A 57,671-nucleotide genomic window follows, 5' to 3' on the forward strand; every position below is an offset into this window, starting at 1 on the left:
CCCCCTCACCGGGCCCAGCCCCCAGCCCCGACGCAGCACCGAAACCCGGCGCCAGCCGCCGCCCCCGGCTCGTCCCCAGCCCAGAACGGCGCCCCAGGCCCCACAGCACCCCCGGGCTCCGGCGGGGCCCCGGGCTCCGCCTCGGTCCCGGGCACCGGCTCGACCCCGGTAACCGGTTCGGCCCCGGCACAGGATGGTGGCCCCGGCTCGGCCCCGGATGCCGGCTCGGCTCCGGCACAGGACGGTGGCCCCGGCCCCGTCGCATTCCCGGGTACCGGCTCTGTCTCGGGCTCCGCCTCGGCCCCGGGTACCGGCTGGGCCCCGGGCTCCGCCTCGGTCCCGGATGCCGGCTCTGTCTCGGGCTCCGCCTCGGCCCCGGGTACCGGCTGGGCCCCGGGCTCCGCCTCGGTCCCGGTAACCGGCTCGGCTCCGGCACAGGACGGTGGCCCCGGCCCCGCCCCGGCCCCGGATACCGGCTCGGCCCCGGGCCCCGCCCCATCCCCGGGCTCGGACCCATCCCCGGGGACAGGCTTGGCCCCGGGCCCCGCCCCATCCCCGGGTACCGGCACGGTCCCGGGTACCGGCTTCGCCCCGGACACCGGGCCGGCCCCGGGTACCGGCTCGGCCCTCGGATCGGCCTCATCCCCGGCTATCGCCTCGGCTCCGGGTACCGGCTCGGCCCCGGACACCGGGACGATCCCCGAGCCGATGCCGCTGCCCGCCCCCGAACCAGCCCGCGGGCCAGGGGCGGCGGAGCCGCAGGACCTGCTCATGCCCCCCGAGCCGCAGCAGGACGGCCTCCGCGGGCAGGACAGGCCGCCGCCTCCCGGGCCGGCGGCCGGCCATGCACCGGCGGCCGTACCCGGGCCAGGAGCGGCGGAACTCCAGGACCGGCCCCTGACTTCCGAGCCGCCGCGGGACCGACTCCCCGGGCAGGACCTGACAGCAACTCCTGGTTCCCACGCCGGGCAGGCGCAGTCCGCCGCATTCAGGCCGGGATCGGCGGAGCTTCAGGACCGACCCCTGGCCCCCGAGCCGCTGCGGGACCGCCTGCCCGGGCAGGACCTGACGCCAACTCCCGTTCCTGCCAACGGGCAGACACCGACTGATGGCCCCGGGTGGGCCGCGGTGGACTCCCCGGCCGGATCCCTCCCCGGGGGAGAGCCGCACGGGGAGTCGCTCCGCGCTGTGCCCCCGCACCCCGAGCCCACGCTCCTTCAGAACCGCCTCCAGGCGCCCGACCCGCAGCAGGACCGGTTTTTCGAGGAAGAGCCGATGCCGACCTCCGGGCCCACGACCGGGCAGTGGCCCACCACTGAGCAGGCGTCGAAGGGCGCGCCTGGGTGGGGGGCGGCCGGCACCCCGGCCGGCGCCCTCACCGGGGCAGCCCCGCACGGGGAACCGCTCCCCGCCACCACCTCGGCCGACGCGCGCCAACTCGGCGCGCCCATGCCCGACTTCGGGGCCGTGGCCCGGCCGACGGGCGCTGTGCCGTGGCGCAGCCCAGGGGCCCGGCCCGCCCCCCACGCCGCTGACCCGGGCGCCCGACTCGGCGAGGCCGACACCATCACCCCCGGACTCGGCCCTGCTGACCCGCAGCCCACGCAGGCGGTGGGATCTCCCGAGGCGGCTGAAGGGTGGCCGACCCACGGGCACCCTGACCCGGCTACCCGATCCCACCACGGGGCGCAGGTCCGCCCCGACAGCCCATTGCGTACCAACCGGCCCGCCCCACAAGGGACCGAGCACCCCGGGACCCCGCCACAAACCCCGACCCCCGCGCCCGGCCAGGACCTGGAACCAGACCGTGCCACCGGATCAACCGGGGCCCCCGTGCCGGGCCTGGGTTCGGCACCCCGCCCGGCCGCGACGCCCGCTTCAGGCGCGAGCTCCGCCCCCGGCCGAGCCACCGCACAGGGCCGCCCGGCCACCGGATCAACCGGGGCCCCCGCGCCAGCCCCCGCACAGGGCGCGGCCGACGGCTCAGCCTTGCCCCCTGGCTCGGCCCCGGCCGCCGAACCCGGCTCGGGCCCGACCCCGGGTGCGGGCGAAGACCCCCCGTCAGCGCCCGAGCCCGGCCCTGCCCCCGGCAACGGCCCGATCCCCGGTACCGCCCCGGCCTCGGAGCGCGGGCCAATCCCCGAGCCCGGCCCTGCCCCCAGCAACGGACCGATCCCCGGCACCGGCCAGATCCCCGGCACCGGCCAGATCCCCGGCACCGGCCCGGCCCCCGGTACCGTCTCCGGGCGGTTCGGTGGGCGGAGGGCCGAGTGGTCCGGTGCGGAGGCCGCCGGTGAGGGGGCGGAGCCGCAGCCGCCGGCTTTGGGAGCCGGGGCAGCGCTGGGTGCGCCGGCGATCGTGCCCCGGCAGAAGGACGGCACCCCCAGGCTCCGGCCCGGCTGGACGGGACCCCTCGGCCCGGAACCCGCAGCCCTGCCCGACCTCCTGGACCACCCCGACCCGGCCGTCGCCGCGGAGGCCGCGACAGTGGAGAACCTGCTCCGCTGCTGGGTCCGCGAAGCCGCGATCCCCCGTCCCGACGGGCCCGCCGGAACCCTGCTCCGCATCCCCCTCCCCGCCTCCGGCGCCGCCCTGCTGGTGGCGGTCCGGCACTGGTCCCTGTCCGGCTGGCACCGCTTCGCCCCCGCCCGGCTCGAAGGTGCACCCGCAGGGGCGCCCGCCCTGGACGCCGTCACCCTTGCCGCCCTCATCGCCCGCGAAGGCGCCGGTGCCGGACGCGGGGGAGCCGACCTCGTCGGCCGGGTCTGCGACTCGGTGCGCCGTACCACCGAGTTCATCGCCGACCGGCGTGAACGCCCCACCGCCCCCGCACCCGTGGCCGGGGACCTCTTCCTCAGCGCCGAACAGTCCCTCCTCCTCGGTCACCCCCTCCAGCCGGACCCGAAGAGCCGCGAAGGACTCTCCGAAGCCGAAGCACGCCGCTACTCACCCGAACTCCACGGCTCCTTCCCTCTGCACTGGTTCGCTGTCGCCCCCGGCGCCCTCGCCACCGACTCGGCCTGGACCGAACGCGGCCGCCCCGTGTCCGCCGCCCAGCTCCTCGGCCGCCTCGCCCCCGGACTCCCGCTGCCCGACGGCACCGCCCCCCTTCCCCTGCACCCCTGGCAGGCCCGCGACCTGATCCAACGCCCCGCCGTCACAGCCCTCTGCGACGCGGGACTCCTGTACGACCTGGGACCCCACGGGGAACCCTGGTACCCCACCTCCTCGGTCCGGACCGTCCACCGCCCCGGCGCCCCCGCGATGCTCAAGCTCTCCCTGGGCCTGCGCATCACCAACTCCCGCCGCGAGAACCTCCGCAAGGAGCTCCACCGCGGCGTCGAGGTGCACCGCCTGCTCCGGACCGGCCTCGCCGAGCAGTGGCAGAGCGCCCACCCCGCATTCGACATCGTCCGCGACCCCGCCTGGATCGCCGTCGACTCCACGGACGGCACGCCCGTCCCCGGCCTCGACGCCCTGCTGCGCCACAACCCCTTCCGCTCGGGCGACGACGCCCTCTGCGTCGCCGCACTGACCGCCCCCCGCCCCTGGCCGGGCCGGGGCATCATGCGGTCCCGTCTCGCCGAGATCGTCTCCGGTCTCGTCGCTGCCACCGGACGGAGCTCCTCCGCCGTCTCCGCCGAGTGGTTCCTGCGCTACCTCGACCACGTGGTCCTGCCGGTACTCGCCTTCGACGCGCTCGCCGGGATCGCCCTCGAAGCGCACCAGCAGAACACCCTGGTCCTCCTCGACCCGGCCGGCTGGCCGGTCGGCGGCCGCTACCGTGACAACCAGGGCTACTACTTCCGCGCTTCCCGCCGCGCGGAACTGGAGCGCCGGCTCCCCGGCATCGGCGGCGCCAGCGACACCTTCGTCTCCGACGACGTCACCGACGAACGCTTCGCCTACTACCTCGGCATCAACAACGTGCTCGGTCTGATCGGTGCTTTCGGATCGCAGCGGCTCGCCGACGAGCGCGTACTCCTCGCCGCCTTCCGCCGCTTCCTCAGCAAGGCCGCGGGCCTCGGGCCGCTCCCCGCGCGGCTGCTCGACTCACCCACCCTGCGCTGCAAGGCGAATCTGCTCACCCGCCTGGGAGGACTCGACGAACTCGTCGGCCCCGTCGACACCCAGTCCGTCTACGTCACCATCGCCAACCCCCTTCACGACTGACGCGTCAGCGCTGACGCCGAGGAGAGCCTCCGATGCCGTCCACCGACACCCCAGCCGGGCCCACCGCACACCGCACCGTCGAAACGCGCCTCGCGCCGCACCTGTTGCCCCTGCTCGCCGAGGCAGACCTCCTCGATTCGCCCGCCGCCTGGGGCAGCGTCACCACCCCCGCCGGAGCCTTCCGCCTCGAACCCGTACGGCCGGGCCGGGACCTGGAACTACTCACCCGGTGGATGAACGACCCCGAGGTGGACGCCTACTGGGAGCTCGCCGGCCCCGCCGCCGTCACCGCCGCGCACCTGCGGGCCCAGCTCGACGGGGACGGCCGCAGCACCCCCTGCCTCGGCCTCCTCGACGGCACACCGATGAGCTACTGGGAGGTCTACCGGGCCGACCTCGACCCGCTGTCCCGGCACTACCCGGCGCGCCCCCACGACACGGGTATCCACCTGCTCATCGGGGACGGCACGAACCGCGGCCGCGGCCTGGGCAGTGCACTGCTGCGCGCCGTGGCCGACCTGGTCCTCGACAACCGCCCTCGCTGCACCCGTGTCATCGCGGAACCGGACATCCGCAACACCCCCTCCGTATCGGCCTTCCTGAGCTCCGGTTTCCGCTGTTCCGCGGAAATCGACCTTCCCGAGAAGCGCGCCGCCCTGATGATCCGGGAGCGGGCGCTGCGCAATCTCCTCTGACTGCCGCCCCGCGCAGCCCCTCACACCTTCCGCTCCGAACGCACCTCTCCCTTCGAAAACTCTGCGTCGCGCAGCAAAGTTCCCGATACCCGAGGAGTTCCGTGCCGAATTTCCCTGCCGCCCCCGACTCCGCCGCCGACTCCCGAGCCTTCGCAGGCCCAGGCCCAGGCCCAGGCATCGCAGGCCCCGCTCCCGCGGACGATGCCGCCATTGCGCCCTCGCCGCAGGACCCCCGTACGCCGCCCGAACTCAACCGGCCGGCCTGGGAGGGGGCCGCCCGCCGGCTGCTCGCCAAGATGCTCTCCGAGTTCGCCTACGAGGAGATCGTCCACCCGGTCCCCATACCCTCGGCCCCCTCCGCCGCCGGTGACGCCTGGACCCTCACCCTCGACGACGGCAGCAGCCTCGGCTTCCGGGCCCGCCGCCGCGCGTACGGCAGCTGGCAGGTCGCCCCGGACAGCGTCACCCTCACCCCGCCGTCCCCGTCCACGGAACCTTCGGCGGCCTTCGCGGACCCGTACGCCTTCCTCGTCCGCGCCCGCAGCACCCTCGGCCTCGACGGGGCCACCCTCGGCCACCTGGTCCGCGAGCTCAGCGCCACCCTCGCCGCCGACGCACGCATCGACCACACCGCGCTCACCGCCGACGTCCTGGCCGACCTCGACTACGCCTCCCTCGAAGGCCACCAGACCGGACACCCCTGGCTCGTCCTCAACAAGGGGCGCATGGGTCTTTCCGCGTCCGACACCGCGGTCTGGGCCCCCGAGGCGCGCACCCGCCAGCGCCTTCCCTGGCTCGCCGCGCACACCTCGCTCGCCGAGTACCGCGGCACCGCGGGCCTGGAGGACCCCGCCCGCCTCTACGCCGCCGAACTCGACTCCCGCACCCGCGCCGCTTTCGACCAGCACCTGCGCGAGCTCGGTCTCGACCCGCGCGGTTACCTCTACCTCCCGGTCCACCCCTGGCAGTGGGACGAGGTCGTCCTGCCCCTCTTCGCTCCGGCCCTCGCCTCCGGAGCCCTGGTCCCGCTGCCCGCCGATCCCGACGTGCGCCTGCCCCAGCAGTCCGTCCGGACCTTCCTCAACCTCACCCGCCCCGACCGGCACAGCCTCAAGCTGCCGCTCTCCGTCTTCAACACCATGGTCTGGCGCGGCCTGCCCAGCGACCTCACCCTCGCCGCCCCGGCCGTCACCGCCTGGATCCACTCCCTGCGCGACGCCGACCCCTTCCTCCGTGACGAGTGCAAGGTGATCCTGCTCGGAGAGGTCGCCTCCGTCACCGTCCGCCACCCCGTCTACGAGCAGCTTCCCGAGGTCCCGTACCAGTACAAGGAACTGCTCGGAGCGATCTGGCGCGAGCCTCTCACCGGCCTCCTCGCACCCGGCGAGCGGGCCCGCACGCTGGCCTCCCTCCTTCACACCGACCCGCGCGGCCGCTCCTTCACCGCCGAACTCGTCGCCCGTTCCGGACTCGCCCCGACCGCCTGGCTCCGGCGCCTCTTCGCCGCCCTCCTCCCGCCTCTGCTCCACTTCCTCTACCGCTACGGCACCGTCTTCTCGCCGCACGGGGAGAACGTCGTCGTGATCTTCGACGAGCGGGACGTCCCGGTCCGGCTCGCGGTGAAGGACTTCGTGGACGACGTCAACATCAGCGCGCAACCCCTGCCGGAGCTCGAATCCCTGCCCGACGAGGTCCGCCGCGTCCTGCTCGCGAAGCAGGCCGACTTCCTGCCCCAGTTCATCCACTCCGGCCTGTTCATCGGTGTCTTCCGTTACCTCTCGGCCCTTTGCGAGGACCGCCTGGGAGTGCCGGAGGAGGAGTTCTGGTCCCTCGTACGGGCGGAGATCCTGCGGCACCAGGCCCGCTTCCCGGAGCTCGAGGAGCGCTACGCACTCTTCGACCTGCTCGGCGAGCGCGTCGCCCGGCTCTGCCTGAACCGGAACCGGCTCTACGAGGACGGCTACCGCGACCGCCCCGAGCGCCCGCACGCCGTCCAGCACGGCTCCGTACCGAACCCCTTGTACCGGGCATGAATCCTCATCGGTGCCGTCGCTGTCGGTGGGGCCCCGTAGGGTTGGCAGTGCTATGACGAAGCCCTCCCTCCCCGACCTGCTGCACGCCGCCGTCTCCGCCGTCGGCGGCACGGAGCGCCCCGGCCAGGTGGCCATGGCGGAAGCCGTCGCCGAAGCGATCGACGACAACTCCCACCGCCTCATCCAGGCCGGCACCGGCACCGGCAAGTCCCTGGGCTACCTGGTGCCCGCCCTTGCCCACGGTGAGCGCGTGGTCGTGGCCACCGCGACCCTGGCGCTCCAGCGCCAGCTCGTCGAGCGCGACCTGCCCCGGACGGTGGACGCACTGCATCCGCAGCTGCGCCGCCGCCCGCAGTTCGCCATGCTCAAGGGCCGCTCCAACTACCTGTGTCTCCACCGGCTGCACGAAGGCGCGCCGCAGGACGAGGAGGACGGCCTCTTCGACCAGTTCGAGGCGGCCGCCCCCACCAGCAAGCTCGGCCAGGACCTGCTGCGCATGCGCGACTGGGCCGACGAGACCGAGACCGGTGACCGCGACGACCTGACCCCGGGCGTCTCGGACCGGGCCTGGTCGCAGATTTCCGTGTCCTCCCGGGAGTGCCTGGGTGCGACGAAGTGCGCCTACGGAGCCGAGTGCTTCGCCGAGGCGGCACGCGAGCGGGCCAAGCTCGCCGATGTGGTCGTCACCAATCACGCGCTGCTTGCCATCGACGCCATCGAGGGCGCCCCGGTGCTGCCGCAGCACGAGGTGCTGATCGTCGACGAGGCCCACGAGCTGGTCTCCCGGGTGACCGGCGTCGCCACCGGCGAGCTCACCCCGGGGCAGGTGAACCGGGCCGTGAAGCGGGCGGCGAAGCTGGTCGACGAGAAGACGGCCGATTCCCTCCAGACCGCTTCCGAGTCCTTCGAGCGGGTCATGGAGCTGGCCCTGCCGGGCCGTCTGGAAGAGGTACCCGAGGACCTGGGCTACGCGCTGATGTCCCTGCGGGACGCCGCCCGCAACGTGATCTCGGCGATCGGCGCGACCCGGGACAAGTCCGTCCACGACGAGGACGCCGTCCGCAAGCAGGCGCTGGCCGCAGTGGAGAACGTCCACTCCGTGGCGGAGCGGATCACCAACGGCTCCGAGTACGACGTCGTCTGGTACGAGCGCCACGACCGCTTCGGTGCCACCCTCCGGGTCGCACCGCTGTCGGTTTCGGGCCTGCTGCGCGAGAAGCTGTTCGAGGACCGCTCCGTCGTCCTGACCTCGGCCACCCTCAAGCTCGGCGGTGACTTCAACGGGGTCGCGGCTTCCCTCGGCCTGTCCCCGGAGGGGGTGGAGGGAGAGGACGTGCCGCTCTGGAAGGGTCTGGACGTCGGTTCCCCCTTCGACTATCCCAAGCAGGGCATCCTCTACGTCGCCAAGCACCTGGCCACCCCGGGCCGTGAGGGCACCCGTGGCGACATGATGGACGAGCTGGCCGAACTGATCGAGGCCGCCGGCGGCCGGACCCTCGGACTGTTCTCCTCGATGCGCGGCGCCAAGGCCGCTGCGGAGGAACTGCGGGGGCGGCTCGACCACCCGATCCTGCTCCAGGGCGAGGAGACGCTCGGCGAGCTGATCAAGGGCTTCGCCGCCGACCCGAAGACCTGCCTGTTCGGGACCCTGTCGCTGTGGCAGGGCGTGGACGTGCCCGGTCCCAGCTGTCAGCTCGTGGTGATGGACCGGATTCCCTTCCCCCGTCCCGACGACCCGCTGATGAGCGCCCGGCAGAAGTCGGTCGAGGAACACGGCGGGAACGGCTTCATGGCCGTCGCGGCCACGCATGCCGCGCTGCTGATGGCCCAGGGAGCGGGCCGACTCGTACGGGCCACCGGCGACCGGGGTGTCGTGGCGGTCCTGGACCCCCGGCTGGCGACCGCCCGGTACGGGAGTTTCCTGCGGGCCACGCTCCCGGACTTCTGGTACACGACGGACCGCAACCAGGTCCGCCGCTCCTTGTCCGCGATCGACGCGTCGGCGACGGCCGACGGGAAGTAGCACGCGTCGTTCGGGCGGCGCCGCACGCAAAGCAGCCCTGGGACCGGCGCAGTAGGTCCCAGGGCTGGCAGTGGGCGGCGGGTCAGACCCGACGCAGTACGGCGACGACCTTGCCGAGGATGGTGGCCTCGTCGCCGGGGATCGGCTGGTATGCCGCATTGTGCGGGAGGAGCCAGACGTGGCCGTCCTCGCGCTTGAAACGCTTGACGGTGGCCTCGCCGTCCAGCATCGCCGCGACGATGTCGCCGTTCTCCGCGACCGGCTGGCGACGGACCGTGACCCAGTCGCCGTCGCAGATCGCGGCCTCGATCATCGAGTCACCGACGACCTTGAGGACGAAGAGCTCGCCGTCGCCGACGAGCTGGCGGGGGAGCGGGAACACGTCCTCGACCGACTCCTCGGCGAGGATCGGGCCACCGGCCGCGATCCGGCCGACCAGGGGAACGTAGGAGGCGGCGGGCTTGCCGGTGGTGTCCGTGGGCTGCGAGCTGGGCTGGTCGGAGCCGCGCACCTCGTAGGCGCGGGGGCGGTGCGGGTCACGGCGCAGGAAGCCCTTGCGCTCCAGGGCCATCAGCTGGTGGGCGACGGAGGAGGTGCTGGACAGGCCGACCGCCTGACCGATCTCGCGCATCGACGGCGGGTAACCCCGCCGCTGCACCGAATCGCGGATGACCTCGATGACCCTCCGCTGCCGGTCCGTGAGCCCGGAGCTGTCGGCGCGGATGCCTGGAGGTCGACCTGGCAGCGAGCGTGCGGGGCGTACGGGCTCCGCCTCCGGGTTCAGGTTTGCGTCGTTCATGGCATGCACCGGCTCAAGTCGGCTCTGGGAGCGGTTCTGGGCAGTGATGGTGGCACTGTCTGCGGTGGTGGTCACGTCGGCCCCTCTCGAAATGTTCTCCCTAGCTGGACAACGGTAGTTGCTTTCGAAAGGTTGCGCCAAACACACGTTCGAGTGAAAAAACGCGGATCGTCCATCGTGGGCATATCAAGGGGTGTATGGACGATCAGTGCGCCGAACGCGGGTTCGGCTCGGCATCCGCTGCTTACGGTACCCTTCCCGGTCGGGTGGCCACCCTCTGGGCCCGCGTCCAGTTTGGCACCGCGGGGCCTCGTGACCGGCTGTCGGACGCTGCGACACGCGGAGTCGCGCAAATCCGCCGCAACCCAAGATCTAGTGGTTGGATGAGCGCTGCCGCCCAGAAGTTGTGGTCCTCGGGTCTCCTGAGGCCCCCGACATCGCATATGCTGGTGGCTGCTTCACGAGCCCCCGGAAGAGATCCGTCCCTTCCGTTCAGGGGCCTCGCGAGGTGATTCAGTCGTGCCGAGAGGGAGGGTGAGGGAACCATGCACTGCCCCTTCTGCAGGCACCCCGACAGCCGCGTCGTCGACAGCCGCACCACGGACGACGGCACGTCGATCCGCCGGCGCCGTCAGTGCCCCGACTGCTCCCGTCGCTTCACGACGGTGGAGACGGCCTCGCTGATGGTGATCAAGCGCAGCGGGGTGACCGAGCCCTTCAGTCGTACCAAGGTCATCTCCGGCGTCCGCAAGGCGTGCCAGGGACGACCCGTCACCGAGGACGCCCTCGCCAAGCTCGGCCAGCGGGTCGAGGAAGCGGTGCGCGCCACCGGGAGCGCCGAGCTGACCACCCACGACGTGGGTCTGGCCATACTCGGCCCGTTGCAGGAACTCGACCTCGTCGCGTACCTGCGGTTCGCGTCCGTCTACAAAGCGTTCGACACCCTTGAAGACTTCGAGACCGCCATCGTGGAACTGCGCGAGCGGCGGCCTCACCCCGAAGAGTGCGAGCCCGGTGGGACCGTTCCGGTCCCCGTGCCCGCCTCCGCCGCCGACTGACCGGACTCCCGCGCCGCGGTGTTCTCGCACCGGGGTGCGGCCGGTGGGTCGTGCGAAGAGACGTAGATACAAGACACAGCACCGTGCCGCGGAATAACGCTGGCACTTTAGGGCGTTTTTGCCCGCATATGGGAGGCCTGGCATGACAGAGACGGCGAGCGGCTCGGCACGTGGTTCCCGCGCCAAGGGGACCAAGGCTGCCAAGGGCGGCCTGCGGATCGAGCGCATCCACACCACCCCCGGCGTGCACCCGTACGACGAGGTGAGCTGGGAGCGCCGTGACGTCGTCATGACCAACTGGCGCGACGGCTCGGTCAACTTCGAGCAGCGTGGCGTCGAGTTCCCCGACTTCTGGTCGGTGAACGCCGTGAACATCGTCACCAGCAAGTACTTCCGCGGCGCGGTCGGCACCCCGCAGCGCGAGACCGGTCTGAAGCAGCTGATCGACCGGATCGTGAAGACGTACACGAAGGCCGGCGAGGACTTCGACTACTTCTCCTCGCCCGCCGACGCGGAGATCTTCGAGCACGAGCTCACCTACGCGCTGCTGCACCAGATCTTCAGCTTCAACTCCCCGGTGTGGTTCAACGTCGGTACGCCCCAGCCGCAGCAGGTCTCCGCCTGCTTCATCCTGGCCGTCGACGACTCCATGGAGTCGATCCTCGACTGGTACAAGGAAGAGGGCATGATCTTCAAGGGCGGCTCCGGCGCCGGCCTGAACCTCTCCCGCATCCGCTCCTCCAAGGAGCTCCTCTCCTCCGGCGGCAACGCCTCCGGTCCGGTCTCCTTCATGCGCGGCGCCGACGCGTCCGCCGGAACGATCAAGTCGGGCGGCGCCACCCGCCGCGCGGCCAAGATGGTCGTCCTGGACGTGGACCACCCGGACGTCGAGGACTTCATCGCCACCAAGGTGAAGGAAGAGGAGAAGATCCGCGCGCTGCGCGACGCGGGCTTCGACATGGACCTGGGCGGCGACGACATCACGTCCGTCCAGTACCAGAACGCCAACAACTCCGTCCGTGTGAACGACGAGTTCATGACGGCCGTCGAGAACGGCACCGAGTTCGGCCTGCGTGCCCGCATGACCGGCGAGATCATCGAGAAGGTCGACGCCAAGGCGCTCTTCCGCCAGCTGGCCGAGGCCGCGTGGGCCTGTGCCGACCCGGGCATCCAGTACGACGGTGTGATCAACAACTGGCACACCTGCCCCGAGTCCGGCCGCATCACCGCGTCCAACCCCTGCAGCGAGTACATGCACCTGGACAACACGTCCTGCAACCTCGCCTCGCTGAACCTGATGAAGTTCCTCAACGACGACGGCAAGGGCAACCAGTCCTTCGACGCCGAGCGCTTCTCCAAGGTCGTCGAGCTCGTCATCACCGCGATGGACATCTCCATCTGCTTCGCGGACTTCCCGACGCAGAAGATCGGCGAGAACACCCGCGCCTTCCGCCAGCTGGGCATCGGCTACGCCAACCTCGGCGCCCTGCTGATGGCCACGGGCCACGCGTACGACTCCGACGGCGGCCGCACCCTCGCCGCGTCGATCACCTCGCTGATGACCGGTACCGCGTACAAGCGCTCCGCCGAGCTGGCCGCGATCGTCGGCCCGTACGACGGCTACGCCCGCAACGCCGAGTCGCACAAGCGCGTCATGAAGCAGCACGCCGACGCCAACGCCGTCGCGCCGCGCACCGAGGACCTGGACAACACGATCTGGGCCGCGGCCACCGAAGCCTGGCAGGACGTCCTGCGCCTCGGCGAGAAGAACGGCTTCCGCAACTCCCAGGCCTCCGTCCTCGCGCCGACCGGCACCATCGGTCTCGCGATGTCCTGCGACACCACCGGGGTCGAGCCGGACCTGGCCCTGGTCAAGTTCAAGAAGCTCGTCGGCGGCGGCTCGATGCAGATCGTCAACGGCACCGTTCCGCAGGCTCTGCGCCGCCTGGGTTACCAGGAGGAGCAGATCGAGGCGATCGTCGCCCACATCGCCGAGCACGGCGTGGTCGTCGACGCCCCGGGTCTGAAGACCGAGCACTACTCGGTGTTCGACTGCGCCATGGGCGAGCGTTCCATCTCCGCGATGGGCCACGTCCGCATGATGGCCGCGATCCAGCCCTGGATCTCCGGCGCGATCTCGAAGACGGTCAACATGCCGGAGACGGCGACCGTCGAGGAGATCGAGGAGATCTACTTCGAGGCGTGGAAGCTGGGCGTCAAGGCGCTCGCGATCTACCGCGACAACTGCAAGGTCGGCCAGCCCCTCTCCGCCAAGAAGAAGGAGGAGGAGAAGGAGGAGGTCACCGCCAAGACGGAGGAGACCATCCGCGCCGCCGTCGAGAAGGTCATCGAGTACCGTCCCGTCCGCAAGCGCCTCCCCAAGGGCCGCCCGGGCATCACCACCTCCTTCACGGTCGGTGGCGCCGAGGGTTACATGACGGCGAACTCCTACCCGGACGACGGTCTGGGCGAGGTCTTCCTGAAGATGTCCAAGCAGGGCTCGACCCTCGCGGGCATGATGGACGCCTTCTCCATCGCCGTCTCGGTCGGTCTGCAGTACGGCGTGCCGCTGGAGACCTACGTCTCGAAGTTCACCAACATGCGCTTCGAGCCGGCCGGCATGACGGACGACCCGGACGTGCGGATGGCGCAGTCGATCGTCGACTACATCTTCCGTCGCCTGGCGCTGGACTTCCTGCCCTTCGAGACCCGTTCGGCCCTCGGCATCCACACCGCCGAGGAGCGCCAGCGTCACCTGGAGACCGGCTCCTACGAGCCCCTCGAGGACGAGCTGGACACCGAGTCGCTGGCCCAGTCGGCCCCGCTCGCCGCGGTGCCGGCGGCGCCGAAGCCGGTCGCGTCCGCTCCGGTCCCGGCCCCCAAGACGGCGCACAGCAACGCCGAACTGGTCGAGATGCAGCTCGGCGTCTCCGCCGACGCCCCGCTCTGCTTCTCCTGCGGTACGAAGATGCAGCGCGCCGGCTCCTGCTACATCTGCGAGGGCTGCGGCTCCACCAGCGGCTGCAGCTGATGCCGGCCCCCGTACGGGGGTGAACGTCCCGCCCAGGGCGCTGGTGCCGATGTCCCGGCGCCACCGCCCTGCGGCGTAAGGGCTTGTCGCCGAGGGGGTGGTGGTGGCAGGCTTCGGTACATGATCAAGAGAATCGAGTCCTCCGTCCGCCTGTGAGCGAGACGCCCGGGACTGGACTGCCCGGAAACCCCACCACGCTGTTCGACCATGCCCTGCGGCTGCACCGTCTGACGCCGGACGGACCCCTCCTCCGTGGCGGGGCCCCGCTTCCCGATGAGAAGCGGCGTCGGAGCCGACCGGAGCGCGAAGGGCCGTTCGACCACCGTTCCGGCAACGTCGAAGCCGCCGAGGTCCTCGACGCGTACTTCCTCGACACCGGCGTCTCGCCGAGCCGGCTGGCCGCCAGGCTCCGCGATGTCCCCGTGACCTGCCGCTACGACGAGGGCATCAGCGCTGCCGCCCTGAGGGCCCCTGCGGCCAGAGCCCGGGAAACCGGCCTGTGGCTGGTCCGGTACGGGACCGATCTTGCTCCTGTGGCCGTCGGGCTCGCCCTGCTCGCCGAGGCCGGCACGGCCGAGGACATCTCGCACATCCAGACCGTCGGCCTGCTCTCGAACCCCTTGGGCCCGCTGGCGGTGCGGGCGTTGGACCGCCTGCCGGGCGCTGTCGAGTCGCTGATCTGGCTCGCGGAGCGGGTGACCGCCTGGGGCCGGGTCCACGCGGTGGACGCGCTGTGCCGGCACGTGGACGATCACCCGGCCGTCCGGCCCTGGCTGCTGCGCAGAGCCGTCGACGGGGACCACCTCAACGGCTACTTCGTCCACGAGGTCGTGCAGCTGACCCGGCTCCACGAGGTCATCGTGCAGTCCGGGTGCGACGCCGAAGTCGTGGACCACACGGGCCGGATCCTCCACATCATGAAGCACTGCGAGGGCATGGCCACTTCCCTGCGCCAGTACCCGCATGCGCTCACGCTGCTGGAGGCCCACCTGCGCCACATCGGAGACCTGGGGCCGACGCCCGAGCGGTACTTCGCGGCGGCGAGCCTTGCCCAGTACCTGGGCAAGGAGATCCCCGCCTGGTCCGACGACGCCATGCTGAAGGCACGGTGGGACGGGGCCCGGAGGGCGTACCTCTCCCTGACCGACCGTGCGGACTGGTGCAGTGCGGCCCGCGAGGGCCTTGCGGCCGGGGACTGGCGGATGGAGTGGCTCGCGGATTCCATGGCACCGGAACTCGGCCTTCGGGCCTTCCGCGACGACGGGCCGACAGCCGGGGCCCGCCCATGAGCGAGACTCCCGGGACCAGGCTGCCCGAAGCCCCGACCACGCTCTACCAGCACGCCCTCCGGATGCACCGGCAGACACCGGACCGGCCGCATCCGGGCAGCACCATCCCGTGGCGCCACTGGCAGCGCCGTCGACGGGGAACAGAGCGGCAGCAGCCGGTCGAGAGTGTCACGGACGGTACCGGCGGCACGGACGGCATCGACGCCGCACGGGTTCTCGACGCGTACTTCGACGACACGGCGTCCACGCCACGCGAGTTGGCCGAACGGCTCGGCGCCGTGCCGGGGTCGACCTGCTACGAGGACAACGTCGGTGACGCCGCCCGGAGGGCCCCGGCAGCCAGGGCCCGGGAAGCCGGCCGGTGGCTGGTTCGGCACGGTACCGAAACCGGTCCGGTCGCCGTCGGGCTGGCCCTGCTCGCCGAGGCCGGCACGGTGGAGGACATCCCGAGGATCCAGACCATCGGTCTGATCTCGAACGACTTCGGCTCACTCGCGGTGGAGGCCCTGGACCGCCTGCCGGGCGGGATCGAACCGCTGCTCTGGCTGGCGAGCCGGGTCACCGCCTGGGGCCGGGTCGAAGCGGTCCACACCCTGTGCCGTCAGGTGGACCAGCACCCGGCCGTCCGGCCGTGGCTCCTCCGGAGGGCTGCCGACGGCGATTTCCTCAACAGCTACTTCGCCACTCACGTCGCCGAAGTGACCGGGCTCCACGAGGTCATCGCGGACTACGGGGACGACGCCGAAGTGGTGGACCATACCGGGCAGATCCTCGTCGTGATGACCTACTGCGAGGGCATGGGCACCTCCCTGCGCAATTACCCGCACGCCCTCGCGCTCCTGGAGGCCCATGCCCGGCACATCGGCCACCTGGGTCCGAGTATCGACCGGTACTTCGTGGCCGCCAACGTCGCCCACTACCTGACCAGGGAGATCCCCGCCTGGTCCGACGACGCCATGCTGACGGCACGGTGGGACGGGGCCCGGCGGGCCTATCTCGCCCTGATCGACCGTGCGGACTGGTGCGAGACGGCCAGGGCGGGCGTCGCGGCCGGGATCTGGCGGGCGACCGTCCTCGCGGATTCGGTGGCACCGGAACTCGGTCTGCGGGCCTATCGCGACGCCGGACCGGTCACGTAGTGGCTGATGGGAGGGGGTGTCGGCGTCGTCGCGGCGCCCCTCCCGCAGCTTCGGGAGACCTCGCCGCGATAACCCGTACCGCGTCAAACGATCACCGGTTACGCTCCCTCAGCGCGCGCGTCGGTCGCGCCGTCGAGGGGTGGGGGACATGGCGGGGATTCTGACGGAATCGCTGAAGGGCATGGGCGCGGGGGCCCAGGCACTCGCGGCGGTGGTGGTGGTCGGGGGCGGCGGGTTCGGCCTGTGGCTCGTGGGGGACAGGCTGGGGAACTACTCCGTGGACCGGGAGCCCGCCGTCTGCTCGGTCACCGAGGACGTCCTTCCTCAGGAGTACGTCTCCGGGGCGCAGCTGTGCACGGCGCTGAACCGTCCGGACCTGCCGGAGCTCCTCGGAACGCCGGGAGACGAGACGCTGTCCGCCGGGGGCCAGGGTCGCTGGGGCGGCCTGGGAAGGAGCGCCGAGATCGCCGCCTCCGAGGCCAAGGTCTCGCTGACGTCGTACGCCGTGCAGCTCTCCGCCTCCTACGACCAGCTGCCGGTCGGCCGGAGCGCCGAGTTGCTGGGGCCGACCGCGCAGAAGACCACCGTCCTGGGCCACCCGTCGGTGCTCTACTCGGACCGGACCATCGCGATCAGCTTCGGCGGCGGTACGACGGGCAGCACGCACTCCGGCGGGATCGCCCGCAGCCTGGTGGTCGCCCTGGACCCGAAGGACGGCGGCGGCTCCTACGAGGTCACCATCTGGCGCAAGGACGGCACGGTGCCCGATGACGCGGCACTGTTCCGTGTCGCCGAGCAGGTACTGCCGACGGTCCCGGGATGGACCGCCGGATGACGTACGCGGGAGGGGCGGGGCCCGGTCAGGGTCCGGCGGTGTGCCTCACCGCAGCCGGACCGGCAGTGCCTCCAGTCCCCGCATGAGCGTGCTGGGCCGCCACCGCAGCTTCTCCGGGTCCCCGGCCGGGGCCAGGCCGGGGAAGCGTTCCAGCAGCTTCCCGATCGCGATCTCGCCCTCCATGCGGGCCAGCGGCGCGCCCACGCAGTAGTGGATGCCGTACCCGAACGCCAGGTGGCCGCCCGCGTCACGGGTGATGTCGAACTTGTCCGCGTCGCTGAACCGCGCCCCGTCCCGGTTCGCCGATGCCAGGGAGAGCATGACGAACTCCCCGGCGGGAACGGTCACGTCACTGAGCCGGATCGGCTGTGTGGTGTACCGGTACGTCGTGATGTTGAGGGGTCCCTCGTGGCGCAGGAACTCCTCGACGGCTCCGGGCATCAGCGAGGGATCGGCGCGTAGCGCGGCCAGTTGCTCCGGGTCGCGCAGCAGCATGGCGGTGGCGTTGCTGATCAGGTTCACCGTGGTCTCGTGTCCGGCGACCAGCAGCAGGAAGGCCATCGACCGCAGTTCGGGCCCGGTCAGCCGGTCCTGGTCGTCGCTGGCGTGGACCAGCGCGGAGAGGAGGTCGTCGGCGGGGCTGTCCCGCTTCGACTCGACCAGCGCCGTCAGGTAGTCCGCCATGGCCACGGCTGCGGCCGCCATGTCGGAGTGCTGCGCGGACGAGGTCATCGTGGTGGAGACCTCCCGGAACTCCTCCTTGTCGCTCTCCGGGACGCCGAGCAGCTCGCAGATCACCGTGGTGGGCAGGGGGAAGGCGTAGGCGGACAGCAGGTCCACCTCGTCGTGCGCGGCCATCGCGTCCAGCAGTTCGTCCGCCGCCCGTTCCACGCGGCCGCGCAGCTGCTCCACCCTGCGCGTGGTGAAGGCCTTGTTCACCAGCGAGCGCAGCCGGGTGTGGTGCGGCGGATCGGTGTTGAGCATGTGCCCGGCCAGGGCCAGCTCGGCTGCGAAGGACTGGGGCTCCTCGGACGTCGAATGCCGCTCCAGCAGGGGCACGGCGCTCAGCATGTCCTTGCTCACGGTCGGGTCGGTCAGTACGGCGCGCACGTCGTCGTAGCGGGTGACCAGCCAGACCTTCACCCCGCGCGGCAGGATGACCTCCTGCACGGGCTGTTCGACGCGGAGCCGCCGGTAGGCCTCGTGCGGGTGCTGCAGGAACTCGTCGTCCAGCAGCATCGGCGCCGCTTTTCCTGTGTCGGATCCGGTGTCGGACATGGCTCACTCCCCCGTCAACACGCCCATGGGCGCCTCTTTTTACCCCTTGGGGGCGGGCGCTGTCGACCATGTGCGGGGACCGGATCGGGAGGTCGGGGCGGTGACCTGCGGCGGGCGCTTTCCGTGGTCCCCCGTGCGTCCTGTGCCTGCGCTCTGCTTGGGCTCTGTCTGCGCTCTGCCCGTGCTCCGTCCGTCCTCCGTTCCGTGGGACGGACGGGATTGCGCGCAGGCCCCGATGCGTGCTGATCATTGTGCGGGGCCGGTGATCGCGGGCCCCGGCCGTGCGACGGGGGAGTGGGAAGACATGTGGAGCGGTGACGAGCTGGACCTGGACGCCTATCTGGAGCGCATCGGGTACGAGGGAGCCGGCCGGGAACTCAGGCCGGACCTCGCCACGTTGAAGGAAGTGCACCGGGCCCACACCGGTGCCATCACCTTCGAGAGCCTGGACGTCCTGCTCGGCCGCCCCGTCGCGCTGGACGTCAAGGCCGTCGAGGACAAGCTCGTACGCAGTGGCCGCGGCGGCTACTGCTACGAGCAGAACTCGCTGCTGGCCGCTGCCCTGGAGCGGATCGGCTTCGAGGTCTCCGGGCGCGGTGCCCGCAACCGCACCCGCGGGGATTCCCTGCTGGCGGTGACGCATGCCGTCCTCGTCGCCACCGTCGAGGGCGAACCCTGGCTGTGCGACGCAGGGTTCGGCTATCAGGGGCCGCGTGAGCCCGTCCCCCTCGGGCGGCCCGGCCCCGAGATCCGGCAGGGGGAGTGGACCTACCGGGTCCGCGAGGAGGAGGACGGGATCCTCGCGCTGTCCCTGTTGCGCGAGGGAGCGTGGCGCGACCTGTACGCGTTCTCCCCGCAGCAGTACCACCCCGTCGACTACGTCCTGTTGAACCACTACAGCTCCTCGCACCCCCGGTCCTCCTTCGTCGGACAGGTGGTCGTCCAGCACCCGGGCGACAAGGCCCGCACCCGCCGGGCACTCGTCGGGCGGGAGCTCACCCGCATCCACCCCGACGGCCGGATCGAGCGGGAGGGCGTCGGTTCCGGCCGGCTGCTCGACGTGCTCGCCCAGGAGTTCGGGATCCGGCTGCCCGAGCGGGACGCGGCAGAACTGGTGCGGATCCAGCGGGCCGGGGACTGACCCGGGCCCCGCCGGGCCCGTACGATGGCGCCGTGCTGGTCAAGTGGATTCGCTGCACGGTGACGGACCGACGCGGGTTCGAGCGCGGACAGCGTAAATGGGCGGGGCTGCCGGGCGAGCCGGGATTCCGGGGACAGGGCGGCGGCTGGAGCCGAGGCCGGCAGGGGGTCGCGCACGTCTTCACCTTCTGGGAGAGCCGTTCCTTCTACGACTCCTTCATGGCCCGCTCGCACGACCGGCTGGCCGCCGCGCAGAACGGCACCTACACCGACCTGCGGGTGACCCTCTTCGACCACCGCTTCGACGTGAAGACCGGCTTCGAACCGCGGTTCACCGACGCGGACGTCGTCCGGGTCGCGCACACCCGCGTACGGGAGGGACGGGTCGACCACTTCGCTCTCATGCAGGAGAAGGTGTGGAATCCGGCCATGGCGGGCTCGCCCGGAATGGTCCGCGGCCTCTTCGGGGAGGCCCCCGGGCGGGAATTCCTGGTGCTGTCGATGTGGCACGCGGCCGCGGAGCACGGTAAGTACCGGCAGGAGCGGGTCGAGCGGCTGTCCCTGCGGGCCCAGATCCAAGCCGATGTGGAGGCCCTCACCGGCGACGTCGTCGACCTCGAACCCTCCTGGACCGTATGACCGTACGATGATCGGCCCGGCCGATCGGCGTGCCCGGTCGGCCCGCCCGAGGATGGCCGAATAAGGTCGAGGCATGGTTCGACCACGGCGCATCGTCCTCGTCCGGCACGGGGAGTCCGAGGGCAATGCCGACGACTCCGTCTACGAGCGGGAGCCCGACCACGCCCTGAGGCTCACCCGGAACGGACGCGAGCAGGCCGGGGAGGCCGGCGCACGCCTGCGCGAGCTCTTCGGCGAGGAGACCATCAGCGCGTATGTCTCCCCGTACCGCCGGACCCTGCAGACCTTCCGGGAGCTCCGGCTCGACCCCACGCGGGTGCGGATGCGCGAGGAGCCGAGGCTGCGCGAACAGGACTGGGGGAACTGGCAGGAGCGCAACGACGTGCGTCTCCAGAAGGCCTACCGGGACGCCTACGGGCACTTCTTCTACCGCTTTGCCCAGGGCGAGTCCGGGGCGGACGTCTACGACCGGGTCGGGTCCTTCCTGGAGAGCCTCTACCGCAGCTTCGAGGCGGCGGACCATCCCCAGAACGTCCTGCTGGTCACGCACGGGCTGACGATGAGGCTGTTCTGCATGCGCTGGTTCCACTGGTCGGTGGCCGAGTTCGAGGCCCTGTCCAACCCCGGGAACGGCGAATACCGGATCCTCATGCTCGGCCCGGACGGCCGGTACCGGATGGACCGCCCGTTTGAGCGGTGGACCACACCCGAGCCTTATGACCTGGACGGCTAGAGTGACCCGCGATGACCCCTGATTCCTCTCCAGAACGGCGCTACGCACGCGCCCTGGCCAGCCTCCGAGGGCTGGCCCTGGGGGACGCCCTGGGCTCCCAGTACTTCGTCCCCGTGAACTACCCGCTGCTCAAGCGGCGCGAGCTGCCCTCCGGGGCCGATCCGTGGCAGTGGACCGACGACACCGAGATGGCCTGCTCGGTGGTCGCCGTCCTCGCCGTGCACGGACGCATCGACCAGGACGCGCTCGCCGACTCCTTCGCCCACCACCACGACTTCGACCGCGGCTACGGTCCCGCCGTCAACCGCATGCTGCGCCTGATCCGCGAGGGCGCGGACTGGCGCACCCTGGCCGCCGAACTCTTCAACGGGCAGGGCTCCTGGGGCAATGGCGCCGCCATGCGGATCGCACCCCTGGGCGCCTGGTACGCCGACGACCCGGAGCAGGCCACGCACCAGGCGGAGATCTCCGCCTACACCACCCACCAGCACCGCGAGGCCGTGTGCGGTGCGATGGCCGTCGCGGCGGCGGCCGCACTGGCGGCGGCTCCGGCAGGGCCGCCGAAGGCCGCCGACCTGCTGGACGGGGTGATCGCACTGGTCCCGCGCAGCGCGGTGGGAGCCGGGCTGCGGCGGGCGCGCGACATGCTGGACTACGGCGACGCCACCACGGTCGCGGCGGTGCTGGGCTGCGGGCGACGCACCAGCGCCCATGACACGGTGCCGTTCGCCCTGTGGTCGGCGGCGCGGTCGCTGGACGACTACGAGCGGGCGTTCTGGACCACCGCGCAGGTGGGCGGCGACGTCGACACCACCTGCGCGATCGTCGGCGGCGTGCTGGGAGCGCGCGGGGACGCGGTGCTTCCGGCCGCGTGGCTGGAGCGCACCGAGGCCCTGCCCGCCTGGCTGCCGGAGGCCGTGGCGCGCTGAACCTGCCGGGCCCCGGAGGTGGTTCGGGGTACGTGCCCGAGCCGCCCGGGGCCGGGTGGTCCGGACCGATGTGATTGTCACGGTCCTGCCACAGGGGCCCCCGGGATCGATAGAAACCCCACGTCAGCGACCTACTCTGTCCGCTTCGCCGTCTCCACCGGAATGCCGGGGGCGGCCGACAGGGGAGGGGAAACCCGATGTCAGGGAACACCGACGGGGCGGACGGCGCGAAGGCCGCGGAGAACGCCGGGGGCGAGGCCGGGGGCGAGGCTGCGGGGCAGGGCGGAGTCCAAGGGGCGGAACCGGGAGAACGCGGTGCCGACCGGGCGCCCACAGGGTCCCCGGCCACGGCCCCGGAGGCAATGGCCCCGGCCGAACCGTCTGCTGCCGCGCCCGCTACCGCACCGGAGGTCCCGCAACCGGCTCCTTCGGACCCGGCACCGGCATCTGCTCAGGCATCTGCACCGGCCTCTTCGGCTCAGGCACCGGCAACTGCCCAGGCATCTGCACCGGCCTCTTCGGCTCCGGCATCGACCCCGGCTCCGGCGCCCGCTTCGGCTCCGGGCTCTTCGGCTCCGGTACCGGGTTCAGTTTCAGCGCAGGCACCGGCCTCCGTACCGGCACCTGCTTCGGCCTCGGTACCGGCACCGGTACCTGCCTCTGCTTCCGCACCCGCCTCGGCACCTGCCCCGGTTCCCGCGCAGCCGGCCGGGCCGCAGGCCGCCGGGCCCGGGATGCAGCCCGGGGTGCCCGCGGACGCCGCCGCCTGGCAGGCCTGGCAGGCGCACCAGCACCTGCAGCGCCAGCGCGCCGCCGCCCAGGCGGCGGCCGTGCCCGCCTGGACCCGGCTGGTGCGCCCCGCCGAGGCCGCACCCGTCCGCACCGCCACCCTCGTCGCCGCCCTGGTCGCCGGCCTCGCCTTCGCCCTCCTGCTCGGCGACGGCATGGGCCCCGGCCTGCTGCTCGCGGCGGTGCCCGCCATGGTCGCCGCGTACGTCGCCGCCCGCGCGGCCGGCCGTAGCGCCCGGCCCTGGACGCTGGCCTGGGTAGCGGGCTGCGTCGCCCTCCTCGCCGTCCCCGCCCTGCGGGACTCCGCCTGGCCGTCGACGCTGGCCATCCTCTCCACCGCCCTGCTCGGCGCGCTGGCCCTGCACGGCAGCCGCACCTGGCCCGGGGTGCTGCTGAGCCCCCTCGGCTTCTTCGACGCCGCCGTGTCCGGCCTCGGCTGGACCTGGACCGGGCTGCGCTCGCGCGGCGGCGTGAGCAAGGACCGCTGGCTGCCCGTGGCCAAGGCGGTGGCCGTCGCCCTGGCCCTGCTGATGCTCTTCGGGACGCTGTTCGCCTCCGCCGACGCCGCTTTCGCCGACCTGCTCGGCGACCTGATGCCCGACATCTCCCTCGGGGACGGGCCGTTGCGCATCCCGCTCTTCCTCTTCGGTGTCCTCCTCGCGCTGACGGCCGCCAGGGCCGCAGCCGCCCCCCTGCGCTGGGACCGGATCAAGGTGGCTCCCGGCAAGGCGCGGTCCCGCGTCGAATGGGCCCTTCCGCTGATCGTGCTCAACCTGCTCTTCGCCGGGTTCAACGCCGTCCAGCTGGCCGTCCTGTTCGGCGGCTACGACATGGTCATCGACAGGACCGGCCTCACCTACGCCGCGTACGCCAGGCAGGGCTTCTGGCAGCTGCTCGGGGCGACCCTGCTCACCCTCGCCGTGATCGCGCTCGCCCTGCGCTGGGCCCCGCGCGGCGGTTCGGGGGACCGGCGCTTCGTACGCGTGGTGCTCGGGGTGCTGTGCGCCATGACGCTGGTCGTGGTCGCCTCCGCTCTGCGCCGCATGGACTTCTACGTGGACGCGTACGGACTGACCCAGCTGAGGATTTCGGTGGCCGCCATGGAGCTGTGGCTCGGGCTGGTCATCGTACTGATCATGGCGGCCGGGGTGTTCGGTGCGAGCTGGCTGCCGCGTGCGATCGTGGGCAGCTCGGCGGCGGCCGTCCTCGTCTTCGGCCTGCTGTCCCCCGACGGGATGATCGCCGAGAGCAACGTGGCCCGCTACGAGGACAAGGGCAAGATCGACCTGGCCTACTTCCAGTCGCTGTCGGCGGATGCGGCGCCCGGCCTGGACCGACTGCCCGAGCCGCTGCGCTCCTGCGCCCTGCGCGGGATCAACGACGAGCTGTCCAGGGCCGGTGACGTCCCCTGGTACGCCATGAGCCTCGGCGAGTACCGGGCCCGGAAGATCCTGCGCGAGCGACCGGTGACGGCCTCGTACGAGGTCTGCTCGCGCATGGGTGCTTTCGGGAGCCGCACCGAGTACTAGAGCGACCGCCACCGGTACGCCCGACGCCGGTTCACACCTGCGACCTCGTATGTGTGAACCGGTTCTCCGGCGGGACCGACTCCGGTGGCCCCGGGCGTCCATGGCAGCGTGCGCTGGGTGACCTTGACGCCTTGATCAGACGGGGTGGTGTCCGACCGGACCCGCCCCGTCCGTGCGTCGCGGGCCGCCCCCACGGGCCGTCTGGGTGTGGCATGCGGCAGTGTGCGGGAGTGAATGCACGGGCCGTTTCCCGGCCCGGAGCCGGGCCGGGGTGTGCAGGCGGCGCGGGGCGGCGTAACCTTGCTGGCGCCATGCCGTACGAAGCACCCACCCACACCGTCGAACGCTCCCTCCGTGCAACCACCGGCGCCAAGATCATCGCCGGGGTCGACGAAGTCGGGCGAGGGGCCTGGGCCGGTCCCGTCACCGTGTGCGCGGCGGTCACCGGTCTGCGCCGGCCGCCCGCGGGACTCACCGACTCCAAACTGCTCACCCCCAAGCGGCGTGATGCGCTCGTCGGGATCCTGGAGGACTGGGTCACCGCGTACGCCCTCGGCCACGCCTCCCCCGAAGAGATCGACGAACTCGGGATGACCGCTGCGCTGAGGCTCGCCGCGGAGCGTGCCCTCGGGGCCCTGCCCGTGCGGCCCGATGCGGTGATCCTGGACGGCAAGCACGACTACCTCGGCGTGCCCTGGCAGGTCCGCACGGTGATCAAGGGCGACCAGTCCTGCGTCGCCGTCGCCGCCGCCTCGGTCATCGCCAAGGTCCGGCGCGACCGGATGATGGCCGAACTCGGTGAACAAGGCGGCGGAATCGAGGATTTCGCATTCGCTGCCAATGCCGGATATCCGTCTCCCGTGCACCGGGCGGCACTTGAACAACTGGGGCCCACCCCGTACCACCGGCTCTCCTGGTCCTACCTCGACGCGCTGCCCCAGTGGCGTCACCTCAAGAAGGTACGCCGCAGCGAGGAAGCGGTGGAGCTGGAAAACGGAGGCCAACTCGGCTTCGATTTCTGATCGCACCCACGCACCGACGGCCGGTACGTTTCGTACCGGTGTTTGATAGAAATCAACTCATGCCTCTCACCCCCGCCATCGAGGAGCCTCAGATTCACGAGAGTGCCCAGGGTCCCCGCGTCACGCCGGCCGCGAGCCGCACCGCGCAGACCCCCCGCCCCGTACCTGGTCCGCGTCCCGCCGCCGTCCCGCGGCCCGGCCGCCCCGGTCCCTCCCCCGCAGCGGCGAGCCGCGCGGGAGGTGCCCCCAGGCCCGCACCGCCCGCGCAGCGCGCGCCGCAGGCCGCCCCCGGAACCCTTCCCGCAGCCCCCACCGCGCCGTCCGTCTCGGCGGCAGTGCCGCAGATCCAGCTGATCCCGGCTTCGGTCGAGGGTGCGCTGGACGCGGCCGAAGAGGCCGTCGACCTGCTGCTCGACACCGGGCGCGCGCCCGGCGACATCCTGGTGCTCACCACCGGCGACCCGCACCCGTGGGCCGCCCACGAGCTGTCCTTCGGCGAGGCCGCCTACTGGGCCCTGCACGACGCCCGGGACGACGTGTTCTACGCGGACGCGGCCCAGGCCGAGCGCGCCGCCGGCCGTGCCGTCGTGGTCTTCGCGGCCAACGGCGGACCCGTCGACGCGATGGCCGGCGCCCTGCCGGTGGCGCTCACGCGGGCCGGCACGCTGCTGATCGTGTGCGGCGACGTGCAGCAGATCAACTCCGTGCTGGGTGCGGGCGTCTGACGCTCCGGATCCGGTGAGGGCGAGGGGCGGGGCGGGCCGTGGGCCGGCCCCGCTGAAGCCCGGAGCGCGGTCGGCCGTACGTCCGTCCTCGTACGCACCGGCGTGACGCACGTACCGGCGCGGGAGGTCAGCGCGCGGCGGTACGGCGCAGGGCGTCGGCCGCACCGCCGCCGGTGTGCAGGGCGAAGGGGGAGAACTCGGCCGAGGTGTCGCCGAGCCGCTGGGGCCGCGAGTCCGAACTGGGCTGTCGGCCGCCCCGGCCTTCCCCCAGGACCTGCCATCCTTCGCGGGTCAGCGTGATGTACGCGCCGCAGCGCAGCCCGTGCAGGGTGCAGGCGTCGCGGAGCCCCCACATCCAGGCCCCGTCCTCCTCGGTCCACTGCTCGTCGCCCTCGCGGCAGTAGAGCAGCACCGCGGTCCGGACCGGGGTCCGGCGCCGCAGGTCGTGGGGGAGGACCCGGCGGAGCCGGGACAGCAGGGCATTGCGGTAGTCCCAGCCGTCGGCCGAGGCCGACCGCTGCACGAAGGAAGCGCTCGCCACGAGCCGGTCCTCCGGGTCGAGGACGGCGATCACCGCGGTGGACGGGACGGGGCTGTGCCGCGAGTGCAGCCCGCTGACGACCTCGCGCGGATTGCGCAGGAGCGGGATGCCGGCGGCCGTCCACTCCTCGGGTTCCAGTCGTCTGCCGTGCCGGTGGGAACCGCCGGTGGCCGTTGTCAGGGACGTGGTCGAGGGCGGGGCGAATCCGAAGGTCACGGTCCTCCCTTCGGGTACACGCCCGCGGGGCGGGCACGGCTGGAGTGTGGGCGCGCCGCAGCACGGCCCAGGAGAGTGCCGGGGAGCCGAGCGGGAGCACTCCGATTCTCGCGTGGCTCCGGAGGATGCGGCAACGAGCAATTGAGGCAGCCGACCGGAATTCGCCGGTATGCCGTTCATATCCTTGCCCCGTCACACCGGAAATGACGCATCTGGCTACGGCTGGACTGCCAGTACCAGGGGGAACACCTGCTTCGCCCCCGCCCGTCGGAGCAGCCGGGCGGCCACGGCGAGGGTCCATCCGCTCTCCGCCCGGTCGTCCACGAGGAGTACCGGTCCTGCTGCTTGCGCCAGTGTCGCAGCGAGGGCCGGGGGGACGGTCAGGGCTTGGTGGAGCCCCCGGACGCGCTGGGCGCTGTTCGAGGAGGGCAGGCCGAACTCCGGTACCTGGTCCGTGTACGCGATCGTCCCGAGCAGTGGCATCCGTCCGACCTCCGCGATCCGCGCGGCCAGCGACCCGACGAGCTGGGGGCGGCCGCGCGAGGGCAGGGCGACCACTCCCACGGGACGGGCGGGCGCGTCGGGCGCCCCCGAGGCCCAACCGCCGGGCCCCCGCGCCCAGTCGGCGAGCACGGCCACGACGGCCTGGGCCACATCGTCCGGAATCGGCTGGTCGGGGGTCTGGGGGGAGAGCATCGGACGCAGCCGGTTGCCCCAGCCGATGTCGGACAGCCGGCCCAGGGCGCGGCCGGTGGAGGCCTGTTCCCCCGCGGGGATGCGGCCCTTGAGGTCGACCCCTACCGCCGCGAGCCCGGTCGGCCACATCTTGCGCGGCTCCAGCTCGACGCCGGGACGGCCGAGTTCGCCGCGCGCGGTGTCCAGCGCGATGGACGACACGTCGACGGTGAACCGGGCTCCGGCGCAGTTGTCGCATCGGCCGCAGGGCGCGGCCTCCTCGTCGTCGAGCTGACGGCGCAGGAACTCCATCCGGCATCCGGTGGCCGCCGCGTAGTCGCGCATCGCCTGCTGCTCGGCGGCACGCTGACGGGCCACCCAGGCGTAGCGCTCGGCGTCGTAGGCCCACGGCTCGCCCGTGGAGGTCCAGCCGCCCTTCACCCGGTGCACGGCGCCGTCCACGTCGAGGACCTTGAGCATCGTCTCGAGCCGGGTCCGGCGCAGGTCGACCAGCGGCTCCAGGGCGGGCAGCGACAGCGGCCTGCCGGCCTGGGCCAGGACGTCCAGGGTGCGGCGGACCTGCTCCTCCGGCGGGAAGGCCACGGAGGCGAAGTACTGCCAGATCGCCTCGTCCTCGCGGCCTGGGAGGAGCAGCACCTCGGCGTGCTCCACGCCTCGGCCGGCGCGGCCGACCTGCTGGTAGTAGGCGATCGGGGAGGACGGCGAGCCCAGGTGCACCACGAAGCCGAGGTCGGGCTTGTCGAAGCCCATGCCCAGGGCGGAGGTGGCCACCAGTGCCTTGACCCGGTTGGCCTGGAGGTCGTCCTCGGCCTGCTGGCGGTCGGCGTTCTCGGTCTTGCCGGTGTACGAGGAGACCGTGTGGCCGCGGTGGCGCAGGTACGCGGTGACCTCCTCGGCCGCCGCGACGGTCAGCGTGTAGATGATCCCGGAACCGGGCAGCTCCGTGAGGTGGTCGGCGAGCCAGGCCAGCCGGTGCGCCGCGTCGGGCAGCGTCAGCACGGCCAGGCTCAGGCTCTCGCGGTCCAGCGGGCCGCGCAGCACCAGCGCGTCCGTACCCGCTCCGGTGCCGAGCTGTTCGGCGACGTCCGCGGTCACGCGGGCATTGGCCGTGGCGGTCGTGGCCAGCACCGGGACGCCCGGCGGGAGGTCGGCCAGCATGGTGCGCAGCCGCCGGTAGTCGGGACGGAAGTCGTGGCCCCAGTCGGAGATGCAGTGGGCCTCGTCCACCACGAGCAGGCCGGTGGCGGCGGAGAGCTTCGGGAGCACCTGGTCGCGGAAGTCGGGGTTGTTGAGCCGCTCGGGGCTGACCAGCAGGACGTCGACCTCACCTGCGGCGACCTCGGCCTGGATGCCCTCCCATTCCTCGGGATTGGCCGAATTGATGGTGCGGGCGCGGATGCCGGCCCGGGCTGCGGCTTCGACCTGATTGCGCATCAGCGCGAGGAGCGGTGAGACGATCACGGTGGGGCCGGCGCCGCTCGCCCGCAGCAGCGAGGTGGCGACGAAGTAGACGGCGGACTTGCCCCAGCCGGTGCGCTGCACCACGAGCGCCCGCCGCTTGTGCGCGACGAGGGCCTCGATCGCCAGCCACTGGTCCTCGCGCAGCCGAGCGGTGCCCGTGGGGTCGCCCACGAGGCGGGCGAGGACGGAGTCGGCAGAGGACCTCAGGTCTGGGTTCATGCCCCCATGCAACCCGATGCCTGTGACATCGCGCGAATGCTGCCCCGCCGCTGGGGAAATTGAAGCGTCAACAGTTATCCACAGGGGTTTCCGGATCCGATCACGCACGGGACCTTCGGGACATGACGAACAACCACGAACCAAGCACCCCGTCCGTCCGGCCTTCCACTGCCGCGACCGGATCCGTCGCCGGCCCGCAGATCACCCTGCGCAGCCCGGCCGAGCTGGCCGACGCGCTGCCCTACATGCTCGGATTCCACCCCACCGACTCCCTCGTCATGGTCGCCGTGCACGGCGAGGGCGGACGCTTCGGAGGGCGCCTGCGCGTCGGCATCCCCGCCGGTCCCGCGGAGTGGGACGACACCGCCCGGCAGGTCGCCGACACCCTCGTCCGCGGCAGCGAACGGCGCGGCGGCAAGCCCGACGGCATCGTCGTCTTCCTCTGCCAGGACCCGGCCGGGGAAGAGAGCGCCCAGCGCGTGATGACCCGGCTGCGGCCGTTCGCCCAGCGGATCCGGCTGGCCTGCGGCGCACTCGACGTGCCCGTTCTGGAGGCCCTGTGCCTCTCCGGCGGCCGCTACTGGTCCTACAGCTGCCCCGACGAGCGCTGCTGCCCGGCCGAGGGGCGCCCGCTGGCCGCGGTCGGCACCTCGGTGATGGCCGCGGCGGCCACCTTCGCGGGACTCCAGGTCCGGGGTTCCCTCAAGGAGATCGAGGGCCGGCTGGCACCCCTGCGCGGCGCCGCGGCCGAGGAGATGGAGTCGGCCCTGGACCGGGCGGCCGCCGCCCTGGTGCCGAAGATCCTCGACGGGGCGACCAGGGAGGAGGTAGGCGCGCAGACCATCGCCCTGGCCCGGGCCCTGATGCAGCGCATGACCCTCGCCCCGCCCGGCGAAGCGGGCCCCTTCGCCGATGACCGGGACGACGCACTGCTCGGCCACGACGAGGCCGCGTCACTGATCCTCGGGCTCCAGGACCGCGAGATCCGCGACGTCGCCGCCGAATGGATGGAGCACGAGGAGGCCGCCCCCGCGTTGCGCCTGTGGCGCGCCCTGGCCCGTCGCTGCGTCGGGGCCTACGGAGAGCATGCGGCGGCCCCGCTGACCCTCGCCGGCTGGGTCTCCTGGTCCACCGGGGACGAACCGACCGCCCGGATCGCCCTGGGGATGGCCCTGCGGGCGGACGCCGACTACCGCTTCGCCCAACTGCTCCACCACGCCTGCAACGAGGGCATCGACCCCGAGGGGCTGCGGCAGTGCCTGCGCGAGGAACGACGGCGGCGCGAGCCCCGGCGCGGGCGCAGGGCCGCGACCACCCGCCCGCCGGGCCGCCGGGGACGGACGGGTGCCCGCCGCGAGTCCCGCCGCGCAGCCGGGAGCGGACAGTGAGCCCCCGTCGGCACCGCGAGCGGTGCACCTCACCCTGGCCCCGGAGCTCGCCGTCAGGGCCCCACAGGGCCCTGGGAGCGGCCTTACGGAGCTTGCTCCGCCCCGGGCACGACCGGCCGGGGCCCGTGACCCCGGCGGGGGTGGGGGCGTTCAGCTGGGGGGTGGTGGGGGCCCGGCCGCGCCGCCGCCCAGCTGAACCGACCGGAGCGCAGACAAGGCGACGCATGTCTCACCCCGCACCTTCCCGCCCGCCCGGCGTCGGCGTACCCGCCGCCCGCAGGCCCGAGCTGCCACCCGTACACGGCGCCGTCATCTGTCTCGCCGCGCCGTCCCTGGTGATCTCGCCCGAGGACGGCCAGCTCACCGGGCGGGGAATCGACGGGATCTACCGGTCGGGGCGCAGGCTGCTCTCCCGCTGCGTACTGCGCGTCGCAGGCCGGGACCCGGTCGCGGTGCAGGCGCGCAGCCTCGGCGCCGACCGGGCCGCCTTCACCGCGACGGTGCGCACCGGCGCCGAGCCGGGCCCGGACCCCGACATCGGCGTGGAGCGCGTCCGGCACGCGGACGGCACCGAGCGGATCACGCTGCGCAGTTTCGCGGCGCGGCCCGCACGCCTGGCCGTGGAGGTCTCGCTCGGTACGGACCTGGCCGAACTGGCCGCGGTGGTCGCCGGCCGGGCCGGACCCGAACTGTCCGCCGGGGTGCACGCCGCAGGACTGCGCTGGAGCAGCGGGGAGACCCAGGCCGTCACCGTGGCCGAACCGGCGCCCGACGATGCGCTGGCCTCCGTCGGACTGCTGCGCTGGCAGCTCGAGCTCGCCCCAGGAGAGTCCCGCACCATCGAGCTGCGCACCACACAGGACCGCACCGCGCGCGCTCCGGCCGGGCAGGTGGCCAACCGCCTGGCCGACGCCCGCGCCGAAGCGGACGATCCGAGGGCCGAGAGGTGGTTCCGGACCAGCGTCGAAGACCTGGGGGCCCTGCTGTTGCGGGACCCCGGGGACCCGGCCGACGCCTACGCCGCGGCGGGGGCGCCGTGGCGCCTGGGGCTGGCCCCCGCCGAGGCCCTGTGGGCCGCCAGGATGGCGCTGCCGCTCGGCACCGGGCTGGCCGCGGCCACCCTGCGCATCCTGGCCCGGACCCAGCGGGAGGGAAGCGGCCCCGAAGCCGGGATGATCCCCGGACCGCTGCGCGGGGCGGGCCCCCAGCTGCCCCCGGGCTGCACCGGCACGGAGGCGACGCTCGCCTTCCCCGCGGTGCTCGCCGAGGCCCGGCTCTGGGGGTTGCCGGAGGACGAGGTGGCCCGGCTGCTCCCGGCTGCCGAGCGCTGCCTCGGCTGGCTGCGCACCGCGCTGGGGGAGGACGGCTTCCTGGCCGATCCGGACCCCGGGCCGCGGCGCTGCGAGACCCAGGCCCACGCCCACCGTGCGGCGCTGCTCGGAGCGGAACTCCTCGAGGGATGCGGCCTGGAGGGTGCCGAGGAATGGCGGGAGCGCGCGGCCGCACTGGCGGAGCGGTTCCGGGCCGGGTTCTGGATCGACGGACCCGACGGGGGCCGGCCGGCGGCCGCCCTGCATCCCGACGGGCGTCCGCTGCCCCGGCTGACCGGGGCCGCCGCCCACCTGCTCGACACGGGGCTGCTCGGCGGCGGACGCTCCGCCCGGGGCCTGCTGGACAAGGCCCGCACCGAGCAGCTCGCCCGGCTGCTCGGAGCCCCCGGCATGGATTCCGGCTGGGGACTGCGGAGCATGGCGGTCCGGGAGCCCGGCCACAACCCGTTCGGCCACCGCTCCGGCGCGGTGCGCGCCCACGAGAGCGCCGTCGCGGTGGCCGGCCTGGCGCAGGGCGGCTTCGAGAAGGAGGCCGCAGCCCTGGCCCGAGGACTGCTGGACGCGGCGGAGACCTTCGGGTACCGCCTGCCGGAGATGTACGCGGCCGAGCAGCGCACGGCCGGCAGCGCCCCGCTGCCGCACCCGGCGGCCTGCCGCCCCGCCGCGGTGGCCGCGGCGGCCGGGATCCACGTACTGACCGCCCTGGCGGGGATCCGTCCCGACGCCCCCGCCGGGACGGTCGCCCTGGTGCCCCTGCCCGGGGCGCCCCTCGGGGCGCTGCGCCTGTCGGGCCTGCGGGTGTCGGGGGAGCCGTTCGCCGTCCGCATCAGCAGGCTCGGTCTCGGCATGGTGGAGGAGGCGGCGGATGCGCTCCAGCTGGGAGGCTAGTGCTGTGACCGGAAAGGTCCACCAGGACTCCGGATCACGTCCTCCAAGGTCACGAAAGCGCTGTTTATCGTCAGGCAGACGACTATGATCGCGGCATGTCGCCCTACGACCCGTCGGCCTATCCGCCCTTCGCCGTCACCGTCGACCTGGTCGTGCTCACCGTTCGGCGCCATGCGCTCTGTGCGCTGGTCGTCCGTCGGGGTGAGCAGCCGTTCCAGGGGCGCTGGGCGCTGCCCGGCGGCTTCGTCCGCGGGGACGAGGACCTTGCGGCGGCCGCGGCCCGGGAGCTGTCCGAGGAGACCGGGCTGTGCGCGCACGACCCCGCCGTCCCCGACGGGGGCAACGGGGCGCACCTCGAACAGCTGGCGACCTACGGCGATCCGAAACGTGATCCGCGGATGCGCGTCGTCAGCGTGGCGCACCTGGTGCTGGCTCCGGACCTGCCGGCTCCCCGGGCGGGCGGTGACGCGAACAGCGCGCGCTGGGCCCCCGTCGACGAGCTCCTGGCCGCGGACGAGGCCCAGACCGCCGCGGGGCTCGCCTTCGACCACGCCCGGATCCTCGCCGACGGCGTGGAGCGGGCCCGGTCGAAGATCGAGTACTCCTCCCTGGCCACCGCCTTCTGCCCTCCGGAGTTCACCGTCGGAGAGCTGCGCCGGGTGTACGAGGCGGTCTGGGGCGTGGCCCTGGACCCGCGGAACTTCCACCGCAAGGTCACCGGGACCCCCGGGTTCCTCGTACCGGCCGGGGGAACGACGACCCGTCAGGGCGGACGTCCCGCGCAGCTGTTCCGTGCAGGAGGGGCGACCCTGCTCAACCCGCCGATGCTGCGGCCGGAAGTCTGACCCCCCGGCACCCCCTCCCGGCCCTGCTCCTGCCCCTCCTCCCGATCCGGCACCGGCCCTGGTGCCGCGGCCGACGGCAATACGGGTGCACCGACGGACCGGTTGCGCCGAAAATCGGACATATCGCGTTATCTTGCTTGGGGAACTCACCCTGCCGCAGAGCGGTCTCACCCCCCGCGAGAGAAGCGATGCTCCAGGCAATCGGACTCACCAGCACACCCCGTCGAGGGGCCTCGCCCCGAGTGGACGACCTCACCTTCGAGGCCCGCCCCGGCAGCGTGACCGCGCTGCTCGGCGAGCCAGGTTCGGGCAGGACGACCGCGCTGCGGCTCATGCTCGAACTCGAACCGGGCCGCGGCGTCACGTACTTCCGAGGCCGGCCGCTCCACCGGATCCCGTACCCCGGCCGTGAGGTCGGCGTGCTGCTCGGCGACGTTCCCGGCAATCCGTCGCGGACCGTCCGCAACCAGCTGCGGATGCTCTGCGCCGCCGCCGGGGTGCCGGCCTCACGGGCCGACACCATGCTCGAGGTCGTCGGCATCGCGGGCCTGCGGGACCAGCGGCTCGGTTCGCTCTCGCTCGGCATGGAGCGCCGGGTGGCGCTGGCGGCGGCCCTGCTCGCCGACCCGTGCACCCTGCTCCTGGACGAGCCCGGCGCCGGGCTCTCCCCCCGCGAGAGCGGCTGGCTGCACGGGCTGTTGCGCGGTCACGCCTCCCTCGGCGGCGCGGTGCTCTTCACCACCGGCGACGCCAAGGAGGCCGCACGCAGCGCGGACCGCGTCGTCAGCATCGAAGCGGGCCGGCTCGTCGCCGACCAGGACGCTGCCGACTTCGCCCGGACCCGGCTGCGCCCCAGGGTCGCCGTGCGCACCCCGCACGCCGCCCGGCTGGCCGACGTACTGGGCCGGGAGGCGCGGGCCGCCCAGCGGGCCGTGGAGATCGTCGAGGAGAGCGGCAGCCGCCTCTCCGTGTACGGGAGCAACTGCGCCGAGGTCGGTGAAGCGGCCTTCCGCCACGGCGTGCTGGTCCATCAGCTCGCCGACGAGACCGGTGACGCCGGTGCACCGGTGTCCGGCGTCCCGCACGCCCGCGCCCGGGCCCTGCCCGTCACCGCGGGAGCCTGCGACGCGCCCTCGGGCGAAGCCTCCGGCGAGGCGGACGGCGGCCGGTCGCTGCGCCGCGACCGCCGTGGCCCCGCCTCCGTGGTGCGCCGGGTCGGCGGGCCGCTGCGGCCGCTCCGCTACGAGCTGCTGCGGATCTTCGGCACTGCCACGCCCGTCCTCACCGCGGCCCTCGTCGTCGTCGCCTCCGTCGTCACGGCCCTGATCCTGGCCCGGGCCGGCCAGACCCCGCAGAACCGGCTGCTCGCCGCCTGGCCGGAGCTGCTGCCGCTGCCGCCCGCCGCCCTCGGCGCGGGGCTGCTCGGCGCCCTGGCCTTCGGTGAGGAGTACCGCTACCCGGCGCTCGCCGCCGACCGCGGCACCGTCCCGCGCCGGATGGGGCTGCTCGCCGCCAAGCTCGGCGTCTGCGCCGCCCTCGCACTGTCGCTCGGCGCGCTGACCGTGGCCGCGGACGCCGGAGCCCTGGCGCTGGTCTTCGACAGCGGCCCGCCGCGCACCCCGGTGGAGTGGCTGTCCCCGGCCGTGAGCTGGGCGGGCCTGCTGGTCGGCTGCGCCTGGGCCGGAGTGCTCGCCTCCGGCGTCTTCCGGTCCGCCACCGCGGGACTGGCCGCGGTGCTCGCCGTACCGGTCATGGTGGTTCCCCTGGTGCGCAAGGCACTGGACGGTCCCTCCGCGTACCCCACCACCGGACTCGCGTCCCGGCTGCGCGGCCTGGCCTGGGCGCAGTGGCCCCCGGAGGCGGACCGCATCGTCCTCGGGGCCCTGCGGGTGATGGCCCAACCCGTGGGCACCGCGCTGGTGTTGTCGCTGATGGTCCTGTTGTGCGCCTATGGGTTCACCGGACTGCGCAGTCGCGTCCGTTGGTGATCGTTCCGGTGCGGGACGAGGCTGGGTGGGACCGTTGAAGTCCACCTCGCGTGAAGCGGACCGCAAGTCCCCGTAAAAGGCCCGGTTCTTTACGATAAGTCGTCAATTGCGTAGGTGGCACCGATCACCCTTTCGTGTGCTTTTCACCAAAGACCTCAAGGGTCATGGAGGCACGGCCGACAAAGGATTCGTGAGTACCCTTGCGCACACCATGATGACCGCCGCCCGCCACGCCGACTCCGGCCTCGCCGGCCCGGGCGAACTCGACCGCTACCCCTTCGCGGAGACCCCCGGGTCCGAGCGGGGCGGAGCGCCCCACTGGGACGGCGCCGACGTGGAGTTGAGCCGGGTCGGCCGCCGCGCCGCCGGCAGCCGTGGCCGCGGACTGCACGGCCAACTCGTCCAGCAGCTCGGCCAGATGATCGTTTCCGGCGACCTCGGTGCCGACCGCCCGCTGGTGCCGGAGGAGATCGGCCAGCGATTCGAGGTCTCCCGTACGGTCGTCCGCGAATCCCTGCGGGTCCTGGAGGCCAAGGGCCTCGTCAGCGCCCGCCCCAACGTCGGCACCCGGGTGCGGCCCGTCGCCGACTGGAACCTGCTCGACCCCGACATCATCGAGTGGCGCGCCTTCGGCCCCCAGCGCGACGACCAGCGCCGCGAACTGGGCGAGCTGCGCTGGACCATCGAACCGCTCGCCGCCCGCCTTGCCGCCGGCCACGGACGCCCCGACATCCAGCAGCGCCTCGCCGACATGGTCGAGATCATGGGCCACGCCCTCGGCCAGGGCGACGCGATCACCTTCGCGCGGGCCGACAACGAATTCCACGCCCTCCTCATCCAGGTCGCGGGCAACCGCATGCTGGAGCACCTCTCCGGCATCGTCTCCGCGGCCCTCCAGGTGTCCGGCAGCCCCATCACGGCCTGCGACCGCCCGAGCGAGGCCGGCGTCGCCCACCACGCGCGGATGGTCGAGGCGCTCGCCGCCGGCGACGCGACGGGTGCGGAGAACGCCATGCGACAGCTCCTGACGGTGCATCCGGAGGTCGAGCGCGTGGTGCCCGCCCCGCGCGAGCACTGACGGGCGTACGCGCGGGGGCGCGGGGGTGCACGACATGTCGCCGGGCCCGGTCGGGTCCGGCGACACCGGCGTGTGGAGCCGTACGCGGCTCCGGCCCGGGAAGCCCCTCCCGCCCGGGGCCGCGGCCGCGCCGTCACCGCGCCGCTGCCGTGCCGGCGCAGTGCCCGGGCCCCGTGGTCGCGGGGCGGCGCGCGAACCACGCGTATGGCCGTATGCCGGGCATTGGCGCATACGGGGTGTGACTCGGGCCACGAAGATTGGGCGTAACGCTCTGCGAGGTCACGCGATGACCTAAGAGGTGATGGCCGACGGAGGGAAGACAGCAGCCCTTGGGGGTGCTGTGCAGCTCCCCGGCCCCCGCTCGCGCCCCCGGCCCATCCCCAGTCGGTGGTCGTCGGCTCCGGTCCAGCACCACCAGGCCCGGCGTCGGAAGCCGTTCCCATCGTTCCGAGAGGTTGTTCGTGTCGGCCAGCACATCCCGTACGCTCCCGCCGGAGATCGCCGATTCCGAGTCTGTGATGGCGCTCATCGAGCGGGGCAAGGCCGAGGGGCAGATCGCCGGCGATGACGTGCGTCGGGCCTTCGAGGCTGACCAGATTCCTGCGACCCAGTGGAAGAATGTTCTGCGCAGCCTCAACCAGATCCTCGAGGAAGAGGGTGTGACGCTGATGGTCAGTGCCGCGGAGTCGCCCAAGCGCACCACCCGCAAGAGCGTCGCAGCGAAGAGCCCCGCCAAGCGGACGGCCACGAAGACCGTCACGGCGAAGACGACGGCAGCGCAGCCCGCCACCACCAGCACTCCGGCCGCCGAGGTCACTGCGGCCGGGACGGCGGACGCGGAGGCCGTGGACGCCCTCGCGGACGAGGCCGGGACCGAGCCCGCAGCCAAGAAGACCGCGGCCAGGAAGACGGCGGCGAAGAAGGCCGCTCCGGCCCGCAAGACCGCGGCCAAGAAGACCGCGGCGAAGAAGACCGCCTCCAAGAAGGACGCCGACGAGGGCGACGACGAGAGCTCGGACGAGGGTCCGGAGGCCGCGAAGTCCGAGTCCGACGATGAGGAGGAGGGCGGGGAGAACAAGGGCTTCGTCATCTCCGACGACGAGGACGACGCCCCTGCCCAGCAGGTGGTCGTCGCCGGAGCCACCGCCGACCCCGTCAAGGACTACCTCAAGCAGATCGGCAAGGTCCCCCTCCTCAACGCGGAGCAGGAGGTCGAGCTCGCCAAGCGCATCGAGGCCGGACTCTTCGCCGAGGACAAGCTGGCGAACTCCGACAAGCTCGCGCCCAAGCTCAAGCGCGAACTGGAGATCATCGCCGAGGACGGCCGCCGCGCCAAGAACCACCTGCTGGAGGCCAACCTCCGCCTCGTGGTCTCCCTCGCCAAGCGCTACACCGGCCGCGGCATGCTCTTCCTGGACCTGATCCAGGAGGGCAACCTGGGTCTGATCCGCGCGGTCGAGAAGTTCGACTACACCAAGGGCTACAAGTTCTCCACGTACGCGACGTGGTGGATCCGGCAGGCGATCACCCGCGCCATGGCCGACCAGGCCCGCACCATCCGCATCCCGGTGCACATGGTCGAGGTCATCAACAAGCTGGCCCGCGTGCAGCGCCAGATGCTCCAGGACCTGGGCCGCGAGCCCACCCCGGAGGAGCTGGCCAAGGAACTCGACATGACCCCCGAGAAGGTCATCGAGGTCCAGAAGTACGGCCGCGAGCCGATCTCCCTGCACACGCCGCTCGGCGAGGACGGCGACAGCGAGTTCGGTGACCTCATCGAGGACTCCGAGGCCGTGGTCCCGGCCGACGCCGTGAGCTTCACGCTCCTGCAGGAGCAGCTGCACTCGGTGCTCGACACGCTCAGCGAGCGCGAGGCCGGCGTGGTGTCGATGCGCTTCGGCCTCACGGACGGCCAGCCGAAGACCCTCGACGAGATCGGCAAGGTCTACGGAGTCACGCGCGAGCGCATCCGCCAGATCGAGTCCAAGACGATGTCGAAGCTGCGTCACCCGTCCCGTTCCCAGGTCCTGCGCGACTACCTGGACTGACCGGCACGGGGCGGTGCGCCGGTGGCCGCGCGGGTGCGCACGGCCACCGGGCATCCCACTCTGGGTGGAGTCATGCACACTCAGAGTCAGGAGGCCTCATGCGTCGTCCCTTTGCCCGTGTCTTGGCGGGCGCGCTGACCCTGGTGGCGGGAGCGGCCGCGGCGCCGCTGGCCCAGATGCCGCAGGCAGCCGCGGACAGCGTGGTGATCGGCGGGAAGCCGGTGAAGGTGGCCGACAGCCCCTGGGTCGTGGCCCTCGCCAGCCGTGACCGGTTCGGGGGTACGCGGGGCGGGCAGTTCTGCGGGGGCGTGATCGTGGCCCCGACCAAGGTGCTCACCGCGGCCCACTGCCTGGCTCCCCAGGTGCTGGGCGGTCCGGTCGAGTCCGTCGCGGACTTCCGGGTGATCGCCGGACGTACGGAGCTCGGTGCGGCCGACGGCCGGGAGATCCCCGTGCGCGGGGCCCGGGTGAACCCTGCCTACGATCCGCGGAGCAATGCCGGGGACCTGGCCGTACTGGAGCTGGACGAGGCCGTACCGGCCCACTACGTCCTGCCCATGGCCGGGACGGGTCATCCCGCCTACGCGGCGGGCACGGGCGCGGCCGTCTACGGATGGGGCGACACCAGCGGTTTCGGTGACTACGCGTACGCGCTGCGGGCGGCACAGGTGACGGTCCTGGCGGACGAGGTCTGCGGGCGGGCCTACCCGGGGGACGCCGACGGGCAGTACCGGGCCGACTCCATGGTGTGCGCGGGGGACGACGGGGGCGGCAAGGACGCCTGCCAGGGGGACAGCGGGGGTCCGCTCGTCGCCCAGGGCCGGCTCATCGGCCTGGTGTCGTGGGGGCGCGGCTGCGGGCGGGCCGACAGCCCGGGGGTGTACACGCGCATCGCGCCGCTCGCCGGCTTCGTGACGGGCCCGGAGAGGGCCGCGCAGCCGCCAGGGGTCCAGGACACCGCGCGGGGCCCTGCGAGGGGCTCCGGGCCCGGTGCATGGCCCGTGCAGGGGCATCGCACGCGATAGCCGGGGTTCCCTGACGGGTCCGGACATGAGGACGGGCGGCTTCCCTGGGTCTCAGGGAAGCCGCCCGTCGACCGGCCTGGCCGGTCCTGGCTCGTCGGATGCGAGGTGCAGGCCTGTGTCAGCGGTCCTCGGGTTCGGCATTGGCAGCCGGAGCGGACGTGAGCCGCTCGGTCTCATCCTGTATTTCCGCGGCGATCTTCTTGAGTTCCGGCTCGAACTTGCGACCGTGGTGGGCGCAGAAGAGCAGTTCACCGCCGCTCAGCAGGACGACGCGCAGATATGCCTGGGCGCCGCAACGGTCGCATCGGTCAGCGGCCGTCAGCGGGGTCGCGGGTGTCAGAACAGTAGTCACGTCGCCTCTTCTCTAGCTCGACGAGCTGTCGTACCAGGGTCAACATCCAACCAGGCCGAAAACGTTCCCGCTCGCGGCTTTTCCTCGAAACTTCCTTCCGAAGCTGGCCGGCTGTTGCCGGTTGGCGGCGAAGGAGCCGTATTGCGTTGCTTTACGGTTTCGCGTTGTCAGTCGTTCGCATCTTGCAGTTCCATCCTCCCCGGCGTGAGTGCCAGGTTGTTCATGAGGACGTGCCCGAACCCTAAATGGTTCATGCCTCGAAGGGAACGTGATGTTTGCTTCACCCTCTCGGGCGATCGAACATCCGTGCGGATCTGCACTACGCTGGTGAACCGCGAGGGTGGCGTTGCATCGGCTCTACCAGGCCTCGGTACCCTTCGACCGGCACCCGAGCCACCCCTGAGCCCGACAGGGCCAGAAAAGAAATTCAGCGAGGAGCGAACTGCGTGACCGCCGACACGTCCGTGCCTTCCAGCGCGCTGCTGTCCGGAGCAGACCGGGACGGTTCCAACTACACCGCGCGGCACCTGCTCGTCCTCGAGGGCCTCGAGGCCGTCCGCAAGCGCCCCGGCATGTATATCGGTTCCACCGACAGCAGGGGCCTCATGCACTGCCTGTGGGAGATCATCGACAATTCCGTCGACGAGGCCCTGGGCGGCTACTGTGACCACATCGAGGTGATCCTCCACGAGGACGCTTCCGTCGAGGTCCGGGACAACGGCCGCGGCATCCCCGTGGACGTCGAGCCCAAGACCGGTCTGTCGGGCGTCGAGGTCGTCATGACCAAGCTGCACGCGGGCGGCAAGTTCGGCGGCGGCTCGTACGCGGCCTCCGGCGGCCTGCACGGCGTGGGCGCCTCCGTGGTCAACGCGCTCTCCGCCCGCCTGGACGTCGAGGTCGACCGCAACAGCTCGACGCACGCGATCAGCTTCCGCCGCGGCGTCCCCGGCATGTTCACCGAGCAGGGCCCCGACAGCCCCTTCGACCCCGCCAACGGCCTGCGCAAGACCAAGCGCGTGGCCAAGGGCCGCACCGGCACCCGCATCCGCTACTGGGCCGACCGCCAGATCTTCCTCAAGGACGCCCGCCTCGGCCTGGAGACGCTCTACCAGCGCGCCCGCCAGACCGCCTTCCTGGTGCCCGGGCTGACCCTGGTCGTCCGCGACGAGCGGGGCATCGACGGCGCCGGCAAGACCGAGGAGACCTTCCGCTTCGACGGAGGCATCAGCGAGTTCTGCGAGTACCTCACCCAGGACAAGGCCGTCTGCGACGTCCAGCGCCTGACCGGCACGGGCACCTTCAAGGAGACCGTCCCGGTCCTCGACGACCGCGGCCACATGACCCCCACCGAGGTCACCCGCGAGCTCGGCGTCGACATCGCCCTGCGCTGGGGCACGGGGTACGAGACCAACGTCAAGTCCTTCGTGAACATCATCGCCACCCCCAAGGGCGGCACCCACGTCTCCGGCTTCGAGCGTTCGGTCGCCAAGACCGTGAACGAGGTGCTGCGCTCCGCCAAGCTGCTGCGCGTGGCCGAGGACGACGTGGTCAAGGACGACGCGATGGAGGGCATGACGGCCGTCGTCACCGTCCGCCTCGCCGAGCCGCAGTTCGAGGGCCAGACCAAGGAGGTGCTGGGCACCTCGGCCGCCACCCGGATCGTCTCCGCCGTGGTCGCCAAGGAGCTCAAGGCCTTCCTGACCTCGACCAAGCGCGACGACAAGCAGCAGGCCCGCGCCGTGATGGAGAAGATCGTCGCGGCCGCCCGGACCCGGATCGCGGCCCGCCAGCACAAGGACGCCCAGCGCCGCAAGACGGCGCTGGAGTCCTCCTCGCTGCCCGCCAAGCTGGCCGACTGCCGCAGCGACGACGTGGACCGCAGCGAGCTCTTCATCGTCGAGGGGGACTCCGCCCTCGGTACGGCCAAGCTCGCCCGGAACTCCGAATTCCAGGCACTCCTGCCGATCCGCGGCAAGATCCTCAACGTCCAGAAGTCCTCGGTCTCGGACATGCTCAAGAACACCGAGTGCGGGGCGATCATCCAGGTCATAGGGGCCGGCTCGGGCCGTACCTTCGACATCGACGCCGCGCGCTACGGGAAGATCGTCCTGCTCGTCGACGCCGATGTGGACGGCGCGCACATCCGCTGCCTGCTGCTCACCCTCTTCCAGCGGTACATGCGGCCGATGGTCGAGGCGGGCCGGGTCTTCGCGGCCGTCCCGCCGCTGCACCGGATCGAGCTGGTCCAGCCGAAGAAGGGGCAGGACAAGTACGTCTACACGTACTCGGACAACGAGCTGCGCCAGACCCTGCTGGAGTACCAGCGCAAGAACATCCGCTACAAGGACTCGATCCAGCGGTACAAGGGCCTCGGCGAGATGGACGCGGACCAGCTGGCGGAGACCACCATGGACCCCCGCTTCCGCACCCTGCGCCGGATCAACATCGGCGACCTCGACTCGGCCGAGCAGGTCTTCGACCTGCTCATGGGCAATGAGGTGGCCCCGCGCAAGGAGTTCATCACCAGCTCCGCGGCGACCCTGGACCGTTCGCGCATCGACGCCTGACCGGCACGGACGACCGTCGGCCCCGGGGAGCGCGCTCCCCGGGGCCGTGGCATGCGGTCCTGCTGCCACGGACCGGCGCGACGGCACACCGCTGCCGTTCACTCCATCACCTGAAGGAGTGAAGAGCACCGGGACACCAGTCCGGAAACCGTCCATTCCGCACATCCTTGTGGGCACGCGGCCAATGCGGCGGCGGACAAGGAGAGTTCGGTGGACAAGCACGAAGGTCCCGATGCCGGAACGATCCGGCTGAGCGACCCCTGGTACGACGCGCTCGCCGTCGGCTGGGGCGAGGGAGAGGAAACGTCCCCGCCGCGCCCGGCCCCCGACGGCCGGCCCGCACCCGGCGCGTCCGACATCTACCTGGAAGTGCAGCGCAGCGCGGCCTTCCAGGAGGTCCGCAGCCGCTACCGAAGGTTCGTGATCCCCGCGACCGCCGGTTTCCTCCTCTGGTACGTCGCCTACGTGGTCGCCGCCACCGCGGCGCCCGGCCTGATGGCCCGGCCGGTGGTGGGCGCGGTCAACGTGGCCCTGCTGGCGGGGCTCGGCCAGTTCCTCAGCACCTTCCTGCTGACCTGGGCCTACGCACGGCACGCCCGGCTGCGCCGGGACCGGGCCGCCCTCGACCTGCGCTGGACCGTCTACGAGCAGGAGCAGGTCCGCCGGGCGGACGGCGGGGAGCGCAACCGCTCCGCCAGGGGGGCGGGCCGGTGACCTCCGAGCACCAGAGCCTCGCGCTGATCCTGTTCAGCCTCTTCATCGCCGTCACCCTCGGCATCACCACCTGGGTCAGCCGCAACCGGCACGGCTCGGCGGAGGAGTTCTATGCGGGCGGGAGGCTGTTCTCCCCGCTGGAGAACGGTTTCGCCATCGCGGGCGACTACATGTCGGCCGCGTCCTTCCTCGGGATCTCCGGTCTGATCGCCCTCTTCGGCTATGACGGCCTGCTGTATTCGGTCGGCTTCCTCGTCGCCTGGCTACTGGTGCTGTTCCTGGTCGCCGAACTGGTCCGCAACTGCGGGCGCTTCACCCTCGCCGACGTGGTCGCCGCCCGGATGAGCGAGCGGCCGGTGCGGATCGCGGCTGGAGTCTCCTCGGTCGTCGTCTCGGTGCTGTACCTCGTCGCGCAGATGGTCGGCGCGGGCAGCCTGGTCGGGCTGCTGCTCGGGAACTCGAGCGCAGCCGCCCGGACGCTGACCGTGATCGGGGTCGGCGCACTGATGGTGGTCTACGTGACCTTCGGCGGGATGCGGGCCACCACCTGGATCCAGATCGTGAAGGCCGTGCTGCTGATGGGCGGGGCGATCACACTGACCGTGCTCGTGCTGCTCCGCTTCCACGGCAACTTCGACCAGCTGCTCACGGCCGCCGCCGACCGCAGTGGACACGGGGCGCGGTTCCTGAGCCCCGGCCTCAAGTACGGCGGGGACTGGACCGCCCGCTTCGACTTCATGAGCCTCGGGCTCGCGCTGGTCCTCGGGACCGCCGGGCTGCCGCACATCCTGTCGCGCTTCTACACGGTGCCCACGGCGCGGGCCGCCCGCCGTTCGGTGGTCTGGGCGATCGGGCTGATCGGCGGCTTCTACCTGATGACCATCGTGCTGGGCTTCGGGGCGGCCGCCCTGGTGGGCCCCGCGGAGGTCCGGGCCTCCAACGCCTCGGGGAACACGGCCGTTCCGCTGCTCGCGGCGCATCTGGGCGGGGGAGCGGGATCCACCGGGGGCACGGTGCTGTTCGCCCTCGTGGCCGCCATCGCCTTCGCCACCATCCTCGCCGTCGTCGCCGGGATCACCCTGGCCTCGTCCGCCTCCGTCGCCCACGACCTCTACGCCTCCCTCAAGCGCCGGCGGGCCCGGCAGCGCAGCGAGGTCACGGTGGCGCGGGCCGCGGCCGTCGGCATCGGGGCGGTGGCGATCGCGCTCGGACTGTTCGCCCAGGACCTCAACGTGGCCTTCCTGGTGGGGCTGGCCTTCGCGGTGGCGGCATCGGCGAACCTGCCGGTGCTGCTGTACTCGCTGTTCTGGCGCGGCTTCACGACCCGCGGGGCGGTGTGGTCGGTGTACGGGGGGCTGGTCCCGGCGCTGGTCCTGGTGGCGCTCTCGCCGGTGGTGTCGGGCAGCCCCGAGGCCTTCTTCCCCGGCGTGGACTTCCAGCTCTTCCCGCTCCAGAACCCCGGCCTGGTGTCGATCCCGCTGGGCTTCCTGGCGGGCTGGCTGGGCACGGTCACCTCCGGTGAGGTGCCGGACGAGGCGAAGCACGCGGAGACGGAGGTCCGCTCGCTGACGGGCGCCGGGGCCGTCTGAGCGCGCTCAGGCCGGCCCCTCCGAGGGGAGCCAGGTGTAGCGGTGCTCGGGGCGGCCGGTCTCGCCGTAGCGGAGGGCGAGCGTCACCCGGCCCGAGCGTTCGAGGAGCTTGAGGTAGCGCTGGGCGGTCTGGCGGCTGATCCCGGCGCGGTCGGCGATCTGCTGGGTGGAGAGCGGGCCCGCGGCGGCGCGCAGGACCTGGCGGACCAGGTCCGCGGTGGTGGGGGAGTGTCCTTTGGGGAGCTCGTTGGGGGTGCCGGCCGCGGCGAGGGCGCCGAAGATCCTGTCCACCTCGGACTGTTCGGCCTCGCCTCCGGTCTCCAGGGTGCGGCGCAGCGCCCCGTAGGCCTCCAGCCGGGTGCGCAGACCGGCGAAGGTGAAGGGTTTGACCAGGTACTGGAGGGCGCCGAGGCGCATGGCGGACTGGACGGTCGCCAGGTCGCGGGCGGCGGTGACCATGATCACGTCGGTGCGGTGGCCGAGCTGGCGCAGGCGGCGGACCAGGTCCAGGCCGTTCTCGTCCGGCAGGTAGTGGTCGAGGAGGATCAGGTCCACCGGGTGGGCGGTGAGGAAGCCGAGGGCCTCCGCTGCCGAGTGGGCCCGGGCCGCCACCCGGAATCCGGGGACCTTGGCCACGTAAGCCGCGTTGATCCGGGCCACACGCACGTCGTCGTCGACGACAAGTACGTCCAGTACGTTCAGGGCGTTCAGGGCGGAGTCCGGGGTCTCGTTCACCGCAGGGCCTCCGGGAGCAGGACGGAGAATTCCGCCCCTCCGTCCGCCGCTTCACCGGCCCGGGCGCTGCCGCCCTGGCGTTCCGCGAGACGGCGTACGAGGGCGAGGCCCAGGCCGCGCTCGCGGTGGGCCCTGGGCTGCTTGGTCGACCAGCCCTCCGTGAAGATCTCCTCGCGGCGCGCGGCAGGGACCCCGGGTCCGCTGTCACGCACCCGCAGCACGGCGGTGCGGCCCTCGGCGCGCAGCTCCACCTCGACGAGGGGGGCCGCCGAGCCGGCGGCGGCGTCCAGGGCGTTGTCCACCAGGTTGCCCACGATGGTCACGAGGCCGCCCGGGTCCACCAGGCGGTCGGGGAGGAGGGTGGTCCCGGCCAGCCGCAGGGGGACGCCCCGTTCGGCGGCCACGGTCGCCTTGCCCACCAGGAGGGCGGCCAGCAGCGGGTCGTGGACCTTCTCGGTGACCTGTTCGGCGGTGGTGCGGTGCACCCCGGCGACCTCGGTCACGAACTCCATCGCCTCCTCGTGCAGGCCCAGCTCCAGCAGGCCGAGGAGGGTGTGGAGGCGGTTGGCGTGCTCGTGGTCCTGGGCGCGCAGGGCATCGATGAGGCCCCTGGTGGAGTCGAGCTCGCGGCCCAGGTGCTCCAGCTCGGTGCGGTCGCGCAGGGTGGCCACCGCGCCGCCGTCCTCGGTGGGCATCCGGTTGGCGACCAGCACCCGCCCGTCCTGGACGGTGAGGAGGTCGCGCCCGGTGACGCGGCCGGACAGGACGTCCGTGGTGCGGCCCGTGCCGAGCACGTCGTCCAGCGGACGCCCCGCGAGGGTGTCCGGGGAGTCGGGGGCCAGGCCCAGCAGCCGGGCGGCCTCGTCGTTGACGAGCCGGACCCGGCCGCCGGGGTCGAGGGCGATGACGCCCTCGCGGATGGAGTGCAGCATCGCCTCGCGTTCGGCGAGGAGGCCGGCGATGTCCGAGAAGGCCAGGTCGCGGGTCTGCCGGTGGATCCGGCGGGACAGCAGGTAGGCGGCGAGTGCCCCTGCCGCCAGGGCGCCGCCCGCGTAGGCGAGCATGCCGGGGATGGCGCCAAGGAGACGGTCGCGCACGCTGTCGTAGGCGATGCCGACGGAGACGGCGCCGACGATCTCGCCGTCGGCCGCGACCAGCGGGACCTTGCCGCGGGCGGAACGGCCCAGGGTGCCTTCGTCGATCTCCATCACCTCGCGCCCGGCCAGGGCGTCGCTCGGGTCGGTGGAGACGGGCAGGCCGATGCGGTCGGGGCTGGGGTGCGAGCGGCGGATGCCGTCCAGGCCGAGGACGACCACGTACTCGGCCCCGGTGGCCCGGCGCACCCGCTCGGCGGAGGCCTGCACGGGGCTGTCCGCGGAGGCCCCGGAGCCGAGCACTCCGGCGGCCAGTGCGGGGTCGGCCGCGGTGCTCTGTGCGATGGCCAGGGCCCGCCGCATCGCCTGGTCGTCGAGCTGCGCGCTCAGCGGTGCCAGGAAGAGCCCCGTGGCCAGCACGACGACCCCCGCGGCGATGGCCAGCTGGGTCACGAGGATCTGGGAGACGGCCCGTCGGGGCAGCCCGAGGCGTCGAGCACTCATGTGGAGGAACCGCATGAGGAGCAACGGTAGGTCGACCCGGCCCCAAGTGGAATTTCTCGTGTCTACGCAAATGGCTTGCGCGATTTGCACCCAGCTTGCGCAAGAGATGGAGGCATGAAAGTGCGGTCAGAGCTGTAGACGATTCGGCAAAGCTCTGCAACTCTCGCACGGCAAGACGCAAATTCCTATCTCACCTGGTTCAGAAAACTCATGCCGAGGGACGAGGACATATGAGAAGGCTCCACTGGAGATGGCGGGCCCTGGCTGCCCTCCTCAGCACGGTCCTGTTGCTGATGGGCTGGCCCGCACTGAACGCCGCAGCCGCCGGCGGTCCGAGCATCGCGGCCGGCCGGCCCGCGGCCGCGAGCAGCACCAACGGCGCCTTCACGGCCGCCAACGTGACCGACGGGAACCAGTCGACGTACTGGGAGAGCGCCGGAAGCGCCTTCCCGCAATGGGTGCAGACCGATCTCGGCGCCACCACCCGGATCGACCAGGTGGTGCTCAAGCTGCCCGCCTCGTGGGAGAGCCGCAGCCAGACCCTGTCCGTCCAGGGCAGCGCCGACGGCACCAGCTTCAGCACCCTGGTGAACCCGGCGGCCCACACCTTCAGCCAGGGCAGCGGGAACACGGTCACCATCGGTTTCCCCGCCGCCCAGACCCGGTACGTCCGCATCAGCATCACGGCCAACACGGGCTGGCAGGCCGCCCAGCTCGCCGAGCTGGAGGTCCGCGCCCCCGGCGAGTCCTCGGTCAACCTGGCGCTCGGCAAGACCCTCACCGCGAGCACCAGCACCCAGGTCTACGTCCCGGCCAACGCCAACGACGGCAACACCGCCAGCTACTGGGAGAGCGCGAACAACGCCCTGCCCCAGTGGATCCAGGCCGACCTCGGCGCCTCCGTACGCGTGGACCGAGTGGTCCTGCGACTGCCCGACACCTGGGGTGCCCGCACCCAGACCCTGAAGATCCAGGGCAGCGCCAACGGCACGGAGTTCGCCGACCTCACCGCCTCCAAGGCCTACGCGTTCGATGCGGCGGGCGGCAACGCGGTCACGATCACCTTCGACGCCGCCACCACCCGCCACCTGCGCGTGCTGATATCGCTCAACTCCGTGCAGCCCGGCGGCCAGCTCTCCGAGCTGGAGGTCTACGGCCCGCAGACCGGCGACACCCAGGCCCCGACGGCCCCGACGGCGCTCGCCTACACCGAGCCCGCGACCGGCCAGATCAAGCTCACCTGGCAGGCCTCCACCGACAACGTGGGCGTCACCGGCTACGACGTCTACGCCAACAACCAACTGCGCACCAGCGTGGCCGGCAACGTCACCACCTACACGGACACCCAGCCCACCGGCGCGAACGTCACCTACCACCTCCGGGCCAAGGACGCGGCAGGCAACCAGTCGCCCGACAGCAACAGCGTCACCCGCGCCGGGGACACCGGTGACACCCAGGCCCCCACCGCCCCCGGCTCCCTCACCCTCACCGAGCCCGCGACCGGCCAGGTCAAGCTCACCTGGCAGGCCTCCACCGACAACGTGGGCGTCACCGGCTACGAGGTGTACGCGAACAACGTGCTGCGCACCACCGTGGCCGGGAACACCACCACCCACACGGACACCCAGCCGGCGAGCGCCACCGTCAGCTACTTCGTCCGGGCCAAGGACGCCGCGGGCAACCGCTCCGGCGACAGCAACTCCGTGACGCGGGGCGGCTCCGGAGGCGGCGGCTCCAACCTGGCGGTCGGCAAGCCAGTCACCGGATCCTCCGTGATCCACACCTTCGTCGCCGAGAACGCCAACGACAACAGCACCGCCACCTACTGGGAGGGCGCCGCGGGCGCCTACCCGAGCACCCTGACCGTGGGGCTCGGGGCCAACGCCGATGTCGAGCGCCTCGTCCTGAAGCTCAACCCGGACAGCAGCTGGGGCGCACGCACCCAGCACATCCAGGTCCTCGGCCGGGAACAGAGCGCCTCCGGAGTCAGCGGCCTGGTCGCCGCCAAGGACTACGTCTTCGACCCGGCGTCCGGCAACACCGTGACGATCCCGCTGACCGCCCGCGTCGCGGACGTCCAGCTGAGGTTCACCGCCAATACCGGCTCCTCCAACGGTCAGATCGCCGAGTTCCAGGTCATCGGCGTCGCTGCGCCCAATCCGGACCTGGAGATCACCGCCCTGAGCGCTGCCCCGGCCGCCCCGGTCGAGTCGGATCCCGTCACCTTGTCCGCCACCGTCAGGAACAGCGGTCCCGCCCCCGCCGCCGCGACCGCCGTCTCCTTCCGGCTCGGGGGCACCAAGGTGGCCACCGCCCAGGTGCCCGCGCTCGCGGCCGGGGCCACGGCCACCGTCACCGCCGCGATCGGCCCGCGGGACGCGGACACCTACCCGCTGGGCGCCGTCGTCGACGAGGCGAACACGGTCGTCGAGCAGAACGACACCAACAACAGCTTCACCGGCTCCCCGCTCGTGGTCCGCCCGGTCGACAGCTCGGACCTGGTCGCCTCCGCCGTGAGCTGGTCGCCCAGTGCCCCGTCCGCGGGGCAGCCGGTGGCGTTCACGGTCACCGTGAAGAACCAGGGCTCGGTCGCCGCGGCCGCGGGCACGCACGCCGTCACCCTCACCCTGCAGGACGCGGGCGGCGCCACCGTGCGCACGCTCACGGGCTCCTTCAGCGGGGCCCTCGCCGCCGGGGCCTCCGCCGCCCCGGTGGCGCTCGGCAGCTGGCCGGCCGCCAACGGGAAGTACACGGTGCGCACCGTGCTGGCCGACGACGCCAACGAGCTCCCCGTCAAGCGCGCGAACAACACCTCCACCCAGTCCTTCTTCGTGGGCCGCGGGGCGAACATGCCCTTCGAGACGTACGAGGCCGAGGACGCGGTGGTCGGCGGCGGCGCAGGAGTCGTCGGGCCCAACCGCACGATCGGCGACATCGCGGGCGAGGCCTCCGGCCGCAAGGCCGTCAGCCTCGACGCGACCGGCGAGTACGTCGAGTTCACCACCCGGGCCGCCACCAACACCCTGGTCACCCGCTTCTCCATCCCGGACGCCCCGGGCGGCGGAGGCATCGACTCCACCATCAACGTCTATGTGAACGGGACCCTCAAGAAGAGCCTGCCCCTGACCTCCAAGTACGCCTGGCTGTACGGCGCCGAGGCCAGTCCGGGCAATTCGCCCGGCTCCGGGGCGCCCCGCCACATCTACGACGAGGCCAACATCCTGCTGGGCGAGACCGTCCCGCAGGGAAGCCGGATCCGCCTCCAGAAGGACGCGGCGAACACCTCCACCTACGCCATCGACTTCGTCAGCCTGGAGCAGGCCACGGAGCTCCCCAACCCCGATCCCGCGAGCTACGCGGTGCCCGTCGGCTTCAGCCACCAGGACGTCCAGAACGCCCTGGACAAGGTGCGGATGGACACGACCGGCAAGCTCACCGGGGTCTACCTGCCGCCCGGCGACTACCAGACGGCGAGCAAGTTCCAGGTGTACGGCAAGGCCGTGCAGGTGGTCGGCGCCGGACCGTGGTTCACCCGCTTCCACGCCCCGTCGTCCCAGGACAACACCGACATCGGCTGGCGCGCGGAGGGCACCGCGAAGGGCTCCTCCTTCTCGGGCTTCGCCTACTTCGGCAACTACACCTCGCGCATCGACGGACCGGGCAAGGTCTTCGACTTCGCAGGCGTCTCCGACATCACCATCGACAACATCTGGAACGAGCACATGGTGTGCCTCTACTGGGGCGCCAACACCGACCGGATCACCATCAAGAACTCGCGGATCCGCAACATGTTCGCCGACGGCATCAACATGACCAACGGCAGCACGGACAACCTCGTGACCAACAACGAGGCGCGGGCCACGGGCGACGACAGCTTCGCGCTGTTCTCCGCGATCGACGCGGGCGGCGCGGACATGAAGAACAACGTGTACGAGAACCTGACGACGATCCTGACCTGGCGGGCAGCGGGCGTGGCCGTCTACGGAGGCTTCAACAACACCTTCCGCAACATCCACATCGCCGACACCCTCGTCTATTCGGGCATCACCATCAGCTCCCTGGACTTCGGGTATCCGATGAACGGTTTCGGCACCGATCCGACCACCTTCGAGAACATCTCGATCGTCCGGTCCGGCGGCCATTTCTGGGGCGCGCAGACCTTCCCGGGGATCTGGCTGTTCTCGGCCTCGAAGGTGTTCCAGGGGATCCGGATCAACAACGTCGACATCGTCGACCCGACGTACAGCGGAATCATGTTCCAGACGCAGTACGTCGGCGGTCAGCCGGTCAATCCCATCAAGGACACCGTTTTGAGGGACATCACCGTCACCGGTGCGAAGAAGAGCGGTGACGCCTTCGACGCCAAGTCCGGCTTCGGCCTCTGGGCGAACGAGATGCCCGAGGCGGGACAGGGGCCGGCGGTCGGTGAGGTCACCATCCACAACCTGAAGACGAGCGGCAACGCCGTGGACGTGCGCAACACGACCTCGACCTTCAGGATCAACCAGCTGCCGTGACGGAGCGGTGGGCCGGATGCCGCCCGGGGATCGTCCCGGGCGGCATCCGGCCCTGTCGTGCGCGCTCTTCCGGCAGTCGCTTTCCTGCGTCAAACTGGCTGTAATCGAACTGCAAGGAACTTGCATTTCTTGCGCTACTCTTGCGCTCATGACGCGACGACTTGCTCAAGTGGCGAAGAAGGTGGGAGTCAGCGAGGCAACGGTCAGCCGGGTGCTCAACGGCAAGCCGGGCGTCTCGGAGGCGACCCGCCAGTCCGTGCTCACCGCCCTCGACGTCCTCGGCTACGAGCGTCCCACCCAGCTGCGGGGCGAGCGCGCGCGGCTGGTCGGGCTGGTCCTGCCGGAACTGCAGAACCCCATCTTCCCGGCCTTCGCCGAGGTCATCGGCGGCGCGCTGGCGCAGCAGGGACTGACTCCGGTGCTGTGCACGCAGACCACCGGCGGCGTCTCCGAGGCCGACTACGTCGAGCTGCTGCTCCAGCAGCAGGTGTCCGGCGTGGTCTTCGCCGGCGGGCTCTTCGCCCAGGCCGACGCCCCGCACGACCACTACCGGCTGCTCTCCGAGCGCAAGGTCCCGGTGGTGCTGATCAACGCCTCCATCGACGACCTGGGCTTCCCCTGCGTGGCCTGCGACGACGCCGTCGCGGTCGAGCAGGCCTGGCGCCACCTGGCCTCCCTCGGGCACGAGCGGATCGGCCTGGTGCTCGGCCCGCCCGACCACATGCCCTCCCTGCGCAAGCTGGCGGCCGCGCAGGCGGTGGCCGCCGCGGCCGGGTCGGAGCTGCCCGCCGCCCATGTGGAGCGGGCGCTGTTCTCGCTGGAAGGCGGCCACGCGGCCACCTCCCGGCTGCTCGACCGGGGGGTCACCGGCATCATCTGCGCGAGCGACCCGCTGGCCCTCGGCGCGGTGCGGGCCGCCCGCAGGCGCGGGCTCCACGTCCCCCGGGAGGTCTCCGTGGTGGGCTACGACGACTCGGCGTTCATGAACTGCACCGAGCCCCCGCTGACCACCGTCCGCCAGCCCATCGAGGCCATGGGCAGGGCGGCGGTCGAGCTGCTCACGGCGCAGATCCAGGGGGCCGCCGTACAGCCCGGAGAGCTGCTCTTCGAGCCGGAACTGGTGGTCCGCGGCTCCACCGCGCAGGCCCCGCGGGCCTGAGCGCCCGCCGCCCCCCCCAGGGTCCGCGCGCTGCGACCAGGGCTCCGGAACGTCCCATGGACGGTCCGGAGCCCTTTTTGCGTCCCCGTACGGCACTCCACTGTCAATCTCTTACGAAATCTGCGCGAGATATTGCGTTCATCTGTGGGTGGTGGTTGAGTGTGCCGCGCTCGCCCCCACGCCTCCTGCTCGATGCTCGAAGGGGACCACCGATGAGAACCCACGTCCGCCGCAACGTCGCGGCCGCCCTCGTCTCCGCGCTCGCCGTCACGGCCCTCGCGGCCTGCGGAACGAGCAGCAGCTCAGACGGCGACAAGCCCCCGGCCGGCGGCTCCACCGACGCCTCCGCCCCGCTCGACCCGAAGGCCAAGGTCACCCTCTCCATCGACTGCATGCCGCCCGCGGCCAAGGCGGCCGAGCTCAAGGAGTGGAAGGAGGACGTGGCGGAGTTCAACAAGACCTACCCGAACGTCACGATCGACGGCCGCTCCACCCCCGGCCAGTGCCTGGAGCCCCCGCGCTTCACCGCGATGCTCAAGGCGAAGTCCCAGCCCGACGTCTTCTACGCCTACTTCACCGATCTCCAGCAGGTGCTGGACAACGACGGGGCCGAGGACATCTCGGCGTACGTCACGCCCGCCTCGGTGCCCGCGCTCCAGGACATCGACAGACACGTCCTGGACGTCCTGAAGCGCGACGGGAAGCTCTACGGGCTGCCCACCAGCAACTACACGATGGGCCTGCTGGTCAACCGCAAGCTGTTCCAGCAGGCCGGCCTGGACCCCGACTCCCCGCCGCGCACCTGGGAGGAGGTCCGGGCGGCCGCCAAGAAGATCGCGGCCCTCGGCAACGGGGTCGCCGGCTTCGGCGAGTACAGCGTGGAGAACACCGGAGGCTGGCACTACACGGCCACCATGTACGGCCTGGGCGGCGAGGTCGTCGGCGCCGACGGCAAGGCCGCCTTCAACAACGCCACCGGCAAGCAGATCGTCGACAACCTCCACGCCATGCGCTGGGAGGACGACAGCATGGGCCGGACCCAACTGCTCAAGTGGGGTGACCTGCAGAAGCAGATGGCCTCGGACAAGCTCGGCATGTTCCTGGCCGCACCCGACGACATCACGTACATGGTCCAGCAGCTCGGGGCCGAGTACGCGAACTTCGGAATGGGCCCCATCCCCGGCGGCGCGGCCACCCTCGCCGGCGGCAACGGCTACATGATCAAGAAGGGCAGCTCGCCCGACCAGGTCAAGGCCGCCGTGGCCTGGCTGAACTTCAAGACCCTCGCGGTCGGCAAGGGGCAGTTCCGGTACGACCGGAGCAAGGCCGACGGCCTGCCGGTCGGCCTGCCCCAGCCGGCCTTCTTCACCGGGGCCAGCAAGGCCGAGGACGACAAGCTGAAGGCGGCGAGCGCCACCATGCCGGTCGCCAACTTCAAGGCCTTCCTGGACCACCCGGTGCCCGGCAAGGCGGAGCCGGTGAAGGCGCAGGAGGTCTACAAGGTCCTCGACAAGGTGATGTCGGCCGTCCTCACCAACAAGGACGCCGATCCCGGTCAGCTCCTCGCCGAGGCGGAGAAGGCGGTCAACCAGGTGCTGGCCAACCAGTAGCGGAACCCGGATGGGCCCGGCGGCCCGCTTCCCCGCCCTCCGCCGCCCGGGCCCTCCGCCGCCGGCCCCTCCGTACCGCCCGGCCTCCGTACACGCCCGGCCTCCGTACCGCCCGGGCCCTGCGCACCGCACCGGCCCGCACCAGGTACCCGTACCGCGTTCCCGTACGGCGTCACCACACCTGCACCCGTACCCGTACCCGCACCGAGGAGCGAGCGCCGATGTCGGCTCCCACCCTGCCCCGAGGCTCCCGTGAGGAATTCCTCAGGGCGTTCAAGCGGAACCTGACGGCACACGGCTTCCTGATCGGCGCCGTCCTCTGCTTCTCCTTCTTCTCCTGGTACCCGATGGTCCGGGAGTTCCTGCTGGCCTTCCAGAAGACCGAGGGCGGCACCACCCGCTGGGTCGGCTGGGACAACTTCGCCTACGTCTTCCGGGACCCGAACGTCTGGCAGGCCTGGCGCAACACCCTGCTCTTCACCGGGCTGGCCCTGCTCCTCGGCTTCGTCCTCCCCTTCGTGGTGGCCCTCGTCCTGAACGAGTTCCGGCACGCGCGCGGCTACCTGCGCCTGCTGGTCTACCTGCCGGTGATGATGCCGCCGGTGGCCTCGGTCCTGCTCTTCAAGTACTTCTACGACCCGGGCTACGGCCTCTTCAACCGGGCGCTGGAATTCCTGCACCTCCCGGCGCAGGACTGGCTCCAGTCCACCGACACCGCGATGCTCTCCGTCGTCCTCGCCTCCACCTGGATGAACATGGGGGGCGCGACCCTCATCTACCTGGCCGCCCTCCAGGGCATCCCCGGCGAGCTGTACGAGGCGGCCGAACTCGACGGGGCCGGTCTGCTGCGCAAGGTCTGGCACGTCACGATCCCGCAGACCAAGCTGATCCTCTCGCTGATGCTGCTGATGCAGATCGTCGCGACGATGCAGGTGTTCGTCGAACCGTTCCTGCTGACCGGCGGGGCCGGACCCGAAGGATCGACCACCACCGTCGTCGTCCTCATCTACCAGTACGCCTTCAGCTTCAACCACTACGGAGGTGCGGCGGCCCTGGGGCTGTGCCTGCTCGTCCTCCTCGCCGGCTTCTCCGCCGTGTACGTCCGGCTGAGCCGCGACAACGAGAACTGACCGGACCAGAACCCGCCGGGGGAGTACTTCACATGGCAGAGCGCACCCTGATATCACCGGCCCAACTCGGCCGCACCCGAGGCAGGATCGTCTACTGGACCGTCCTCGTCCTGGTCGTCGCGGGCTTCACCCTCGTCTTCCTCGGGCCCCTCTACTGGATGGTCTCGAACGGCCTCAAGAGCACCGCGGAGTTCGCCGAAGTCCCGCCGACCCTGGTCCCCGACTCCCTGCACACCGCCAACTACACGGCCGCCTGGAAGGTCATGGACCTGGCCAGGCTGCTGCTCAACACCCTCTACTACGCCTTCGGCGCCCTGGCCTTCCAACTGGTCCTCGACGTGGCCGCCGCCTACTCGCTCTCCCGGCTGCGACCGCTCTTCGGCAAGGCGGTCCTCGGGATGATGCTGGCGACCCTGATGATCCCGGCGACCGTGCTCGTCGTACCCCAGTACCTCACGGTCCTCGACATGCCGGTCATCCAGCGGAACCTGCTCAACACCCCCTGGGTGATCTGGCTGCCGTCCGTCACCAACGCCTTCAACATCTTCCTGCTGAAGCGGTTCTTCGACTCCATCCCGCAGGAGATCCTCGACGCGGGAGCCATCGACGGGGCCAGTGCCCTGCGCACCCTGCGCTCCATCGTCCTGCCGATGTCCCGGCCCGTCCTCGGCGTCGTGTCGATCTTCGCGATCGTCGGGGTCTGGAAGGACTTCCTCTGGCCGATGCTGACCCTGCCCGACCCGGCCCTCCAGACGCTCAACGTCGGCATCTACTCCCTGGCCTCCGGAGTCCCCGAGAACCACCTCATCGCCGCCCTCGCGATGGCCTCGGCGCCCACGCTCATCCTCTTCCTGATCTTCCAGCGCAACATCATGAGCGGTCTGACGGCAGGCTCCCTCAAGGGCTGACCACCCCGCACGCCCGCCGCCGCGCCCGGCCGCCCCCTGCGAAAGGACCCCTCCGTGGCTGACTTTCCCCTGCCCGAAGACTCCGCCGACTGGTGGCGCTCGGCCGCCATCTACCAGGTGTACGTCCGCAGCTTCGCCGACGGCGACGGGGACGGCACCGGTGACCTCGCAGGCGTCCGGGCCCGCCTCCCCTACCTCGCCGAACTCGGGGTGGACGCCCTGTGGTTCACCCCCTGGTACCTCTCCCCGCTCGCCGACGGCGGCTACGACGTCGCCGACTACCGCGCCATCGACCCCGCCTTCGGCACCCTGGCCGAGGCCGAGAAGCTCATCGGCGAAGCCCGCGAGCTGGGCATCCGGACCATCGTCGACATCGTCCCGAACCACGTGTCCGACCAGCACGCCTGGTTCCGGGCCGCCCTCGCCGCCGGCCCCGGCAGCCCCGAGCGGCAGCTCTTCCACTTCCGCCCCGGCCGCGGGGCCGGCGGCGAACTGCCGCCGGGGGACTGGCCCTCCCAGTTCAACGGCGCCGCCACCTGGACGCGGGTACCGGACGGGGAGTGGTACCTGCACCTGTTCACCCCGCAGCAGCCCGACCTCAACTGGGACCACCCGGCCGTTCGCCGCGAGCACGAGGAGGTCCTGCGCTTCTGGTTCGAACGGGGCGTGGCCGGCGTACGGATCGACTCCGCGGCCCTGCTGCTGAAGGACCCGGCCCTGCCCGACCTGGCCGGACGCTCCCCCGAGCCGTGGCCCGGCGAGGTCCACCCGTACATCGACCGGGACGGGCTGCACGCCGTCTACCGCTCCTGGCGGGCCGTCGCCGACGAGTACGGGGCCGTCTTCGTCGGTGAGGTCTGGCTGCCGGACTCCGAACGCTTCGCCCGCTACCTGCGCCCCGACGAGCTGCACACCGCCTTCAACTTCTCCTTCCTCAGCTGCCCGTGGGACGCCGGACGGCTGCGCACCTCCATCGAGGAGACCCTCGCCGAGCACGCCCCCGTCGGGGCTCCGGCCACCTGGGTGCTCTGCAACCACGACGTGACCCGTACGGTCACCCGCTACGGGCGCGCCGAGACCGGCTTCGACTTCGCCGCCAAGGCCTTCGGCACCCCGACCGACCTGGGTCTGGGCACCCGGCGGGCGCGCGCCGCCGCCCTGCTGACGCTGGCCCTGCCCGGGGCGGTCTACGTCTACCAGGGCGAGGAG

Annotated in this window: 39 protein-coding genes (1 of these 39 running past the window's edge); 32 read left to right on the plus strand and 7 right to left on the minus strand. The window is 72.0% G+C overall.

All coding sequences use genetic code 11. The features are described 5' to 3' along the window. Positions 1-2,322 precede the first annotated feature (2,322 nt). From IO30_RS0112540 to IO30_RS0112555, 4 genes are all read left to right on the plus strand, one after another. Positions 2,323-4,173: an IucA/IucC family protein gene (locus tag IO30_RS0112540; RefSeq protein ID WP_051902174.1), complete on the plus strand. Its 1,851-nt coding sequence runs from the start codon at positions 2,323-2,325 to the stop codon at positions 4,171-4,173. A gap of 32 nt (positions 4,174-4,205) precedes the next feature. Then, positions 4,206-4,868: a GNAT family N-acetyltransferase gene (locus IO30_RS0112545; protein WP_031142320.1), complete on the plus strand. Its 663-nt coding sequence runs from the start codon at positions 4,206-4,208 to the stop codon at positions 4,866-4,868. A 101-nt stretch (positions 4,869-4,969) separates the two neighbouring features. Further along, on the plus strand, positions 4,970-6,901 hold the full coding sequence (locus IO30_RS0112550; RefSeq protein WP_373316462.1) for an IucA/IucC family protein: 1,932 nt from the start codon (positions 4,970-4,972) through the stop codon (positions 6,899-6,901). Positions 6,902-6,953: 52 nt separating this feature from the next. Next, positions 6,954-8,924, plus strand: coding sequence for an ATP-dependent DNA helicase (locus tag IO30_RS0112555; protein ID WP_031142324.1), 1,971 nt, complete (start codon positions 6,954-6,956; stop codon positions 8,922-8,924). An 82-nt stretch (positions 8,925-9,006) separates the two neighbouring features. On the opposite strand, the gene lexA is transcribed toward IO30_RS0112555, so the two are convergent. Then, on the minus strand, positions 9,007-9,798 hold the full coding sequence (gene lexA, locus IO30_RS0112560) for a transcriptional repressor LexA (protein ID WP_031142326.1): 792 nt from the start codon (positions 9,796-9,798) through the stop codon (positions 9,007-9,009). 470 nt (positions 9,799-10,268) lie between these two features. On the opposite strand from lexA, the gene nrdR reads away from it, so the two are divergent. The 5 genes from nrdR to IO30_RS0112585 all read left to right on the plus strand — a co-directional run bounded on the left by nrdR (position 10,269) and on the right by IO30_RS0112585 (position 17,075). Further along, a complete protein-coding gene (gene nrdR, locus IO30_RS0112565; RefSeq protein WP_031142328.1) occupies positions 10,269-10,781 on the plus strand; it encodes a transcriptional regulator NrdR in 513 nt (170 codons plus the stop codon). Positions 10,782-10,923: 142 nt separating this feature from the next. Further along, a complete protein-coding gene (locus tag IO30_RS0112570; RefSeq protein ID WP_031142330.1) occupies positions 10,924-13,812 on the plus strand; it encodes a vitamin B12-dependent ribonucleotide reductase in 2,889 nt (962 codons plus the stop codon). A 152-nt stretch (positions 13,813-13,964) separates the two neighbouring features. Next, entirely contained in the window at positions 13,965-15,101 is a 1,137-nt protein-coding gene (locus IO30_RS0112575; protein ID WP_031142332.1) for a hypothetical protein, read from the plus strand. Beyond that, entirely contained in the window at positions 15,098-16,240 is a 1,143-nt protein-coding gene (locus IO30_RS0112580; RefSeq protein ID WP_031142334.1) for a hypothetical protein, read from the plus strand. Before IO30_RS0112575 ends, IO30_RS0112580 begins: the two co-directional genes overlap by 4 nt. A gap of 148 nt (positions 16,241-16,388) precedes the next feature. Further along, positions 16,389-17,075, plus strand: coding sequence for a DUF6215 domain-containing protein (locus IO30_RS0112585; protein WP_031142336.1), 687 nt, complete (start codon positions 16,389-16,391; stop codon positions 17,073-17,075). A gap of 45 nt (positions 17,076-17,120) precedes the next feature. Here the strand turns inward: IO30_RS0112585 and IO30_RS0112590 are convergent, their stop codons facing one another. Continuing rightward, complete coding sequence (locus IO30_RS0112590) at positions 17,121-18,353, minus strand: cytochrome P450 family protein (RefSeq protein WP_051902176.1); 1,233 nt, start codon at positions 18,351-18,353, stop codon at positions 17,121-17,123. A gap of 304 nt (positions 18,354-18,657) precedes the next feature. On the opposite strand from IO30_RS0112590, the gene IO30_RS0112595 reads away from it, so the two are divergent. The 7 genes from IO30_RS0112595 (at position 18,658) to IO30_RS0112625 (ending at position 25,859) form a co-directional block, all read left to right on the plus strand. Then, positions 18,658-19,494 carry an arylamine N-acetyltransferase family protein gene (locus IO30_RS0112595; protein ID WP_037893869.1) on the plus strand — a complete coding sequence of 279 codons (837 nt, stop codon included), beginning with the start codon at positions 18,658-18,660 and terminating at the stop codon, positions 19,492-19,494. Between the two features lie 32 nt (positions 19,495-19,526). Next, a complete protein-coding gene (locus IO30_RS0112600; RefSeq protein ID WP_031142343.1) occupies positions 19,527-20,132 on the plus strand; it encodes a YdbC family protein in 606 nt (201 codons plus the stop codon). A gap of 73 nt (positions 20,133-20,205) precedes the next feature. Then, positions 20,206-20,865, plus strand: a complete 660-nt coding sequence (locus IO30_RS0112605; protein ID WP_031142345.1) for a histidine phosphatase family protein — start codon at positions 20,206-20,208, stop codon at positions 20,863-20,865. A gap of 11 nt (positions 20,866-20,876) precedes the next feature. Further along, positions 20,877-21,794, plus strand: coding sequence for an ADP-ribosylglycohydrolase family protein (locus IO30_RS0112610; protein WP_031142347.1), 918 nt, complete (start codon positions 20,877-20,879; stop codon positions 21,792-21,794). 362 nt (positions 21,795-22,156) lie between these two features. After that, on the plus strand, positions 22,157-24,112 hold the full coding sequence (locus tag IO30_RS40375) for a DUF4153 domain-containing protein (protein ID WP_078904656.1): 1,956 nt from the start codon (positions 22,157-22,159) through the stop codon (positions 24,110-24,112). Positions 24,113-24,423: 311 nt separating this feature from the next. Then, positions 24,424-25,134 carry a ribonuclease HII gene (locus IO30_RS0112620; protein ID WP_031142351.1) on the plus strand — a complete coding sequence of 237 codons (711 nt, stop codon included), beginning with the start codon at positions 24,424-24,426 and terminating at the stop codon, positions 25,132-25,134. 59 nt (positions 25,135-25,193) lie between these two features. Beyond that, positions 25,194-25,859, plus strand: a complete 666-nt coding sequence (locus IO30_RS0112625) for a hypothetical protein (RefSeq protein WP_031142352.1) — start codon at positions 25,194-25,196, stop codon at positions 25,857-25,859. A 127-nt stretch (positions 25,860-25,986) separates the two neighbouring features. On the opposite strand, the gene IO30_RS0112630 is transcribed toward IO30_RS0112625, so the two are convergent. After that, positions 25,987-26,616, minus strand: a complete 630-nt coding sequence (locus IO30_RS0112630; protein WP_031142354.1) for a hypothetical protein — start codon at positions 26,614-26,616, stop codon at positions 25,987-25,989. A 216-nt stretch (positions 26,617-26,832) separates the two neighbouring features. After that, a complete protein-coding gene (locus IO30_RS0112635; protein ID WP_031142356.1) occupies positions 26,833-28,992 on the minus strand; it encodes a RecQ family ATP-dependent DNA helicase in 2,160 nt (719 codons plus the stop codon). A gap of 122 nt (positions 28,993-29,114) precedes the next feature. On the opposite strand from IO30_RS0112635, the gene IO30_RS0112640 reads away from it, so the two are divergent. The 7 genes from IO30_RS0112640 to IO30_RS0112670 all read left to right on the plus strand — a co-directional run bounded on the left by IO30_RS0112640 (position 29,115) and on the right by IO30_RS0112670 (position 39,583). Next, complete coding sequence (locus tag IO30_RS0112640) at positions 29,115-30,380, plus strand: DUF4192 domain-containing protein (protein ID WP_078904657.1); 1,266 nt, start codon at positions 29,115-29,117, stop codon at positions 30,378-30,380. A gap of 224 nt (positions 30,381-30,604) precedes the next feature. Next, entirely contained in the window at positions 30,605-32,599 is a 1,995-nt protein-coding gene (locus IO30_RS0112645) for a glycogen debranching N-terminal domain-containing protein (RefSeq protein WP_051859276.1), read from the plus strand. Between the two features lie 95 nt (positions 32,600-32,694). Further along, the gene (locus tag IO30_RS0112650; protein WP_031142361.1) at positions 32,695-33,444 is read left to right on the plus strand and encodes an NUDIX hydrolase; all 750 of its coding nucleotides are present in this window, start codon (positions 32,695-32,697) and stop codon (positions 33,442-33,444) included. A 188-nt stretch (positions 33,445-33,632) separates the two neighbouring features. Then, positions 33,633-35,432: an ATP-binding cassette domain-containing protein gene (locus tag IO30_RS0112655; RefSeq protein WP_031142362.1), complete on the plus strand. Its 1,800-nt coding sequence runs from the start codon at positions 33,633-33,635 to the stop codon at positions 35,430-35,432. A gap of 136 nt (positions 35,433-35,568) precedes the next feature. Continuing rightward, positions 35,569-36,510, plus strand: coding sequence for a FadR/GntR family transcriptional regulator (locus tag IO30_RS0112660; RefSeq protein WP_272933189.1), 942 nt, complete (start codon positions 35,569-35,571; stop codon positions 36,508-36,510). Positions 36,511-36,971: 461 nt separating this feature from the next. Next, entirely contained in the window at positions 36,972-38,558 is a 1,587-nt protein-coding gene (locus tag IO30_RS0112665; RefSeq protein WP_031142364.1) for an RNA polymerase sigma factor, read from the plus strand. A gap of 98 nt (positions 38,559-38,656) precedes the next feature. Next, positions 38,657-39,583 (plus strand): S1 family peptidase, encoded by a 927-nt coding sequence (locus IO30_RS0112670; RefSeq protein WP_051902178.1) that lies wholly within the window; start codon positions 38,657-38,659, stop codon positions 39,581-39,583. A gap of 118 nt (positions 39,584-39,701) precedes the next feature. Here IO30_RS0112670 and IO30_RS43355 read toward each other — a convergent pair whose 3' ends face one another. Beyond that, positions 39,702-39,935 carry a DUF7455 domain-containing protein gene (locus IO30_RS43355; protein ID WP_030016583.1) on the minus strand — a complete coding sequence of 78 codons (234 nt, stop codon included), beginning with the start codon at positions 39,933-39,935 and terminating at the stop codon, positions 39,702-39,704. Between the two features lie 446 nt (positions 39,936-40,381). On the opposite strand from IO30_RS43355, the gene IO30_RS0112680 reads away from it, so the two are divergent. From IO30_RS0112680 to IO30_RS0112690, 3 genes are all read left to right on the plus strand, one after another. Further along, entirely contained in the window at positions 40,382-42,502 is a 2,121-nt protein-coding gene (locus tag IO30_RS0112680) for a DNA gyrase/topoisomerase IV subunit B (protein WP_031142367.1), read from the plus strand. A 210-nt stretch (positions 42,503-42,712) separates the two neighbouring features. Next, entirely contained in the window at positions 42,713-43,216 is a 504-nt protein-coding gene (locus tag IO30_RS40380; RefSeq protein ID WP_037893881.1) for a DUF485 domain-containing protein, read from the plus strand. Then, the gene (locus tag IO30_RS0112690) at positions 43,213-44,805 is read left to right on the plus strand and encodes a solute symporter family protein (protein WP_031142371.1); all 1,593 of its coding nucleotides are present in this window, start codon (positions 43,213-43,215) and stop codon (positions 44,803-44,805) included. The genes IO30_RS40380 and IO30_RS0112690 overlap by 4 nt, the downstream gene beginning before the upstream one ends. A 6-nt stretch (positions 44,806-44,811) precedes the next feature. Here the strand turns inward: IO30_RS0112690 and IO30_RS0112695 are convergent, their stop codons facing one another. Together IO30_RS0112695 and IO30_RS0112700 are read right to left on the minus strand one after the other, a co-directional pair. Further along, positions 44,812-45,540 carry a DUF7342 family protein gene (locus tag IO30_RS0112695; RefSeq protein ID WP_051902180.1) on the minus strand — a complete coding sequence of 243 codons (729 nt, stop codon included), beginning with the start codon at positions 45,538-45,540 and terminating at the stop codon, positions 44,812-44,814. Further along, positions 45,537-47,138, minus strand: coding sequence for an ATP-binding protein (locus IO30_RS0112700; protein ID WP_237403405.1), 1,602 nt, complete (start codon positions 47,136-47,138; stop codon positions 45,537-45,539). Before IO30_RS0112700 ends, IO30_RS0112695 begins: the two co-directional genes overlap by 4 nt. Before the next feature lie 230 nt (positions 47,139-47,368). On the opposite strand from IO30_RS0112700, the gene IO30_RS0112705 reads away from it, so the two are divergent. The 6 genes from IO30_RS0112705 to IO30_RS0112730 form a co-directional block, all read left to right on the plus strand. Next, on the plus strand, positions 47,369-51,655 hold the full coding sequence (locus IO30_RS0112705) for a galactose-binding domain-containing protein (RefSeq protein ID WP_031142377.1): 4,287 nt from the start codon (positions 47,369-47,371) through the stop codon (positions 51,653-51,655). 148 nt (positions 51,656-51,803) lie between these two features. After that, on the plus strand, positions 51,804-52,814 hold the full coding sequence (locus IO30_RS0112710; RefSeq protein ID WP_031142379.1) for a LacI family DNA-binding transcriptional regulator: 1,011 nt from the start codon (positions 51,804-51,806) through the stop codon (positions 52,812-52,814). Positions 52,815-53,026: 212 nt separating this feature from the next. After that, positions 53,027-54,424: an ABC transporter substrate-binding protein gene (locus IO30_RS0112715; protein WP_031142380.1), complete on the plus strand. Its 1,398-nt coding sequence runs from the start codon at positions 53,027-53,029 to the stop codon at positions 54,422-54,424. A gap of 221 nt (positions 54,425-54,645) precedes the next feature. Next, a complete protein-coding gene (locus IO30_RS0112720; RefSeq protein ID WP_037893884.1) occupies positions 54,646-55,554 on the plus strand; it encodes a carbohydrate ABC transporter permease in 909 nt (302 codons plus the stop codon). Positions 55,555-55,586: 32 nt separating this feature from the next. After that, positions 55,587-56,462 carry a carbohydrate ABC transporter permease gene (locus IO30_RS0112725; protein WP_031142384.1) on the plus strand — a complete coding sequence of 292 codons (876 nt, stop codon included), beginning with the start codon at positions 55,587-55,589 and terminating at the stop codon, positions 56,460-56,462. 54 nt (positions 56,463-56,516) lie between these two features. Continuing rightward, positions 56,517-57,671, plus strand: partial view of a glycoside hydrolase family 13 protein gene (locus tag IO30_RS0112730; RefSeq protein WP_237403404.1) — the 5' portion only. 453 nt of this gene lie beyond the right edge of the window; only the first 1,155 of its 1,608 coding nucleotides appear in the window; the start codon lies at positions 56,517-56,519; its stop codon lies beyond the right edge, outside the window.

Origin of the sequence: Streptomyces xanthophaeus, from assembly GCF_000725805.1 — a bacterium.
Taxonomy (GTDB): Bacteria; Actinomycetota; Actinomycetes; order Streptomycetales; family Streptomycetaceae; genus Streptomyces; species Streptomyces xanthophaeus.

Bases quoted from the DNA above. Each gene is read 5' to 3' on its own strand.
- IO30_RS0112580 (WP_031142334.1), top strand. From the start codon at position 15,098: ATGAGCGAGACTCCCGGGACCAGGCTGCCCGAAGCCCCGACCACGCTC.
- IO30_RS0112610 (WP_031142347.1), top strand. From the start codon at position 20,877: ATGACCCCTGATTCCTCTCCAGAACGGCGCTACGCACGCGCCCTGGCC.
- IO30_RS0112710 (WP_031142379.1), top strand. From the start codon at position 51,804: ATGACGCGACGACTTGCTCAAGTGGCGAAGAAGGTGGGAGTCAGCGAG.
- IO30_RS0112645 (WP_051859276.1), top strand. From the start codon at position 30,605: ATGTCTCACCCCGCACCTTCCCGCCCGCCCGGCGTCGGCGTACCCGCC.
- IO30_RS0112595 (WP_037893869.1), top strand. From the start codon at position 18,658: ATGTGGAGCGGTGACGAGCTGGACCTGGACGCCTATCTGGAGCGCATC.
- IO30_RS0112705 (WP_031142377.1), top strand. From the start codon at position 47,369: ATGAGAAGGCTCCACTGGAGATGGCGGGCCCTGGCTGCCCTCCTCAGC.
- nrdR (WP_031142328.1), top strand. From the start codon at position 10,269: ATGCACTGCCCCTTCTGCAGGCACCCCGACAGCCGCGTCGTCGACAGC.
- IO30_RS0112720 (WP_037893884.1), top strand. From the start codon at position 54,646: ATGTCGGCTCCCACCCTGCCCCGAGGCTCCCGTGAGGAATTCCTCAGG.
- IO30_RS0112545 (WP_031142320.1), top strand. From the start codon at position 4,206: ATGCCGTCCACCGACACCCCAGCCGGGCCCACCGCACACCGCACCGTC.
- IO30_RS0112605 (WP_031142345.1), top strand. From the start codon at position 20,206: ATGGTTCGACCACGGCGCATCGTCCTCGTCCGGCACGGGGAGTCCGAG.
- IO30_RS0112670 (WP_051902178.1), top strand. From the start codon at position 38,657: ATGCGTCGTCCCTTTGCCCGTGTCTTGGCGGGCGCGCTGACCCTGGTG.
- IO30_RS40375 (WP_078904656.1), top strand. From the start codon at position 22,157: ATGGCCCCGGCCGAACCGTCTGCTGCCGCGCCCGCTACCGCACCGGAG.
- IO30_RS0112620 (WP_031142351.1), top strand. From the start codon at position 24,424: ATGCCGTACGAAGCACCCACCCACACCGTCGAACGCTCCCTCCGTGCA.
- IO30_RS0112555 (WP_031142324.1), top strand. From the start codon at position 6,954: ATGACGAAGCCCTCCCTCCCCGACCTGCTGCACGCCGCCGTCTCCGCC.
- IO30_RS0112655 (WP_031142362.1), top strand. From the start codon at position 33,633: ATGCTCCAGGCAATCGGACTCACCAGCACACCCCGTCGAGGGGCCTCG.
- IO30_RS0112725 (WP_031142384.1), top strand. From the start codon at position 55,587: ATGGCAGAGCGCACCCTGATATCACCGGCCCAACTCGGCCGCACCCGA.
- IO30_RS0112585 (WP_031142336.1), top strand. From the start codon at position 16,389: ATGGCGGGGATTCTGACGGAATCGCTGAAGGGCATGGGCGCGGGGGCC.
- IO30_RS0112625 (WP_031142352.1), top strand. From the start codon at position 25,194: ATGCCTCTCACCCCCGCCATCGAGGAGCCTCAGATTCACGAGAGTGCC.
- IO30_RS0112640 (WP_078904657.1), top strand. From the start codon at position 29,115: ATGACGAACAACCACGAACCAAGCACCCCGTCCGTCCGGCCTTCCACT.
- IO30_RS0112700 (WP_237403405.1), bottom strand. From the start codon at position 47,138: ATGAGTGCTCGACGCCTCGGGCTGCCCCGACGGGCCGTCTCCCAGATC.
- IO30_RS0112590 (WP_051902176.1), bottom strand. From the start codon at position 18,353: ATGTCCGACACCGGATCCGACACAGGAAAAGCGGCGCCGATGCTGCTG.
- IO30_RS0112715 (WP_031142380.1), top strand. From the start codon at position 53,027: ATGAGAACCCACGTCCGCCGCAACGTCGCGGCCGCCCTCGTCTCCGCG.
- IO30_RS0112650 (WP_031142361.1), top strand. From the start codon at position 32,695: ATGTCGCCCTACGACCCGTCGGCCTATCCGCCCTTCGCCGTCACCGTC.
- IO30_RS0112635 (WP_031142356.1), bottom strand. From the start codon at position 28,992: ATGAACCCAGACCTGAGGTCCTCTGCCGACTCCGTCCTCGCCCGCCTC.
- IO30_RS0112570 (WP_031142330.1), top strand. From the start codon at position 10,924: ATGACAGAGACGGCGAGCGGCTCGGCACGTGGTTCCCGCGCCAAGGGG.